The following is a 55,305-nucleotide window of genomic DNA, read 5'->3' on the forward strand; positions in this document are numbered from 1 at the left end:
TGATCACCGACCTCAGCGCCGGCGTCCCCAAGGTGCTCACCGAGCTCACCACCCTGGGCCGGACCCTGAAGAAGCGAGCCGCTGACGTGCTCGCCTACTTCGAACGACCCGGCCACCAGCAACGGGCCGACCGAGGCGCTCAACGGACGGCTCGAACACCTGCGCGGCTCCGCACCCGGGTTCCGCAACCTGACCAACTACATCGCCCGAAGCCTGCTCGAGACCGGCGGCTTCAGACCCCAACTCCTACACCCCCGATTGGGATGAGCCGAATTAACCGGTTCTTCACCGAAACCTTCGAGCCATATTCGCGCCCCGGTTCGCATCGCGTCCCCTCGGCGCAAGACCCGAGTCGGTGTGCCACTCGGCTCCCGGCGCCGCGGGCGCTCTGGAAGAGTGTCCCCATGACCACTCCATCTCCCGAGCGCGAAGTGCTCACCTGGGAGCTCAACGGCATCGCCTGCCGTGAACTCGCCGAGCAGGTGGCCGCCGACGCGTTCGTCCCGGACATCATCCTCGGAATCGCCCGCGGCGGCCTGATCCCGGCCGGCGCCCTCGCCTACGCCTTGGACTGCAAGCTGATGATCTCGTTGAACGTCGAGTTCTACACCGGCGTCGGCGAGACACTGTCCGAACCGGTGATGCTGCCCTCGCTCCTGGAGTCGAGCGGTCTGACCGACCAGCGGGTGCTCGTCGTCGACGACGTGGCCGACACCGGCAAGACCCTCAAACTGGTCAACGATTTCTGCCAGGAGCAGGGACGGGTCGCCGAGGTCCGCAACGCCGTGCTCTACAAGAAGCCGCACACCATCACGATCCCCGACTACAGCTGGCGGACCACCGACAAGTGGATCGACTTCCCCTGGTCCGTGCACGGCCCGATCGTGGCGGTGCAGCGATGACCGCGGACAAGACCGGCGCCGAGACCACGGTCCGCGACAACCCCGCCGCACGCCGCTACGACATCCACGTCGACGCGCCCGGTGGTGACGCACTGGCCGGCTTCGCCGAGTACCGCGACCGGGTCTCCGGGACCGACGACGCTCCGACGACCGAGCGGGTGTTCTTCCACACCGAGGTCGACCCGGCGTTCGGCGGACGCGGTCTCGCGACGATCCTGGTGTGCGAAGCCCTCGAAGACGCCCGCGCACGCAACCTCACGATCGTAGGCGTGTGCCCGCTGGTGGCTTCGTTCCTGAAGAAACACCCGGAATATGCCGACGCGACCGCTCCAGTGACGCCGGCCGTCCTCGAGTGGTTGCGCTCCTGATCCGGACTGGTCTGAATCTCGTCCTCACGTGCCCGAGACGCTCCGCACCACCTCGCCCTCTGCGGTCATCTCGATCCGACGCGTGCCGTCTCGCGACGAGACGACCACGGACGCCGCCACCGGTCGGCCCGGCGGCATGATCCGGGCTGTCACCCGCTCGTTGTCGGCAGCCAACTCATCGAGCAACAGGCGCGCCATCCGATCGCGTGACGAAGCGCGGTCTTCTTCATCGAGCGATTGCAGCGCCCCGTCGTCGAGCAGGATCACCACCGCCCCGCGGGCTCGCGCCGCCCACACCGCATCCCGGATCGCGGGCGTGTCCCAGTCGGGTGCCCGGATGCCGTCGCGGAGCTGGGCCTCGAGCAGATGCATCTCGGCGATCTCCGACGACGAGAACTCGTCGGCCGCGGCGATGCGCTCCAGGACCGGGCGCGCACGCTGCTCGAAGTCCTCGAAATTGCGCCGGCGCTCGTCGGCGGCCGCCTCCGTCGATGCTGCGTCGAACGCCTCCCGGAGGGACCGGGCCCGCAGTTCGGCATTCTGATCGGCCATCGGCCGGAGGATGAGCAGGAACAGCGCCGACAGGACGAGAACCGGGTATGCCCACACGGTGATCGTCACGCCGGGAACGAAGCCGATGCCCCGGTCGAGACCCCACAGCCCGCACAGCACGCTCATCGCCACTGCGCCGGCCCACGCGATTCCCGGCTGCCCACGCACCGCGACGAGCGTCAGCACCACGATTCCTCCTGCGGTCGCCGGGCCGTTCTGCAGCGTCATGTACTGCTCGGCGGGCAGCGACCACCACGAAATCCCGGTCGCGGCGAGCACCGCGACGGCGGCCGCAACGGCCGACCGTCGATCACATCGGCCGTCCGGGAGTCGCACCACCCGTCGTGCCGTGACCACCAGCAGCCCGAATGCCACGATCAAGCCTGCCCATCGACGGGGTGAGGTGATGTGCAGGCCGGTTCCGACGGTCACTGTCACGTACGCGACCGCGAATCCGACGAGCGCGACAAGCACTGCGCGGGATCGAAACCCGAAGAGGTCGTCGTCCTGACCGCCGGTCCCGGCGGCCGCGCAAGCAGTTGCGGCGGACGCCTGGATGCCTGCGCCGCTCATCTCGGCGACCATGAGAGCCTCACCACCGTCCCGCGGCCGGGAGCGCTGCGCACCTCCGCGTCGCCGCCGATCGCGCGCATTCGACCGATGAGTCCGGCGTCGATGCCGAAGCGCGACGAGTCGAGATGTCCGGGGTCGAACCCCACTCCGTCGTCGGCGACGCCCACCCAGAGCGCGTCGGCCGCGAGTTCACCCCCGACGACCCGCTCCGCGTGGTCCCCGGCATGGCGCACGCTGTTGCGCATCGCCTCCGACAGAGCGGCGAGCACGGCCTCGACGACCTCCGCTGGATAGGTCTGGCCGTTGTCGACGACGTGGACGGTGAATTCCACGTCGTCGTCGATCTGTGCGGTCGTCAGCCGGACTTTCCGGAGCAACTCTGTCGGGACGACGTCACCGCCCACATCGCGGTCGCCGCGACGCCAGGCGTCGATCTCGCCGAGAGCCTGTCGGGCCTGCTCGGCCACCCGCTGGTCCTGGGTCGACGGCCGCAGCGCGAGGAGGCAGGCGATCACATGATCGTGTATCAACGCGTCATAGCGGGAGCGTTCGGCTTCCCGTGCGACCGCCGACGCGGTCACCTCCGCCGCCCGCACCGCGGTGGAGCGCGTCTCCCCCAGCTTCTGAGCGGTTCGCATCGTCACAATCCCCACCGCCATGAACACCCCCGTCAGCCCGATGGTCAGAGCGGTACTCGTGTACATCGTCGCCCGGACACCACCGAACACGGCCAGCTGATTGGCGGTGTGCACCATCGCCGTCGCCACCACGAGATAGCCGATCGCCGAGCCGAACCGGAGCGCGATCACCAACGCGAGCCCGGGGACGCCGGGAAACTGCACCAGCCACACCGGCCACCGTCCGTACCCGCCCGCGGTGTCGGGGTTCCATGCGACGAACCACAATGCCGTCGCCAGGAGGTAACCGGCGGCGCTGCAGATGCCCGCCGACAGTATCCATCCCGTCGTCGGACGGAAACTACCGACGAGCAGTGCGATCGCGGGTCCGACGATGAGTGCTGCGCTGAGCGGCGGCCACCACGAAGCCGTCAGCGAGGCCGAACCGATCAGAACCGGCAGCATCGCCGCGGAGTAGGCGATCACGCCCGCTCCGACGAAGCGAGCCGCATACTGTTGTGCGCGTACCAGATCGGCGTTGGTCTCGATGGGTTCCGCGTCGGTGGCAGCGCCGTCGTCGACCGTCCGAGCGCTAGACGTTCTCAGCACGTGCCTCGCGCCCGATTTCGGTGTGGACCAGCACACGGGGGTGGAACTCGACCCGGTGAGAGACGTGGCTCGCGTCCACTCCGACCGACGCGAGCGCGTCGCGACCCGGTGGTTGGATGCGTACCGTCACGCGGCCGTCCTCGACCTCGTCCAGCAGCTCGGCGACCGCGTTCGCCAGCCGTTCGCGCGCCACGGCCGCGTGCGCGTCGTCGAGCGCGGCCAGCCCGCCGTCGTCGAGCAGAACGACGCGCACACCCCGCTGACGCGCCCGCCACGCCGCGTCCCGGACCATCGGGAGGTCGAGCCCGGAGGCACGGATGCCGTCGCGTAATTGCGCCTCGAGCAGCCGGGCCGTGGCCACCTCGTCGGCGGTGAAGGTCTCGCGGCGCGCCATGCGTGTGAGGACGGGGCGTGCGCGTTCGTCGAGAGCGGCGAGACGTCGGTCCCGCACCTCGGTGGCCGCAGCGGCGGCGGCGTCGAGCGCCGCCTGGCGTTCGTTGGCCTCGCGTAGTTCGTAGATGTTGCGGGCCATCGGGCGCAGCATGACGGAGAACAGCGACCCCATGATCATGATCGCGTATCCCGGCAGGGTGATCGACAGTCCCCAGACCGCTCCGGCGGTCGAGACGGCGCCCCACACGACCGCGATGACGCTGATGCAACCGCTCGCCAGCCACGCCGCCAGGGGACGACCGCGCACCGCGACGAAGGCCAGGATGATCACCGAGGCCCCCATCGGCGGCCCGGTCTGCATCACGTGCGACGGCGGCGACGGCAACGAGAACAGCGTCACGGCCACGGCCGAGACGGTCATCGCGGCGATGACGGAGGTCGTCGATCCGGGCAGCGGATCACCGGGCGAATCGAGGATCGTCATCCCGGCCACGACGAACAACACGAAACCGGCGAACACCCCGGTCCACTGCCACCACCCGGTGATGGACGAGTCGGCATAGAGCGTCACGGCGAAGTAGCCGCATGCGAACGCGCCCATCATCAGCCACAGGGGCCGCGACCCGATGCCGAACGCATTGACGACCTCGCCGCGTTCGGCGTCGTCGACGCCGCGAGAACACTCTCGTCTCACGGCCGCTCCCATCGGATCTGAACCGTGGTCCCCCGCCCGGCGCGACTGTGCACCCGCGCGTGGCCACCGGGCAGCCTCGCGAGACGACCGCGGATGCTCACCGCGATTCCCAGCCGGCCGACCGCCACCGACTCCGGATCGAACCCGACGCCGTCGTCGACGACCGCCATGCTCAGGGCGTCGGATGCCAACTGCACGATGACGGCGCATTCGGCATCGTCCCCGGCGTGGCGCAGCACGTTCCGCAACGACTCCGACATCGCCTCGACGACCGCATCGAGGACCTCGACGGGATACGAGGCCGGCTCAGCACGCCGAACCTCCACGCCGTCCTGGTCACCGGGGTCCTGGTCATCGGCGTTCTGGCCACCCACGACCTCCACGTCGAATCGTTCGGAGATGTCGGCGGCGGCCAGCCTGATGCGCCGGACCACCTCGACATCCGTCACGGTGTCCGCATCCCCGGGTCCCGGCACCCGGGCGAGTTCGTCGAGGGCCGACGCGGCCTGGGCGGCGAGCCGCTCGTCGGGACGCCCCGGCCGGACGGCCAGGAGTGAGGCGATGACCCGGTCGTGCACGATGGCGTCGAACCGCTCCTTCTCCACCTCGCGGGCCGACGCCGCGGCCACGTTGGCCGCGGTGCGGTAGGTCTCCTCACGCGTCTCGTCGAGCTCACGGCCGGTGCGGGTCGCGACCAGCACGACCGCGAGGAAGACACCGGTGAACACCAGCGACCACAGGATCTCCACGGGCGCATCGGAAGTCACCTCACCGAACCGGCCGAGCTGCTGGGAGATGTGCGCGAGGGTCGACGACACGAGCAGACCCGCCACCGCGAGACGCGGCCGCACGAGCATCAGCACCATGCTCGGCATACCGCAGAAGGCGACCATCCACTGCGCCGAGTCGTCGGGATTCGTCAGGGTCGTCCCGTTCCAGGCCACGAACCACAGACCCAGGCCGAGGATGTACCCGGCCCAGGTCGTCAGGGCGAGCGGGGTGAGCCACGCCGTACCCGGTCGAAAGGTCGCCGCGATCAACAGGATTCCTGGTCCGACCGACAGCAGGATGCTCAGCGGTGGCCACCAGGCGTCGGTCAGCGGCGCCGAGGCGAGGATCGATGCCGCGGAGACCACGGGGTAACCGATGAAACCCAGGCCCAGGAAGCGGGCGCCCACCCGGCGGACGCGGTCCAGATCCGGCTCCGCCGAATCCGATTCGAATGCGCGCCGCACCCACGCGGGTCGTGCGGGGGTGTCGCCGCTCGCGAGATCGGTGGTGGGCATCGCGTCTCAGCCTCACACCGTCCGACTCGACCGGTCAATCCCCTGTTGAGACCAAATACGACGAAACCGGCCCGCCCCCTGTGGGGAACGGGCCGGTGACGGTAGAACTCGTTGGGAGAGGGCCTACTTGGCCTTCTCCAGCACCTCGACGAGACGCCAGTGCTTGGTCGCCGACAGCGGGCGGGTCTCCATGATCCGCACGCGGTCACCGACGCCGGCATCGCCGTTCTCGTCGTGGGCCTTGACCTTGCTCGTGGTCCGGATGATCTTGCCGTAGAGCGGGTGGCTCTTACGATCTTCCAGCTCGACCACGATGGTCTTCTGCATCTTGTCGCTGACCACGTAGCCGATGCGCTCCTTGCGGCGTGCGCGCACCTCGGTCTGGGTTTCGGTCACCTTCTGGTCCTCACTCATGCGTCATCACCATCCGGTCCGGACGCCAGGCCCAGCTCCCGTTCGCGCATCACGGTGTAGATACGCGCGATCTCGCGACGCACGGTCCGCAGGCGACGGTTGTTGTCGAGCTGGCCGGTGGCCATCTGGAACCGAAGGTTGAACAGTTCTTCCTTCGACTCTTTCAGGCGATCGACCAGATCAGCGTCGTTGAGCTCACGAAGCTCGTTCGCAGCAACTCCGAGTGCCATCAGAACTGCTCCTCTCTGGTCACGATCCTGGTCTTGATGGGGAGCTTGTGCTGCGCGCGACGCAGGGCCTCGCGAGCGATCTCCTCATTCGGGTAGGTCATCTCGAACAGCACGCGACCCGGCTTGACCGGGGCGACCCACCACTCGGGCGAACCCTTACCCGAACCCATGCGGGTCTCGGCCGGCTTCTTGGTCAGCGGGCGGTCCGGGAAGATGTTGATCCAGACCTTGCCGCCACGCTTGATGTGCCGGTTGATCGCGATACGAGCGGACTCGATCTGACGGTTGGTGATGTACGCGCCTTCCAGAGCCTGGATGCCGTAATCGCCGAACGTCACCTTGGTGCCGCCCTTGGCCTGCCCCTTGAGGCTGGGGTGGTGCTGCTTGCGGTGCTTGACCCGACGTGGGATCAACATGGCCTAGCCCTCCTGCTTCTCAGCCGCACCAGCGGTGGCCTCGGCGGGAGCGGCCTCGGCCGCGCGAGCGGCGTCGGTGCTCGTCGCAGTGGTGCCCGAGGCACCGCTACGCCGGGGCCGGCTGGGCCGGCGCGGACGGCGATCCTCGGCTGCCGGAGCGGCCGCGGCCAGCTCACGACGTCCACCGACGATGTCGCCCTTGTAGATCCACACCTTCACGCCGATCCGGCCGAAGGTGGTCTTGGCTTCGTAGAGTCCGTAGTCGATGTCGGCGCGCAGCGTGTGCAGCGGCACGCGACCCTCGCGGTAGAACTCACTGCGGCTCATCTCAGCGCCGCCCAGACGACCCGAGCACTGGACCCGGATGCCCTTCACGTTCGGCTGACGCATCGCCGACTGGATCGCCTTGCGCATCGCGCGGCGGAACGCCACACGGTTGCTCAGCTGCTCGGCGACGCCCTGGGCCACCAGCTGGGCCTCTGACTCGGCGTTCTTGACCTCGAGGATGTTCAGCTGGACCTGCTTACCGGTCAGCTTCTCCAGGTCGCCGCGGATGCGATCGGCCTCGGCGCCGCGGCGACCGATGACGATGCCCGGACGCGCGGTGTGGATGTCGACGCGAACCCGGTCACGGGTGCGCTCGATCTCCACCTTGGCGATGCCGGCCCGCTCGAGCCCCGTGGAGAGGAGCTTGCGGATGGCGACATCCTCTTTGACGTAGTCCGCGTACTGCTTGTCGGCGTACCACCGCGACTTCCAGTCGGTGGTGATGCCCAGACGGAAGCCGTGCGGGTTGATTTTCTGGCCCACTACTAGGCTCCCTTCTTCTTCGGCTGACGCGAACGGCCACGGCCGCCGGCTGCCTTCTCCGGCAGGCTCTCCACGACCACGGTGATGTGGCTGGTGCGCTTGCGGATACGGAACGCACGACCCTGCGCGCGCGGCTGGAAGCGCTTGAGGGTCGGGCCCTCGTCGGCGAACGCGGTGGCGACGACCAGGGTCCGGCGATCCAGATCCAGGTTGTTCTCCGCGTTGGCGACGGCACTTGCCAGGACCTTGTACACGGGCTCGGACGCCGACTGCGGTGCGAACCGCAGGATGTCGAGAGCCTCGTCCACGTTCTTGCCGCGGACCAGGTCCAGGACACGACGAGCCTTCATCGGCGTGACGCGCACGAACTTGGCGGTCGCTTTTGCTGTCGGATTATCGGTCTGCGTAGTCATTACCGGCGCTTCGCTTTCCGGTCATCCTTGATGTGACCCTTGAAGGTACGGGTGGGGGCGAACTCGCCCAGCTTGTGCCCGACCATCGAATCCGAGATGAACACCGGCACGTGCTTGCGGCCATCGTGGACGGCAAAGGTGTGACCGATGAAGTCGGGAATGATGGTCGAACGACGGGACCAGGTCTTGATGACCTGCTTGGTGCCCTTCTCGTTCTGGACATCCACCTTCTTCAGGAGGTGGTCGTCGACGAACGGGCCCTTCTTGAGGCTGCGTGGCATTCTCTTACCTCCTCCTGTTATCGCTTGTTCTTGCCGGTACGACGGCGGCGGACGATCAGCTTGTCGCTGGCCTTGTTCTTGCGGGTACGGCCCTCGGGCTTGCCCCACGGGCTGACCGGGTGGCGACCACCGGAGGTCTTGCCCTCACCACCACCGTGCGGGTGGTCGACCGGGTTCATGACCACACCGCGGACGGTCGGGCGCTTGCCCTTCCACCGCATACGGCCGGCCTTGCCCCAGTTGATGTTGCTCTGCTCGGCGTTGCCCACCTCGCCGACGGTGGCGCGGCAGCGCACGTCGACGCGACGGATCTCGCCGGAGGGCATACGCAGGGTGGCGTAGGTGCCTTCCTTGCCCAGCAGCTGGATCGACGATCCCGCGCTGCGGGCCATCTTCGCGCCGCCGCCCGGACGCAGCTCCACGGCGTGGACCTGGGTACCGGTCGGGATGTTGCGCAACGGCAGGTTGTTGCCGGGCTTGATGTCGGCGGTCGAGCCGCTCTCGACGACGTCACCCTGCTTCAGGCCCTTGGGCGCGATGATGTAGCGCTTCTCGCCGTCGACGTAGTGCAGCAACGCGATCCGCGCGGTGCGGTTCGGGTCGTACTCGATGTGAGCGACCTTGGCGTTGATGCCGTCCTTGTCGTTGCGACGGAAGTCGATCAGACGGTAGGCGCGCTTGTGGCCGCCACCCTTGTGACGAGTGGTGATGCGCCCGTGAGCGTTTCGGCCACCACGCCCGTGCAGCGGACGCACCAGCGACTTCTCCGGGTGGTCACGGGTGACCTCGGCGAAGTCGGAGCCGCTGGCCCCACGACGACCCGGGGTCGTCGGCTTGTACTTACGAATAGCCATGAGTCTCTAGTCCTTCTCTGGGCGCCCCGGTCAGCTGACCGAGCCCCCGAAGATCTCGATGGGCTTGCTGTCTGCGGTCAGCGACACGATGGCGCGCTTGGTGGACTTGCGCTGGCCGTAGCCGGAGCGGGTCCGCTTGCGCTTGCCCTGTCGGTTCGCGGTGTTGACGCTGGCAACGCTGACACCGAAGATCTTCTCGATCGCGATCTTGATCTCGGTCTTGTTGGACTCCGGGTGCACCAGGAAGGTGTACACGTTGTCCTCCATGAGCCCGTAGGACTTCTCCGAGATCACGGGCGCCAGGATGATGTCGCGCGGGTCGGCAACGGTCGCCATGTCAGGCCTCCTCTGCTGTCTTCTCGACGGCAGCCTTGGCATCCGCCGTGTTCTGCTCGATGAAGGCATTGAGCGTCTCGACGCTGAACACCACCTCGTCCGAATCCAGGACGTCGTAGGTGTTGAGCTGATCCGGCGCGATCGGCAGCACGTTCTGCAGGTTCGCGACACTCAGCCACGCCGTCAGGTCCTCGCGGCCGAGGACGACCAGGAACTTGCGGCGATCGGAGAGGCTCTCCAGGAACTGACGCGCCGACTTGGTCGAGGGCTTCTGCCCGGAGACCAGTTCGGTGATCACGTGGATGCGCTCGTTACGAGCGCGATCGCTCAGCGCACCGCGCAGTGCGGCCGCCTTCATCTTCTTGGGGGTGCGCTGGCTGTAGTCGCGCGGCTGCGGGCCGTGGACGGTGCCACCGCCGGCGAACTGCGGGGCGCGGGTCGAACCCTGACGCGCACGGCCGGTGCCCTTCTGGCGGTACGGCTTGGCGCCACCGCCGCGGACCTCGCCGCGGGTCTTGGTGGAATGCGTGCCCTGGCGTGCCGCGGCCTGCTGGGCCACGACGACCTGATGCATCAGCGCGATGTTGGCCGGGGCGTCGAAGAGCGCGGCGGGCAGGTCAACGGTTCCGTTGGTCTTGCCGTCGGCGGTCTTGACGTCCAGCGTCAGCTTGGTAGCCGTCTCGGTGCTCATTTGGCACCACCCTTCACTGCGTCGCGAACCATCACGATGCCGCCCTTGCGACCCGGGATCGCTCCCTTGATCAGCAGGAGACCGGCCTCGGCGTCCACCTTGTGGACGGTGAGGTTCTGCGTGGTCACCTTGTCGTTACCCATGCGGCCTGCCATGCGCATGCCCTTGAACACGCGACCCGGCGTGGCGCAGCCACCGATCGAACCCGGAGCGCGGTGTACGCGGTGGGCACCGTGGCTGGCGCCCAGACCGGCGAAGCCGTGACGCTTCATGACGCCGGCGAAGCCCTTGCCCTTGGAGGTGCCGGTGACGTCGACCAGCGCGCCGTCGGCGAAGATCTCGGCGGTCAGTTCCTGACCGACCTCGAACTCGGCGACGTCGTTGACGCGGATCTCGGCCAGGTGGCGGCGCGGGGTGACCCCGGCCTTGCCAAACTGACCGGCGACCGGCTTGGTCACCTTGCGGGGATCGACGGCGCCGTAGGCGAGCTGGACGGCCGTGTAGCCGTCACGGTCCGCGGTGCGGAGCTGGGTGACCACGTTCGGGCCGGCCTGGATGACAGTCACCGGGACGACGCGGTTGTTCTCGTCGAAGACCTGGGTCATGCCGAGCTTGGTGCCCAGGATGCCCTTGGTCGAACTCTGATTGCTCATGTGTTATCTCGCCCCCGTCCTACTGGATGTTGACGTCGACGCTGGCCGGCAGGTCGATGCGCATGAGCGCGTCGACCGTCTTCGGTGTCGGGTCGAGGATGTCGATGAGTCGCTTGTGGGTACGCATCTCGAAGTGTTCGCGGCTGTCCTTGTACTTGTGCGGCGAACGGATGACGCAGTACACGTTCTTCTCGGTGGGCAATGGCACCGGGCCGACGACGCGTGCCCCGGTACGGGTCACGGTCTCCACGATCTTGCGCGCCGAAGCGTCGATCGCCTCGTGGTCGTAGGCCTTGAGCCTGATGCGGATCTTTTGTCCCGCCACGCTGTGTCCTCTTCCGTCAGTTGTTCTCGACAGACAAACACCGCGTGATCTGGACCGACCTCTCGCCGGCTGAGCACATGACCACCGTGTGAGATACGGCAATCGACGCTGTTCATCTGTCGTTGTACGTTGGCTCGCACCTGGTACGAGCCGGTTTGCTCCGGCACCCGCGGTCGGGCGTGTCGGGACCGTGAACCGAAATCGGGGCACGCGTTACACGCCCAGTCCCCGTAGACCGGGCCTGGGAGTCATTCACCTGATCGCGACCGCGGGTCTGGCACATGGCACAACCTGCGTCCGCCGGTCAAGGCAACCCGAACAGTATGCATCAGGTCGGGAGCACGATCAAATCAGTGCCGGCGACCGTCGGCCGAACCTTACCTGACCGATGAGTAAGATACCGCCATGAGTTCCACGAACCCCACCTTCGCCCTGCGCAAGAAGCTGCCCGCCAATCCGCTGGGCAACGTCCTCTTCTCCCTCGGCATGGTCGCGAAGGTCCCGTACTTCGGCACCGTCCTGCCTCTCGTGCAGGAGATGGAGCCCGGCTACTGCAAGGTCACCGCGCCCAACTGGTTCGGCGTCCACAACCACATCGGCACCTTCCACGCGATCGCGGCGTGCAACCTCGCCGAGGCCGCGATGGGGATGCTGATGGAGGCCACCACGCCCACCACCCACCGTTGGATTCCCAAGGCGATGCAGTCCAGCTATCTGACGAAGGCCACAACGCGCCTGACCGCCGAGGCGCGACTGGCCGACCCCGTCGACTTCGACGCGATCACCACCGGCACCGACGTCACCGTGTCGGTGAGCATCGCCGACACCGAGGGCGTCGAGGTCGTGCACTGCGACATCACCACCTGGTTGACGCCGAAGTAGTCGCCCGCCCGGGGTGCCGTCCCGACCGGCTGCTCCTAGGGTGGGAGGATGCCTCCGCCCGGGGCACCAGGGCACCAGCGGCACCGGAGTACGACAGCTAACGAGGAGGACCACCGACCCATGTGCGGAATCTGCGGCGAGATCCGGTTCGACGGGACGGCTCCGGATGTCTCGGCGGTCGACGCCATGACCTGCGAGATGACGCGTCGCGGCCCTGACGGCTCGGGCGTCTTCTCGAAAGGCGCTGTGGCGCTCGGTCATCGGCGCCTGAAGATCATCGACCTGACCGAAAAGGGCAGTCAGCCGATGATCGACCCGGCACTCGGCCTGGCGTTGGTCTTCAACGGCTGCATCTACAACCACCACGAACTGCGCGCCGAACTCGAGGGCAAGGGCTACACGTTCTTCTCCCACGCCGACAGCGAGGTCATCCTCAAGGCGTTCCATGCCTGGGGCCCCGACTGCGTCGACCATTTCATGGGCATGTTCGCGTTCGCCGTCGTCGACACCGACACCGGCGTGGTCACCCTCGGACGGGACCGGCTCGGCATCAAACCGCTCTACCTCGCCGACACCCCCGGTCGACTCCGGTTCGCCTCGTCGGTGCAGGCGCTCCTGCGCGCCGGCGACGTCGACACCTCGATCGACCGGGTGGCGTTGCACCACTACTTCAGCTTCCATGCCGTCGTCCCGGCACCCCACACCATCTACAACGGCATCCGGAAGCTGCCGCCGGCCACCGTCATGACGATCCAGCCCGACGGACGCCGCACCGAACGCCGTTACTGGGAACCGGCTTTCGAACCGCATCCCGACCGCCGGGACTGGGACGAGAAGCGATGGCAGCACGAACTGCTCGACTCGCTGCGAACGTCCGTGCGCCGGCGCATGGTCGCCGACGTCCCGGTCGGCGTGCTGCTGTCCGGGGGCGTCGACTCCTCCCTGGTCGTCGCGCTGCTCGCCGAGCAGGGTCAGACCGACCTCGCGACCTTCAGCATCGGATTCGATTCCGCGGCCGGGGAATCGGGGGACGAGTACGCCTACTCCGACCTCATCGCCGACACCTTCGGCACCGACCATCACAAGATCCACATCGGGACCGACCGGTTGCTGCCCGCGATCCCGGATACGGTCGCGGCGATGGGCGAACCGATGGTCAGCCACGACTGCGTCGCGTTCTATCTCCTGTCGCAGGAGGTCAGCAAGTCGATCAAGGTGGTCCAGTCCGGTCAGGGCGCCGACGAGATCCTCGGCGGGTACAGCTGGTATCCCCCGCTGCTGGACGTGACCCGGGAGAAGACGACGCGCGCGTACGCCGACGTGTTCTTCGACCGCGACGATGTCGACATCCGCGGCATCCTCGCAGACGACTACCTCACCGAGGCCGGGTACGACCCGAGCTTCGAGTTCGCCTGGGCCCACCAGTCCGCACCGGGCGCGGCCACCGCCGTCGACGCCGCCCTCCGCCTGGACACGACCGTCATGCTCGTCGACGACCCGGTCAAACGCGTCGACACCATGACGATGGCCTGGGGCCTGGAGGCCCGCGTCCCGTTCCTCGACCACGAGTTCGTCGAACTGGCCGCCACGTGTCCCCCCGATCTCAAACTCGCACATGGCGGCAAGGGCGTCCTCAAGGAGGCGAGCCGGGCGTTGCTGCCGTCGGCAGTCATCGATCGCACGAAGGGGTACTTTCCGGTGCCGGGTATCCGCCATCTGACCGGCGGCGTCCTCGATCTCGTGTCGGACACCCTACGGTCGAAGGCGGCCCGAGATCGCGGCCTGTACCGTCCCGAGGCCCTCGACCGACTGTTCGCCGATCCGAACGGGATTCGCACGAGACTCGACGGCAACGAACTGTGGCAGGTCGCCGTGCTGGAGATGTGGTTGCAGACGATGGAAGCGAACGCCCGACGGTGACCGCTCTGCGTTTCGACGACCGCGGCTGGAAGACCTACGGCGCCTCGCTCTCTCCCGACGGGAGCGCCTTCGCCTACATCGTCGACGAGGGCACCGGTTATCCGCGGGCCGCGCAGCGGTCGCTCTCGCGGGACGGCGTCGGCGAGTTGCGCTGGGTGCAGCTACGATCCACCGGGCCCGTCCGAAAGGTGGTGCACTCCACCGACGGTCGCTGGCTGGCGGTCGAGATCGCGCCGAGCGGCGGTGAGCATCACCAGGTGTGGGTCGTCACCACCGATCCCGACGACGACACCGCCCATCGCATCGCCGCGACCCGCCCCGACGGGCGATCGTTCGGCACGGTGGGCCTGGTCGGCTGGGACACCGACTGGGTCCTGATCACCGCCATCGATCAGGACGGCACCTCCCACGCGCTCCGCGTGCATCCGGGGACCGGGACGACACTCACCCTCGATCAGCGCGTCGGCAGCGTGCTGATCGACTCGTGGAAGGGCGCCACCCTCGTCCGAGTGGGCCCGCGGGGCTATCACGACATGCTGCTGTTGCGCCGCCGCCCCGAGTCGGGTGACGACGAGATCACGATGACCCCGCTGCTGCCGCAGGATCCGGGCGCGATCACCGACCAGGGTTATCTCCTCGACCAGGGTTTCGATCACTCATCCCTGGTGTTCGTCCCCGCCCCGAACGAACCGGCCCGCGACCTCGACAGTGTCCAGGCGCTGGTGCGCAGCGATTTCGACGCCAAGTTCCCGCGGCTCCTGGGAGTCGAGGTCAGCAAGTTCGGCGTGCGCTTCCGGGTGATGGCCCAGCGCGTCGACATCGGGCTCGACGAGTTCGCGGTCAGCCACGACCAGTCGACCGTCGCCCTGCTGTGGAATGTTCGGGGCTGCAGCGAGTTGCAGATCCTGACTCTGCCCGATCAGACCCTGCACCCGCCCATCGACCTGCCCGGCGAGGTGGCCTCCGATCTCTCGATCAGTGCCGCCGGGTCGGTGGTGACAGTGACGGTGTCGAGCCCGCAGCACTCCCCCCTCGTCCATCTCGTGGATGTCGCCAACCGGCAGGTGTTCCCGGTCCGCGACGACGTCGTCGCCGGCGAGGGGCCCTCGTGTCTGCTCCGGCCCGAACTGATGGAGTTCTCGGCGCGCGACGGTATGCCGTTGTCCGGCTTCCTGTTCCGCGCCAAGCGGACCGTCGGCACGGCCGCGCCCGGCCCCACCCTGCTCTACTTCCACGGCGGACCCGAGGGGCAGTCGCGCCCGGACTACCAGTTCTTGTTCGGTCCCCTCGTCGACGCCGGGATCACGGTCTTCGCCGCGAACGTCCGCGGGTCGTCGGGATACGGCCGGTTGTTCGCGCACGCCGACGACCGTTACGGACGGTATGCCGGGATCGACGACGCCGCGGACTGTGCCGAGTTCCTGTGTCGACAGGGCATCGCCGACCCCGACGCGGTCTACTGCTCCGGCCGTTCGTACGGCGGTTATCTGACCCTGGCATGCCTGACCTTCCATCCCGACCTGTTCGCCGCCGGGATCGCCATCTGCGGCATGAGCGACCTGGAGTCGTTCTTCCGCAACACCGAACCGTGGATCGCGGTGGCGGCCTACACCAAGTACGGACATCCGGAGTTCGACCGTGAACTCCTCGCCGACCTGTCGCCGATCCACCGGATCGACGCGGTGCGCGCGCCGCTGCTCGTCGTCCACGGAGCGCACGACACCAACGTGCCGGTGAGCGAGTCGCAACAGATCGTCGCCGAACTCCAGGCACGCGGCGCCGTGGCCGAGATGCTGATGTTCGACGACGAGGGTCACGAGATCGTCAAGCGGCACAATCAACATCGGCTCACCGAGGCGGTCGCCGACTGGATCGCGCGTCACCCGTCCCGGAATCGGTCATCTCGATGAACCGGCGGATGACCGACCGCCTGCTCGCCCAGCTCGCCGAGACGCGTTCGCCCAACACACGTGCGAATGTGCTCGAGGAACTACGTCGACTGATCCTGTCCGGTGGCGCGCCCCCGGGGACCCAACTCCCGCCGGGCGAGATCGCCGACGCCTTCGACGTGAGTCCGATCCCGGTCCGCGAAGCCCTGAAGACACTGGTCGGCGAAGGCCTGGTGGTGCACCGCCCCGGAGCGGGGTACCGGGTGAGTCAGCTGTCCACCGAGGAGCTACGCGAGATCTACTTCGTCCGAGGCACTCTCGAACAAGCAGCACTCGCCCCGTCGGTCGGCCTGATCGACGAGTCCTCCCTGGAGACCGCACGCGCACACCACATCGAGCTGCTCGCGGCGGTGAAGTACAACGACGGCAAGGCTTTTCACGACATCTCCCGCGAGTTCCATCGCGCTCTCACCGAGGCGTGCGCGATGCCGCGGCTGCTCAACATGTTCGAGGCGACCTGGAATCTCACCGAACCGTTCCAGGTGATGAGATCGGTGACCGCCGAGACCCAGCAGGCACTCAACACCGACCACGCCGACCTGCTCGCGGCCTTCGGCGACCGAGACACCGCATCGGTCCTCGACGTCGCACACCGTCACCACCAGCGCCTCGAGAGCGCCGTCATCGAGACCGCCGCACTCCTCGACGTCCGCCACGACTGAGCCCCGGCGAAATATATCTGCCCGTTCATCGCGGGGTAACAATCCGTTCTTACATTTCTCCCATCAGCGTGCGCCCCGTACGACTTCCGACCCCGGCCGCTGACCAGGACCAGGAGAACGCCAATGTCCACACCACCCTCCGGGACGCCCGGACCGCAGGTACCTGCGGCCACGTCCCACACCGGCGCCGCCGGTGAGAGCGTCATCAAGTCCACCTACGACGATCGGCTCACCAACACCGATCTCGCGCCACTGAAGGAACAGAAGTGGACGTGGTACAACATCTTCGCCTTCTGGATGTCCGACGTGCACAGCGTCGGCGGCTACGTGTTCGCGGGAAGCCTTTTCGCGCTGGGCATCGCGGCCTGGCAGGTGCTGGTGGCGCTCGTGGTGGGCATCGTGGCCGTCAACATCCTGTGCAATCTGGTCGCGAAGCCCTCCCAGATGGCGGGCGTCCCCTACCCGGTGACGACCCGGGTCTCCTTCGGCGTCAAGGGAGCCAACATCCCGGCGATCATCCGCGGCGTGATCGCGGTCGTCTGGTACGGCATCCAGACCTATCTCGCCTCAGTCGCTTTCGGGCTCCTGGCGCTGAAGTTCTGGCCCGGACTCGAACCCTGGGGCGATGTCGAACAGCATGGTTTCCTCGGCCTGTCCGCGCTCGGCTGGGCGGGTTTCATCTTGATGTGGATCCTGCAGGCGTTCGTGTTCTGGAACGGCATGGAAACCATCCGGAAGTTCATCGACTTCTGCGGTCCCGCAGTGTATGTCGTCATGATCGCGCTGGCGGCCTACCTGGTCGTCGAGGCCGGTTGGGACAACGTGAGTCTCGACCTGTCGGTCGGCGACGGGCTCTCCGGTTGGTCGTCGTTCACGATGATGATCAGCGCGATCGCACTCGTGATCTCCTATTTCTCCGGTCCGATGCTCAACTTCGGTGACTTCTCGCGGTACGGGCGCACTTTCGGCGAGGTCAAGAAGGGCAACTTCTGGGGCCTGCCGGTCAACTTCCTCTTCTTCTCACTCCTCGTGGTGTGCACGGTCTCCGCGGCGGTCACGGTCATCGGCACCGACGAGGACGGCAACATCATCACCGATCCGGTGCACATCGTCGATCGCATCGACAACACGACCGCCGCGGTGCTGGGCGTGCTCACCTTCGCCATCGCCACGATCGGGATCAACATCGTCGCGAACTTCGTCTCGCCGGCGTTCGACTTCTCGAATGTCGCGCCCACCAAGATCAGCTGGCGAACCGGTGGCATGATCGCGGCGGTCGGCTCGGTGCTCATCACGCCGTGGAACCTCTTCAACAATCCGACCGCGATCCACTACACAATGGACACCCTCGGCGCGGTCATCGGTCCGCTGTTCGGCATCCTCATCGCCGATTTCTACCTCGTCAAGAAGCAGAAGATCGAGGTGGACGAGCTCTTCACCATGAGGCCCGAGGGCGCCTACTGGTACCGCAACGGCTGGAACCCGGTTGCCGTCGGCGCCACCGCCATCGCGTCGATCCTCCCGATCGGTGTCGTCATCTTCGGCACCGTGTATCAGGCCAGCTTCACATGGTTCATCGGCGCGGGCATGGGCATGCTCCTCTACTGGCTCGGGATGAAGTTCGTGCCGACCCGCCTGATCTACGGACCCGCGGCGCTCGCACGGATGACCGATGACATCGAAGTGATGTCGGCGGAGCCCGAGACCGCGGGAACGCCGACCACAGAAGCCGCATCCACCGTGCCCGGGGGCAGCACCCGGAACTGACGGGCGGTGAACCACCGGGCCGCGCGAGCATCTCGCGCGGCCCGGTCTGCTGTGTGTGTGCGGCTTCCAAACCCACCGCCCACCCCTGACGCATCCATTGTGCCATTGACAAATGGCACGGTTGCTGATGGTGTGAGTTGATGCACACCAGGACGACTCCGACCCCGCTGCCGACCCGCGCGTCGGCACGGGCCACCGCGACCGCCCATGCGACGAGGTGGGGGCTCGGCACGTTCACCGGCGCGATTCCACTGAATCCGCTGGGCATCCGACTCTCGCGCGGTCTCATCGCCGCGATCATGCGCACGCTCGGACGTACGCCATCCGGAACAACCGTGTATCCGGTCCGCGAGAACGGCATTCGCGGCGAGTGGGTTCTCGGACCGGATGTCCGACGGGGGCGCCGCGCGATCTACTACGTCCACGGCAGCGCGTACAGCATCTGCTCGGCTCGCACACATCGGTCGCTGGCCGCGCGGCTCTCTTTCGCGACCGGGATACCGGTGTTCGTCGTCGACTACCGTCTGGCTCCCGAGCACCGATTCCCCACCGCCGCCGAGGACGTCGCCGACGGCTTCGACTGGCTGCTCCGCCAGGGCTTCCTCCCTGCCGACATCGTGGTCGCCGGCGACTCCGCCGGCGGTCATCTGGCCTGCGATCTGACCCTCCGACGCGCGGACGGCGGCGCTGCCCAACCCGCCGCGGTCGTCCTGTTCTCCCCGCTCATCGACCTCACCTTCAAGCTGGCGCGCACCCAGGAACGCATCCGGCGCGACCCGGCGATCACGGCTGCGGCTGCCGCCCGCCTGGTGGCGCTCTACACCCGCGACGTTGCCGCCGACGACCCGCGTCTCGCGCTGGATTTCGCGGCGGCACGGGATCTTCCACCGTTCCTCATCCAGGCGGGCGGCGCCGAGATGCTCAGCGCCGACGCCCGCCACCTGCACGAGCAACTCAGCGCGCACGGCGGTGACAGCCGGCTGGAGATCTGGCCGGGCCTGATGCACGTCTTCCAGGCCCTCCCCCGGCTCGGCCCAGAAGCCGACGCCGCACTGCGCCGGGTGGCCGAGTTCCTGGGCGACCGGGCGGCGGACCGGCCGTCTCCGGCGACGGCCCCGGCCTCACTCACCGAGGCGGACGCGTCATGATCACCGCGGTCGACGGAATACGGCGCCGGTTCCTCCGGAATCCGGTGTCGCAGAACGCTCGCGCGCTCGTCACCGGTGCCGGGAGCGGGATCGGCCATGCGTTCGCGCTCGAACTCGGCCGGCGCGGCGGCGAGGTGATCTGCGCCGACATCGACGAGACACGCGCCGACGAGACCGCGTCGCTGGTCACCTCCCGGACCGGGCGGGTGGCCCATGCGTTCACCTGCGATGTCGCCGACCGGGCCGCGATGGCCTCGCTCGCGGCGTTCACCCGCGACACCTTCGACGGTCCACCGACCCTCGTCGTCAACAACGCCGGAGTCGGCATCGGGGGCCGCCCGGTCGGCGACATCGGGTTCGACGACTGGGACTGGACGCTCGGGATCAACCTCTGGGGTGTGGTGCACGGGTGCGAACTCTTCGCACCGATGCTGCGCGAAGCGGGCCGCGGCGGGATCATCAACGTCGCGTCGGCCGCGGGTTTCGCCGCGGCGCCGGTGATGGCGCCCTACAACGTGTCGAAGGCCGGCGTGGTCTCGCTGAGCGAGACACTCGCCGCCGAGCTGGCCTCCGCCGGCGTCGGTGTCACGGTTCTGTGCCCCACGTTCGTCAAGACCAACGTGGCCCGCGACGGTCGGATCACCTCGGACGCACAGGATCTCGCCGGGACGCTGATGCGCTGGACCGGGGTGTCCCCGGCCGGCGTGGCCGCATCGACACTCGACGCCCACGATCTGGGACGTCTCTACGTCCTGCCGCAACTGGACGCCCGCGTGATCTGGCATCTCAAACGACACTTCCCGGCGTCCTACGTCCGCGGACTCGGACTCCTCAACCGCCTCCTGCCGTCGTCCTGACCCGGCGACCTCAGCGCACCGACCACACGAAAGGACCACTCTCATGGCCATCGACCTCGACAACATGCTGCAGAAGATCAAGGACCGTCAATGGGCCCTGATCGACATCGATTGGGACGCACCGGGCGCCGAGCTCATCGACCCCGACCTCCACGCCAAGCTCAAACCCTTCATGAGTGACCTGATGTGGATCGAGAACGTCGGCGCACGGGGCTTCGCGGCCATGGCCAAGAAGGCGCCGACCCCGACGCTGAAGAGCATCTACGAACACTTCCACGCCGAGGAACAGAAGCATGCCAATGCCGAACTGGCACTGATGCGCAGGTGGGGCATGCTCGGCGGCGCCGGGAGCGGAGCGAGCGGGCCGAACGCAACAGACGACGAGATCCCGTCACCGAATGTCAACGTGCAGCTGGTGATCAACTGGCTCGACCGACACTCCGACGACATGTCCCTGTCCTTTCTGGGAACTGTGATCCCGATGCTCGAGGTCGCGCTCGACGGCGCGCTGATCAAGTTCATCACCGACGAGGTCAAGGACCCGGTGGCCCAGGAGGTGTTCAGACGGATCAACTCCGATGAATCGCGGCACCTCGCAGTCGACTTCGAGGTGATGGAGATCCTCGGACACGCGGGGTTGCGCAAACGGACGATCGATTTCGTCGGCGGGTGGGTCAAGCCGACCTTCCTGATCGGGGCTCTCAGTTATGTTCCGCTCCTGAACAAGATGCGCGACAACATCGTCGCTATGGGGGTCGACGAGGAACGGTTGTACAGCGCGATGAAGCGCTACCGGGCGGTGGGAGATCGAAGTGAGTACGTGCGGCGCCTGCCCATGTTCCAGGTGGTCGCGTACCACGGTGCGGCGGTGATCAATCGAGGCAACGTGCCCTACCACCTGTTCGCCGACTCGATGGTGAAGCTCACCGATCGCATCCCGTTCGGCCTCATTCACCGAACACCCACGTGGTCGCAGGAACTCACCTACGAGCCGACGGCCTGAGGGGGTGGTGATGCACACCTCGGTGGCCATCATCGGCGCCGGATTGGCCGGCATCGGTGCGGCGATCCGTCTCCGGGAGCGCGGAATCGACGACCTCGCGATCTTCGAACGCGACGACCGGGTCGGCGGCACGTGGCGCGACAACACCTATCCGGGTGCCGCGTGCGACATCCCGTCGCGCCTGTACTCCTATAGCTTCGCGCCCAACCCGGACTGGTCGCACACCTACTCGCGCAGTGCCGAGATCCTCGACTACATCCGGTCGATGGTCGACGACTCCGGGATCGGACCGCACATCCGGTTCGGCCACACGGTGTCCGGGATGGAGTACAACGCCGACGACGGTCTGTGGACCATCACGTTCGACGAAGGGCACGAACCGGTACGGGCGCGCGCCGTCGTCCTGGCGTCGGGTCCGCTCGCGAACGTCTCCTTCCCCGACATCCCCGGCATCGAGGACTACGAGGGGCACAAGATCCACAGCGCACGTTGGGATCACGACTACGACTTCACCGGCAAGAAGGTCGCTGTGGTGGGCACCGGGGCGAGCGCGGTCCAGATCGTGCCGGAGCTGGTCGAGACGGCCGCGTCGGTGAAGGTCTTCCAGCGCACGCCCGGCTGGGTCCTGCCCCGCGCGAACGTGCGGACCCGTGCGACGACCAAGCGGCTCTATCGGGCGGTGCCCGGCACCCAGCGACTGGCGCGTTCACTCTGGTTCTGGGGTCACGAGACAGTGGCGCTGGGCGTCGTCTGGAACACTCCCCTGACCCGCGTCGTCGAGGCGGCCAGCAAAATGCACCTGCGGTCGCAGGTCGACGACCCGTGGCTGCGCCGGCAGCTCACCCCCGACTTCGCCGCGGGATGCAAGCGACTGCTCATGACCAGTGACTACTACCCCGCGCTCCAGCGACCGAACTGCACACTGGTGACCTGGCCGATCGCCCGCATCGCCGAACGTGGCATCCGCACCGTCGAAGGTGTTGAGCACCAGTTCGATTGCATCGTGTTCGCGACCGGGTTCGACGTGTCCAAGACCGGGACGCCGATCCCGATCACCGGCCTCGACGGCCGCGACCTCGCGTCCGAGTGGGGCCGGGGCGCGTTCGCGTACCGCAGCGTCGCCGTGTCCGGCTATCCCAATCTGTTCTTCACGTTCGGACCCAACTCCGGTCCGGGCCACAGCTCCGCTCTGGTCTACATGGAGGCCCAGATCGACTACATCACCGAAGCGGTCACCCAGCTGCTCGAGAACGGGTGGAAGGCTCTCGACGTGCGCGCCGAGGCGCAGGAGCGATACAACCGGGACATCCAGCGTTGCCTGACCTCGACCACCTGGAACTCCGGATGCCAGAGCTGGTACCTGACCGACGACGGGTTCAACGCGACGATGTACCCCGGCTTCGCGATCCAGTACGTCAATCAGCTGCGCCGCGTCGAACTGCGCGACTACCGGATCCTCGTTCACCAGGACGCTCGGACTCCGGCCACCGCAGCGTTACAGTGAGGGGATGACCGAGTACCGGATCGACGACCTGGCGCGCGTGTCCGGAACCACGACCCGGAACATCCGCGGCTATCAGGAACGCGGGCTGCTCCCCCAGCCGCTGCGGCGCGGACGCGTCGCGATCTACACCGAGAAGCACCTGCGTAACCTCCGGGCCATCAACAAACTGCTCGGGAGCGGGTTCACCCTCAAGCACATCGCCACCTTCATGACGAACCCCGGCGCCCGCATCGGGGATGCGTTGGAGCTCAACGAGATCCTCGACGAGCACTGGTCGAGCACGTCGCGCCCGGAGATCACCCGCGGCGAGCTCGACGAGAGATTCGGTCCGCTGGACGATGCCCAGGTCGCGGCTCTCGTGCGAGCCGGTGTGATCTCCGAGACCCCGCGCGATGGGGTGTACGAGGCCATCGACGGGCGCATCATCGGGAACCTGGCGAAGCTCGTGCGACGGGGCGTGCAGATCTCCGCGCTGGCAGATGTCCACGAACGGTTCACCGCAAAGATCAACGAGGCCGCCGAGATCCTGCTCGCCGCCGCGCACGACGAAGTGGACCGACGCAAGGGCCCCGGTTGGCTGCCGGAGAACGACGACGACGTCGCCTGGGCGGTGAACCTACTGGGGATGATGCGCCGCGTCGGAACCGAGAACGCCCACGCCGCACTCGACCGAGCCCTCGACACGGCGCTGGACCGGGAACTCTCGGCCCACCAGAGCGCCATCGACGAGCGCGCCGACGCCGACGCACCGCAGCCCGACCGGGAATCCGTCGAACCCTCAGCCGGACCCGTTGTGCCGCTTCGGCAGAACGACCAATGAGGCGAGGAAGAAGCAGATCGCTCCCACGAACGTACCGACCGTCGCGGCCACCGCGTCGGCGGTGACGCCACCCTTGGTCACGAATGCTCCGACGGCCGACACCCCGAATGCGACACACCCGATCCAATTGATCAGCACCGACCACCAGTCGCGATCGCGGACATCCCACCGGCGTCCGGTGGCGCGGGTGTAGCCGGCGAAGGCGACCGCGCCACTGATGAGGAAGGCGATGGACCCGCCCGCGTCCGGGGTCCAGACCAGGTGCCGGTCGCCCCAGATCGTATGCGCGACCAGAGCTCCCGTGGTCGACACGTTGAACAGGATCGTACCCACCAATTGCGTGGCTGCTGTGAGCCATTCGGCACGGATGACCGAACCGGGCGCCGACGACCGCAGTTCGGCCACGGTACCGCTGCGGATCAGCTGGATGAATCCGGCTGCGGTGAAGAACCAGGCGCCGACGAAGTAGCAGCTGTTGGCGAACCCGGCGCCCATCAAGTGGGCCAGCCCGGGGGCCGACCCCAGCGCGAACAGCGCCGACCCGATCATGAACCCCCAGCACTGCTTGGGCAGCGTCGGCGTCAGGAACGCATGTGTGCGGTCATGCAGTGACATCAAGGCTCGCGATGACCTTGCTCGGCTCGATCCAGATCCCCAGCTCGCCGGGGACCCCGTTGCGGGCTCCGAACTCCTCGGCCCGCTCGGCACCCATGTATCGCGCCCCGCACATCGTCGCGATGCGACGCACCTCGTCGAGGTCGTCGGTGACCCGCGCGATGCCTTGCACCTGCACGAAACCGAACGGCGGTTCGGGCAGGTCGACTGCCATCACGACACGTGGATCACGCATCAGCGCACGGCCTTTGGCAGTCCTGGCCCCGGTGTTGAACGCGATCCGGTCACCGTCGAGGACGAACCACACCGGGACGACGAGCGGCCGACCGTCGGCGGCGGTGTATCCGAGGTGTCCGGTCTTCGTGCCGCTGGTGAGGAAGTCGCGGATGGCCGGATCGGACAGCGTGGGCGCAGACATGCCTTTACCCTAGAGAGACCCGGCCACAACCGCGAGGTGTCGGACTCGACCGCCTCACCGTTGCGCGAGTACATCACCGATCCGGCACGCCATCATCATGATCGTCGCGTGCGGGCCACTGCGCCCGCTGGTGGGCAGAATGGACCCGTCGACGATCCGGAGTCCGCGAACCCCGTACACCCCGCCGAGCCAATCGGTCCGGACACCCATCGGCATCGTCCCCCACGCGTGCTGGGAGAACCCCGCCTGGCCGGCGATCCGCACGCTCCCCGGGACGACGACGTCGGCGAACTCGGGCGCCCGCAGCATCTCCACGACCTCCGCGGCCGCCGCCCGCAGCGCGACGGCGGTGGCCGGGTCGGGTTCGTCGAACGCCAGCCGTACAGCGGCGCCGTCGGCGACGATCCGTACCGGCGAATGCCTCATCGCGGTCACCTCGACAATCGGACCCCACGCGCGCAGGCCGCGAATGTACGAGGCGAAATCATCTCGATAACAGCGAATCTCGATGCCGTCGTCGGTGTGCACCACCGTCGGCAACACCATGCCCGGCCCCGCCGGTGTCCGCCTGGCGTACGACACCGCCAGGCCTCGATGCTCCCCGGCACCCAGCGAACGGGCACCTGCGCGACCCTCGATGGCAAGTGCGGGCAACTCCGAACGCAACAGGATCCCCGCGGTGCCGAGGGTGCCCGCGGCGAGGATCACCTCGCCCGCGCCGACCGTGAGCGAGCCCGCGTGCACGCCCGTCACCGTCGTACCCCCGGCCGACGCCACACGGTCCACCGTGCAACCGGTCACGACCCGGAGGTTGGGTCGCGACAGCGCCGGGACGAGGTACGCGTCGGCCGCCGAGCGGCGCGCGAGCCCGCTCCGATTGATCGGCACCCGGTTGAGCCCGACCACCGGCCACCGCTGCGCGAGCGGACGGACCGGTGCCCGCGCCGTCCAGTAGCGCTCGAAAGCGGTTCCGGCGTCTCCGAGTTCGTCGTCGGCGACGGGTTCGACACCCATGGTGCCGCCGAGCGCGTCCAGTTCGTCGTACGCATCGGCGATGGCGTCAAGCCCCCACCCGGCCGGCCACGTTCCGAAGTCGTCGCGATGCCACCTGAGGAAGTACCCGCCGTTCACCGCCGACGAACCGCCGAGAGCCGACCCGCGGGCAGCCGACACCCCGAGGTTCGTGTCGTGGCGGACCGCGTGCGGGGCGGCGTCGTCGATCGGTAGCCGAGACAGCTCGAGGTCCGCGGGGGTCGGCAGGCCTCCCGGACCGCGTTCCAGCAGCACGACCGTACGGTCGGGGTTCCGCGAGAGCCGCTCGGCGAGCACGCATCCGGCGCTGCCGGCGCCGACGATGACGACGTCAGCGGTGAGCGACCGGTCGGTCGTCGTCATCGAGAGATGACCGGGCGCAACGCTTCCGGGTCTCGGTGGGTGATGACGCCTTGCCACAGGCCCGCACCGTAGGCCAGGTCGTCGAGCCGGTGCATGAGGATGTAGCGCAGCGGACCGAGCGTGGGCGGACTGGTCGGATCGGCGAGCAGATCCCGGACCCAGGACACCACCCCCTCGACGATCGCCACCTGCACGGCGAGGGTGCGGAAACGCTTCGACACGAGGGCGAGCAACACCGCCACCGGCCAATAGTGACGGCAGATGGCGTCCGCGGCCTGTAACAGTCCGAACCCGGCCGCTCGTCCGGTCATCTGCGCCGACACCAGCGGGGCCGACGGCAGATCGCCCAGCCGGCGCCGCATCCGAACCGCCAGATGGGTGAGGATGATCATCGCCAGGGCGGCACCGAACCGCGTCCGCGACAGCAACGCGACCACCGCGGCGGCCATCGGAACCGACATCTTCATCGGCGCCGCCCTGTCACCGTGCCGGGAGGCCAGGTGCGCGGCGCCGGTGCCGTAGAAACAGCGACGCGAGAGCACCGAGCGCAGGTCGGCGCGGTGCTCATGGGCCACACGAGCCACCGGGTCGTAACGGATCCGCCACCCCTCCGCGTGCATCCGCCAGCACGCGTCGACATCCTCGGCCACCCGTAACGACTCGTCGAAACCGCAGAAAGCGCTGCGCCGCACCACCATCGCGGCGCTGGGCACATACGGGGTCCGGGTCGAGGGCGCCACCGCGGACTCCTCGGGTCCCATGTCCAGGGAGGACCACCCGTTCTCGTACCGCTCGGCCAGCGATGACGCCACCGCCGCGTCGGACTGCAATCCGACGATGCGCGGTGCGACGAGCCCGACCGTGGGGTCGGAGAAGTGCGTCAGCAGGATGGTGAGCCAATCCGGGTCGGGCACGACGTCGGAGTCGAGGAATGCGACGAAGTCGGTCGTCGCGGCCTCCGCACCCGCGTTGCGCGCCGCGGACGGACCACGGTTGTCGTCGAAGCGCAGGACCCGCGCCGTGGGCCGGTCCACCACGATCGGGGTGGCGGAGCCGTCGTCCACGACGATGACCGTCAGCCCGTCGAGGGCGTCGAGCAGGCGATCGATGCCAACCTGGTTGTCCCGGACCGGGACGACCACGGTCACGTCCTGCGGCTGCGGTCCGAACATGGGCCGGGGATTGGCGATCCCCGCGTCCAGCAGTGCGCGCGCCAATCGTCGGGTCACGTTGTCGCACACCTCGATCCGACCGTCCTCGGAGGTCATCCCGAGTGCGGTGTCGGACATGCGCAGCAGCCGCGTCGGCGAACCGCCGACCAGATACCGGAAGTCGCCAGCCTTGGCACAGCGCAGGTCGATCTGCACCTGGAAGCCGTCGGGCAGATCGGTGCGCGGCCCCGGAGGCGCGTCGGCGTCCGAGTGCGCTCCTGGTTCGACGGACTCCGAGTCGTCCCGGGCGGAGGCGTCGTCCGCGTCCTGGTTCCCGGCCCAGCGTCGTGGGGCCGAGTCGTCGAGGGCCGTCATCCCAGGCGCCCCAGATCGTCGATCTGCCACGACTCCAGGGCGGCCCACAGGCGGTCGGTCACCCCGTCGACCAGACCCGCCCCCGTCTCGGCGCTTGCGCCCTCCGGGTCGCCGAGGACACCGTTGGGACTCACGGCGGCGACACCGCCCGACCGCATCGCCCCCATCAGCGCCCCCACCGGCTCCCGGTTGCCCGCCACGGCACGGTCGGGATCCACGACGGACGGCGAAACATGCAGCAGCACAGATGTTTCGGTGAATCCCGCGTGGGCGTCGGCGCCTTCGAAAGCGCACGGGAACCAGGCGACGTCCCGGCCCTCGTAGCGGAGTCGGGTCACCGCCTCGATCAGCGTCCTGGTGTTCCCGCCATGTCCGTTGACGAACACCACGCGCGCCGCCCATCGGCACGCACTGCGGCCGTACTCGACGAGGAGGCCGCGCAACGCCTCGTGTCCGATCGAGATGGTCCCGGCGAAGCCTTCGTGTTCACCGCTGGCGCCGTAGTTCAGGTCCGGTGCGCACAGGAGTCCAGAGGCCTCCGATCGCCCGCAGACGCGCTCGGCGATCGCCGCCGCGATACGCGTGTCGGTGTCGAGCGGGAGGTGGGGCCCGTGCTGCTCGACCGAACCGAGGGGCACCAGCAGGGTGATCACCTGCCCATCGAGGTCTGGCCAGTTGCACTGCCCCAACGCCGATGGCACCGTCATTCGACCAATGCTAGCGATGGTGCCTGCGAGTGTGTCGGTCTCGCCCGAAAAACGGAGCGAAAAACGCGTCCAGATGTCGCGAACCACCACTCTGACGAGCGTTCGATCGGTTGTGGAATGCTGAGAGCATCCAGTGACACCTGACACAGTGCGCGAACAACGATCGGGAGGACGACACCCATGAGCAGTGCCACACCACACGACAGCGGCAAGCCCGGCCCACTGAGTTCGATCCGGGTCATCGAGTTCGCCGGTATCGGCCCCGGTCCGCATGCCGCCATGCTGCTGGCCGATCTCGGCGCCGACGTCGTGCGCGTTCAGCGCCCGGGGTCGCTGCCCAAGCCCGGCCGCAACGCCGATGCTCTGCTCCGCGGCCGACGCGTCGTCGAGGCCAACCTCAAGGACGACAACGACCGGGAGACCATTCTCGGCCTCGTCGCCAAGGCCGATGTGATCCTCGAGGGTTTCCGTCCCGGCGTGATGGAACGGCTCGGACTCGGACCCGACGACCTCGAGAAGGTCAATCCCGGCCTCGTCTACGGGCGCATGACCGGCTGGGGACAGGACGGACCCCGTGCCAACCTCGCCGGCCACGACATCAACTACATCTCGCTCACGGGCATGCTGCACGCCATCGGACGCAAGGACGATCGTCCCGTGCCCCCGCTCAACCTGGCCGGTGACTTCGGCGGCGGTTCGATGTTCCTCGTCGTGGGTGTGCTCGCGGCACTGCTCGAGCGCGGGGCCTCCGGCCGGGGACAGGTCGTCGACGCGGCCATGGTCGACGGCGCTTCCGTTCTGGGACAGATGATGTGGGCGTTCCGCGGCACCGGACTGTGGAGCGACACCCGGGGTGTGAACATGCTCGACACCGGCGCTCCGTACTACGAGGTCTACGAGACCTCGGACGGCAAGTACATGGCGGTCGGCGCGATCGAGCCGCAGTTCTACGCCGAGCTGCTCAAGGGCCTCGAACTCACCGACGCCGACCTGCCGGACCAGAACGACATCGCCCAGTGGGGCAAGCTGAAGGAGATCTTCACCGAGACCTTCAAGTCGCGTACCCGCGACGAATGGGCCGCGGTCTTCGAGGGCACCGACGCCTGCACCTCGCCGGTCCTCACTTTCGCCGAGGCACCCGCCGACGCCCACATGGCCGCCCGCGCCAACCTCGTCGACATCGACGGCGTGACCCAGGCCCAGGTGGCACCGCGCTTCTCGCGCACCAAGCCGGAGACCCCCACGGGCCCGACCACCGAGGCGACCGATCCGTCGACGCTCTGGGCCGACTGAGGATCCCGCCGCTCATTGCTCCCTGAGGTGCGAGGAGCGAAGGCGACGAGCCACGAAGGGCGACAACTCACGTCGCCCTTCGTGGCTCGCTTCGCTCGCACCACAGGGAGCAGATGAATCGGCCACTCGCCCTCGAACGCAGGGGTTCTTCCGCGGCCGCGCGGCGTCAGACCTTCGAATGCCCCATGTCGATCTGGAACTCGGCCGCGGTGATCCCCTTGGCGCTGTCGGACGCGAGGTAGAGGACGGCGTCGGAGATCTCGTCGAGCGCGGCGACCGGATGGTAGTCGAGGATCGACGTGAAATGCGGGTTGACCCAAGGGATTCCGAAGATCCGGTGGGCCTCGGTGTCAGCCACACCCATCGGGGTGTCGACCGCGTACGGGTGCACGCTGTTCACCCGGATGCGGTGATGCCCGAGCTCTTTGGCGGTCGTCTGCGTCAGTCCGACGAGGCCGTACTTCGACGCCGAGTACGACGCCTGCATCGGCATCGCCTTCAGGCCCGCAACCGAACTGATCACGGTGATCGAGCCGCCGTTGGCCGCCTCGAGCATTGCCGGGATGGTGGCCTTCAGCGTCTTCCACGCACCGACGAGATTGATGTCGACGACGTCGGTGAACTGTTCTTCACTGAGCTCCCAGACCTTGCCCCAGGTCAGCACGCCGGCGTTGGCGACCACGTGGTCGAGCCGGCCGAACTGCTCGACGGCGTCGGCCACGAGCTGCTGCTGGAAGGCAAGGTCCCGCGTGTCACCCTGTCGCGCAAGGATCTTCCCACCGACGCCCTCGACGAGACGGATCGTCTCGGCGAGGTCGTCGGCGGTGGCCGCGGGGTAGGTCGCATGGTCGATGATCGGACCCGCGATGTCCAGGCCGACGATCGCGGCCCCCTCGCGAGCGAACCGGATCGCGTGGTTGCGACCTTGACCCCGGGCGATGCCGGTGATGTAGACGACCTTGCCGTCGAACTGTCCCATGGCAGAACTGTAACACGTTCTAGTTCTGCTTCCCCAGGGTTCGCGGGCACATCCCCAGCGTCATCTGAGGACGGGTCAGATGCTCCCGAACGAGCGGGTGAAACCGTCGGGAACGACGAGGTCGGCGGCCGACAGCTCGTGCACGCTCTTGTGCCCGAGACCCATCAGCACACCGTCGAGCCCCATGCGCAGGAGATCCAGAACGTTCTCCACGCCGGCCTGGCCGTTGGCCGCGAGCCCCCAGAGGTAGGCACGGCCGATCATGACCGCGCGGGCCCCGAGCGCCAGCGCTTTGGCCACATCGCTGCCGCGACGGATCCCGCCGTCGAGCAGGACCTCGATGTCGTTGCCCACCGCGGCCGCGATGTCGGGAAGGAGGCGGATCGTCGCCGGCGTGCCGTCGAGATTGTTACCGCCGTGATTGGAGACCGAGAGCGCCGACGCACCGATGTCGACGGCTCGCTTGGCATCGTCGAGACGGGTGATGCCCTTGACCATGAACGGCCCATCCCACTGCTCGCGCAACCACTTCAGGTCCTCCCAGGTGGGCGGCGGGGTGCTCATCCAGGACCCGTAGGCGCCGAAGAAGGTGGGCCCGGGCACACCCTGCGGTGTGAGGTTGGGTGCGGTCAGGTCGGGAATGTTGATCTTGCCGCCCTTGACCCAGTCGAGCGCGTAACGCGGCTTGACCGCGATCTCGGGTCCCAGCCGCAGCAGCGCCTTGAGGTCGACCTTCTCCGGGATCTCCGGGCTACCCCAATCGCGACCGACGTTGAAGACCCAATCTGTCGTGACTATCAGGCCTTTCGCGCCTGCCGCTTTCGCGCGCTCGGCGCGGGCCAAGATCTCCTCGCGGCTGCCCAGCCAGTAGATCTGGAAGTGCACCTTGCCGTTGACGGCGGTTACCTCTTCGACCGCGTGCGAGGCGAAACTCGACAGTCCCATCGCCGTGCCCCGTGCCGCGGCGGCGCGGGCCACCGCGACCTCACCGTCCGGGTCGACGGCCTGCACGCCGGTCGGCGAGATCATGACCGGGAACGAGATCTCCTGACCCATCACCGTTGTCGTCATCTCGCGGTCGGCCTGCGCACCGACGACATGCGGTGCCCAGCCCAGTTCGGAGAACGCGCGGACGTTGTCGTCGACGGTGACACCCGCCTGCGTGCCGGCGACGAGCGACGAGTACACCGATTTGGGCAGACGCTTCTTGGCCCGTCGCTGTGCTTCGGTGACGGTCTCGAACCAGGGATTTCGGGCCCAGGGGTTGGCAGACATGTGCTTCCTACTCATTCATCCATCCGTGAGCACCGGCCGGCACTCAGGGAGACGGGGCGCCGATTCTGACGACGGCGCGCCCCGTGGTGTACCGCGGGCGATCTACCGCGCGGCGGGGGTGAACCCGGCGAGCGGGTTCTCATCACAGGACTTCGTGGGGCGCGACGCGACCGGCGTCAAGTCGCCGTCGGGGCGCCGGGTCATCAACGTCAACGGTGTACCGCGCGAATGATCCTTGTTCGCAGTCGGTTTCGTGCGATCACCGGCAAGGAGCTCCTCACCGTAGCCCTGCACACACTCCGGGTCGGGGCCGGCCAACGGCAGACCGGTGAAGAACTTCGCCGCCATACACCCGCCGCGGCAGGCGTCGAAATGCGCGCACTTGGTGCACGCGCCGGCGTTCTGCGGTTCGCGCAATTCGGTGAACAGGTCCGACCGCTGCCAGATCTCCTGGAAACCGCCGTCGGACAGGATGTTCCCGGCGAGGAAGTTCTCGTGGATCGCGAACGGGCACGCGTACACGTCGCCGACCGGGTCGATGAGGCAGACCACGCGTCCCGCACCACACAGATTGAGGCCGGGGAGGCCGCCGCCGGAATCGGAACCGAACGCCGACAGATGGAAGAACGAGTCACCCGTCAGCACTCGATCACCGTGTGCGACAAGCCAGTCGTAGAGTTCGCGCTGCTGGTGCGGCAACGGATGCAGGTCATCCCACACGTCGGCGCCCCGGCCGGAGGGACGCAACCGGGTGATGCGCAGCGTGGCGTTGTAGCGGTCGGCGAGCGCCTTGAACTCGTCGAGTTGCGCGACGTTCTGTCGTGTCATGACGACGCTGATCTTGGCGTCGGCGAAACCCGCCTCTGCCAGGTTCTCCAGCGCACGGACGGCCATGTCGAACGAACCCGGACCGCGGACCGCGTCGTTGACCTCCGCGGTCGCCCCGTCCAGCGAGATCTGGACGTCGACATAATCCGACGCCGCGAGTCTCGCGGCCACCTTCTTGTCGATGCGCAGGCCGTTGGTGGAGAACTTCACCCCCACCTGATGGCTGGTGGCGTAGTCGACGAGCTCCCAGAAGTCCGGGCGAACGGTCGGTTCGCCGCCGCCGATGTTGACGTAGAAGACCTGCATCCGCTGCAGCTCGTCGATGATCGCCTTGCACTGTTCGGTGGACAGCTCGCGGGGATCGCGTTTGCCCGACGACGACAGACAGTGCACGCACGCGAGGTTGCACGCATAGGTCAGTTCCCAGGTGAGGCAGATGGGCGCGTCGAGACCCTTCTCGAACTGGTCGACGAGCCGGCCGACCTTCGGCACCTCGCCTGCGGTGGGCGCGGGCGCCCGGAGTGCACTCGCGAATTCGGTTGCTGTGGGCGGCATCTCGATGGTCGTCATCGTTGAGGTCCTTGCATTCGGGGCTGGCGGTTCGGGACTGGGACGTCCGGGCCGGGACGTCGGGCCTGATCGCTCAGGAGCGGGGCACGATCATGCCGCTGTCGGCGAGCGCGGTGAGCGCCTGCAGGTACAGGGGACGTTGGGCGGGCGAGATCCCGGCGGCGAAGAGGGCGGCCTCCGCCGAGTCGTGGTCGGCGAGCGATTGCACGATGCCGACGACGGTGAGGTTCTTGAGGAACGACAGCTTGCGCGTACCGAAGTGGTACAGCAGCGCGCCGAACGGTTCCGGCCGCAGAGCGACCTTCGGATTGAGCCGCCACGGCTCGAGCGTGTCGAAACCGGGCGCCTCGGCTGGGGTGTCGAACCGGACCCCGGCGACCGCGGAACGGTCGCCGGAGATCGGATTCGATGTCGGGGCTGACATCAGTAGACCCCGCACATCCCGTCGATCGAGACCTCTTCGACGAGTGACTCGGCGAGGAGTTCGGTGTCGTTCGAGCTGTGACTGGTCGCAGCGGACTGATCTGCCATGATCCATACCTCCTGGTTGGTGGGTTAGTGATGTGGATCACGACACACTATAGTGGCACTCGGTGCAGAAATCCAGCGTTCGCGAGCGAACTGCCCGAATGGCCAGGTGGACGGTTCTGTCGATCCGGACGACACCGGTCCCATAGGCTGAGGTCCCGATGACCACGAAGATGCGCGGTGACGAGCCCGCACGTACCCCGCCGGGCCGGCGCCCCATCACGTCGCGTGCGCAGATCAGCGCACTCGCGATCCGCCTCTTCACCACCCAGGGCTTCGAGGACACCAGCGTCGACGACATCGCCGAGGCGGCCGGGATAGCCCGGCGCACACTGTTCCGGTATTACTCGTCGAAGAACGAGATCCCCTGGGGCGAGTTCGACGACCATCTCCTCGAACTACGCACCCTCCTCGCCGGTATCCCGCCCGAGACGCCGATGGCGCAGGCCCTCGTCGACGCCCTCGTCTCGTTCAACCGGGTGCCCGCCGAGGAACTCGACAACCATCGCCGACGTATGTCCCTCCTCCTCGGGGTGCCTGCGCTGCAGGCACATTCGATGATCGTCTATGCCGACTGGCGTCAGGTCATCGCCGAGTTCTGCGCGACCCGGCTGGGCGTCGATGTCCGCGATCACCTGCCGCAGACCATCGGCTGGCTGTGTCTCGGTGCCGCCCTCGCCGCGTACGAGAAATGGCTCGACGACCCCGATGCCGACCTGGAGACGCTCATCGAGTCCGGCGCGCGCACCGTGGCCGACGGCGTGGCGGCCCTGGCGTGACTACGCTGGCAACGGCCGCACGGGATCGACCGCTAGCCCCTCGTGGGAACACCGGTCGTTGCGCTAGGCTGAAGTAGAACGTGTTCTAATTTGGGCCGGGGTGCCGGTCCTCGACGGCGGAGACTGCGCACATGTCTGACCTGACCCCTCACGGTTCACGCAGCGTGATCCTCACGGTGTCCGAGGTGATCGACGAGACGGCCGAGGCCAAGTCCATCGCCTTCGAGGTACCCGAGGCCTCGCCGAAGCCGTTCACCGATTACAAACCGGGGCAGTTCCTCACGCTACGGATTCCGAGCGAGCAGACCGGCTCGGTCGCGCGCTGCTACTCCCTCGCGTCGTCGCCGTTCACCGACCCGCGGCCCAAGGTGACCGTGAAGCGCACCGCCGACGGCTACGGATCCAACTGGGTGTGCGACAACCTCTCCCCCGGCACCCAGGTCGAGGTGCTGCCGCCGTCGGGCGTGTTCACCCCGAAGTCCTATGACACCCCATTGCTGCTCATCGCGGCGGGCAGCGGTGTCACGCCGGTGATGTCGATCCTCAAGGCGGCCCTCGAGAAGGGCGACGCACCGATCGTCTTCTTCTATGCCAACCGGGACGTCGCCGACGTGATCTTCGCCACCGAACTCCGAGAACTCCTGGCCGCCCACCCAAATCGGCTCACCCTCGTCCACTGGCTCGAATCACTCCAGGGTCTGCCGAGTGCGGCCGCTCTGGCAACGGCTTTCGCGCCCTACGCGACGTCGCACGTCGCCTACATGTGCGGACCGGGCCCGTTCATGGATGCCGTCCACAAGGGTCTGTCGGACGCGAACTTCCCGCACCACAACGTCCACACCGAGGTCTACAACTCGCTGTCCGGCGACCCGTTCGCCGACGTCGAACTCGGCGAGGTGAGTGAGGAGGAGCAGGCGGGTGCCGCCACCGTCGAGGTCGAGCTCGACGGTGAGACCCACACCCTGACCTGGCCTCGCTCACGAACTCTCGTCGACATCATGCTCGCCGCCGGACTCGATGCGCCGTATTCCTGCCAGGAGGGTGAGTGCGGTTCGTGCGCCTGCACTCTCACCGAGGGCAGCGTCGACATGGACAACGCCGGCGCGCTCGACCCCGAGGACATCGAGGACGGATACATCCTCGGCTGTCAGGCGCATCCGACATCGGACACGCTGAAGGTCGAATTCTGACAGAGTGGTTCGAGTTCGTGCAGTCACCGGTCCATCGAAGGAGAACGACGACGTGAGCACCATCCGCGGTTCCCGGCTCGACCCCGTCCAGCTCGCCCGTGGCCTCGCCGCGATGCTCATCAGCATCGGAGTGCTCCACTTCGTGGCACCCAAACCGTTCGACGAGATCATCCCGGAGGAGATCCCCGGCGACCCGCGCACGCTGACCTATGCTTCCGGTGTTGCCGAGATCGGTTTGGGCGCTGCACTTCTCGCTCCGAAGACCCGACGCGCCGCCGGCGCGGCGTCCGTGCTGCTGTTCCTCGCCGTCTACCCCGCCAACATCAACATGGTCCGGCTGTGGTGGGACCGGCCGCTGCCCTACAAGATCGTCGCCCTGGCCCGGTTGCCGTTCCAGTTCCCGATGATCTGGGCCGCCGCGAAGGTCGCACGCGAGGGCTGACCCTGTCGTCACAGATTCCGGAGGGCGCGGTAGTGGGCACGCTCCTCCGGGGTCCGGTGCTCGAGCGCGTATGACAGTGCGGTGCGGCCCATCCGGGCAGCGTTGTCGTCCAGGTAGCCGAGCAGGACGGTCTCGTCGACTCGTTTGCCGACCTCCCGCAGCATCCAGCCGAATGCCTTCTGGATGAGATCCCGTCGGTCGTCGCGGACGAGCGGCGCCACCGCGAGCAGTGCCGCCGAGTCGCCGTGCTTGATGAAGGCGAAGGTCGCGATCACCCCCACCCGGCGCCGCCACAGATCATCGTCCCGTGCGTGTTGCAGGACGAGATCGAGTTCGCCGCTGCGCCGGCAGTATTCGCCGAGGACGGGATCGGCGGACGAGTCGACGAGATCCCAGTTGTTCACCCGGCCGCGGCGCACCGCGTCGAGGTAGAGGTCGACCCAGCCCTTGCCGTCGCCGCCGCGGCGTAGCTCGCGTTCGAACTCCTCACGCAGGAGGAACAATGCGATCAGGCGATGCTCGTGGATCGGTGAGTCGAGCAACTCGACGACCTGATCCGGCGCGATGCCGCGGAACCCTTTCGCGAGCTTCCGTTGTACGGGTACCCGGATTCCGAGGAATTCGTCGCCCTCCCCGTATCCCCCCGGTCGGGCCTGGAAGAACGCGGCCTGGCCGATTGCGAGTTCCGGGTCGGCCACCTCGGCTGCCGCATCACGCACCTGCGCGGCGGTGGGCGCGTCCGACATGCGTCGTCACAGCAGATCTGCGACGGGCGTGGGGGTCTGCAGCTTCGGCCGGGTCTTCATCACGGCACCCACCTTGCCGGCGCCCACCACCCCGGTGAGCACGCCGTCCCGGCTGTAGTAGGCAACGAACTTCTTCCCGTCGTCGTCGACGACGTGGACCTCGTCATCGGCGCGCGGGGAGCCGAGTACCTGGATCTTGACGTCGAACTGGTCGCTCCAGAAATACGCGACCGACGCGGTGACCGCGTCGCCACCGGTGATCTGGTGCGCGACGACCGAGGCCTGCTCGACCGTGTGGTTCCAGTGCTCGACGCGTTTCGGCCGCCCGTCCTCGTCGAGCCAGTTCGCCACGTCACCGAGGGCGTAGACGTTCGCGGCGCTGGTGTGTCCGGTTGCATCACAGGCGATTCCGCCCCCGACCTCGCGGGCGGCGAGCTCGATACCCGACCCGTCCAGGTACCCGGTCACCGGGGTCGAACCGATACCGACGACGACGATGTCGGCGGGCAGGGTGGTGCCGTCGGTGAGTTCGACCGCGCTGACCCGCCCGTCGGACACGTCGATCTTCGCGACCCCGACCCCGGTCCGCAGATCGATGCCGTTGGCCACGTGCAACCGCGACACCAGGGCGCCGATCCGCTCCCCCAGCGCCACGGCGAGCGGCGTCGGAGCCGGTTCGACGAGGCTGACCGCCAGTCCGCGGGCCGAGAGGCCGGCCGCCACCTCGCATCCGATGAAGCCGGCGCCGATGACGACTGCGGTGCTCGCGGAATCGATCTCGCCACGCAGCGCCACCGCGTCGTCGTAGGTGCGGAGCACGTGCGCGCCTCGGACGTTCTCCGTGAGGCCGGGAAACGGCCGTGGATCGAGCCCGGTCGCCAGTACGAGGGTGTCGTAGGCGACGGTGGCGCCGGAGGCCAGCGTGATCGTCCGGTCCGTCGGTGCCACCGCGGTCACCGCTTCACCGAGTCGCAGCGTGATGTCGGAGTCCTCGTAGAACTCTGCGGGTTTGAGATCGACCCGGTCGTCCTTGCCCAGCAGCACCGACTTCGACAGCGGCGGACGGTCGTACGGTGGATGCGCTTCGGCTCCGACGAGGGTGATCGGATCGGTGAAGCCGTTGTTCCGCAGGTTCTCCGCGACCCGGATCCCGCCGAGTCCGGCCCCGATGATCACCACACCCGCGCTCGATGCACTCATCTCTCGTCCCCTTTTCGTCATCCCACCCGCGAGCACCCGTCTGCGCCGGCGGTCGCGCGGACCGCCCGGGGCCGGGCATCTCGTGTCTCAACGGGTCACGTCGCCGACCGGTTGCAGGTCGGACAGCAGCCAATTCCCGTCGACCTTACGCATAAGTGCCCACCGGGCGATAGAGGTCGTCTCGGCCGGTGGACGGCTCGCGGCACCCGGTGCCGGTGAACCGGACCCGGCTGTCACCCGCTGGTCGGCGAAGACGAGCACCCGGGCGCGTTCCGAGTCGCCCTCCTGCAGTCCGGCACCGACGACCTCGCCGGTCACCGACAACGCTGATGCACGGACGCCGGGAACCACGACGTCGGTACCGCGGTTCCGGTACTCCAGGCGTAGCGGGTCGGTCAGCAACGCGTCGGTCGCCTGCCGCCGGTCGGCGGGGTCGTCGGGCGAATAGGTCAGAAGCGCACTCACGGCAGCCGCAGCCGCGCTGAGGATCTCGCTGCGTTGCGCCTCGGTCGGGTCGGGATCGGGGCGCAGGGTCGCGGCGCCCGCGATCGCCGCGACCACCAGGGATACCGCCGATGCGGCGATGAGAAGCCGCATGCGGATGCGTTGGGTTCGACTCGGCTGTGCCGGTAGCAGGACCCGGTCGTCGGCGGCGCTCATGGACGCCTCGCCTCGGCGATCTTCCAGCCGCCGTCGGTGCGCGTCATGGTGATCAGCGCCGTGATCCGCTCTCCGGTGGTGTCGATCTCCGAACCGTCCCCCGACCCGCCCAGGAGCGCCGGGCTCGTCGCGTCGGCGACGACGAGCACGTCCACGCTGCCACCGATGTCGTCGGACGACGGATCGGTGACGAGCCCGGCCGAGATCACTTGCCCGACACTCGAACCCCGTTGCCCGCCCACCTCTGTCACCAGTGCCTCCCGGGCGGCGTCGATCCGTTGCAGCTGCGGTCCGGTGCTCACCTCCGCCACGCGTGCCACGTAGCCTTCGGGGTCGGCCGGGTCGGCGGTCAGCATGACGGTGACGGCGCCGCGGGCGGATGCGAGCACGTCGTCCTGCAACTCGGTCGCCGCCTGCTGGCCGCGGATCTGCCACGCAAGAAAGCCGGCGACGCCAACGAGGACGACCACCGCGATCGCTGCTCCGACGAGAGTCCGGCGCACCGTCTGTGTCCGGCGTGCCGCACGCGCCCGGAGCGCCGGCGCGGCGACGATCCGGGCGGTGCGCGCCCGTCGGGTCGCCGCGTCGACCCGGGCGCGGGCGAGTTCGATTCGCGTGGTGATGGTCTCGGTCATCGCCGCACCCGCAGATTCCGGTGGACGATCATCCGATCACATCCGCCGCCGCGAGGAGCCATGTGTCGTCCGACCGCGCGTAGCGGGCCAGGACCGTGCGTTGGACGGTCGTCGCGGGCCCGGTGGCCGGACGTATTGTCACCGCGACGCGCAGCAGCGCCTCCCCCTCCGCGGCGTCGACCGCGACGATGCTGACGACCTCGGGGCGCCAGGTCACCGACGACGTCCCCTCGGGCGGGGGCCGATCGAGCTGGGCCCCGTAGCTGTCGGTGAACTCGTCGGCGACCCGCTCCCGCGCCCGCGTCCGGTCCTGCTGCCAGCGGTCCGCATCGACCGAGAAGACGTCCGCGACGATCGTTCCCGCCTGTGCTCGCAACTGGTCTCGGCTCTCCGTGACGTCGGAGCCCGTGCGGTGCGAATTCCACAGGGTGAGCACCACGACGAGCGTCGCGACCAGGACAACCGCCGCGATCGCGAGGCGGATGGTGGCACCTCGCACCCCGATGGGCCGGGTAGTTCCGCGTCCCGGGACCGGCTCGACGCCCGGGGTGTGAGTCGGTGGCGTCATGGAAGGTACTGCACCGCACTCAGTTTCAGCGTGTCGTCGGCCGGTGTGATGAGCACCCGCAACCGGAATCTGCGCGCCTGGTCGCCGGTCTCGGCCGGCGCCGCCCCACCGGTGAAGACGACGGTGGCCGCGACGAGGACCGTGGCGGTGTCGCCGGTCCGGACGGAGATCCCCGTGCCGTCGACGGAGGACTGCGCGACGGTGCCGTTGGCCCGGATGAATTCGGTGTAACTGTCGGCGGATTGGGCGAACTCGTCGTAGAAGGTGCCGGTGGCGCCGGCCAGGATGCGCTGGGCGCGCCGATCGTCTCGGCTGTTCGGGGCGATGAGCACCGCAACCCGGTCGGCCGCCGCCGACTGGAGTTCGGCGTCGGAGTACCGCTCACGGTCTCGCTGCCACGCGGTCACCACCACCCCCGCGAGCACGAGCGCGACGACGAGGACCACGACCGCGACGACCCACCGGAGCCGCGACAGGCGCCGACGGAGTCCGGCCTCGACCTCAAGGGTGTGCAGATCGTCCAGTGCCTCGCACAGCTCGCGCCTCGCGGCCCGGTCGGCGGACACCTCCCGCACCCCCGATCGAGCACCCATGCCGTCCCTCTTCACGACGACAGGGGCGTGCTCTCCTGGGGCTGCGTCAGACTGTCGCCCGGCGCCCGGGTGTCGACCTTCTCACCGCGGATCCGGCTCGAATAGGCCGCGCGCGCCTGCTGGTCGGGGCTCAGGAAGATCGAGTCCAGCTTGGTCAACCGGCGCGACCACCGCTTCATCGCCTGCGGGAACAACGCGCCCGACTCCGCCCACCGCATCGACCGGGGCGCGTAGACGCGGACCACCGGCCGCGCGATCGTCTGCACGACGATCGACGCCACCTCGCCGGGCTCGACGGTCTGGATGAACTTGTTGGTCTGCAGGCCGGAGATCAGGGCGGTTCGCGTGAACGTGGGGAGTACCGCGCTGACGGCGACGCCCTGCGGTTCCAGCTCGGCGCCCAGCGCCTCGGAGAACTCGATGACGGCTGCCTTGGCGCCGTTGTAGATGGTGAGGCCGGGGGTGGGTATGCGCCCGGCCGTCGATGCGATGTTCACGATGTGGCCGGTCCGGCGGGGCGCCATCCGGCGGGCCGCCTCCTGGCATCCGATGATCACGCCCAGGACGTCGATCTCGTAGGTCCGGCGGATGATCGTGTCGTCGTAGGAGAGGAACGGTCCGACCGGCATGATCCCGGCGTTGTTCACGAGCACGTCGATCGGTCCGAGCCGGTTTTCGACCTCGGTCAGGAACGCATCGAAGGACTCGCGTTTGGTCACGTCCACCTCGATGCCCTCGCAACCGAGGTCGGCGGCGGCCTTGCCCACCGCCTCGGAATCCACATCACCGATCGCGACCCTGGCCCCCGCCTCGGACAGCTGGGTCGCGGTCTCGAATCCGATGCCACGCGCGCCGCCGGTGATGACCACGACCTTGTCCCGTAGCGCGGCGCGGATCGCGTCGTGGTCGGGTGTGCTGGACAGCTTGTCACGCAGACTCATTGGATCTCCTTCGGTAAATGCGAACTTCAGACGAGAGGAACCGGGCCGGCGTGGCCCGTCATCTCCGGTGGGGTTTCACCAGATCATCGGTGCGAGGAACTTGGCGGCGAAATCCCGAACGCGCTGGGGTTCGTTGCGAGCGGGGTCCGACGGCGGCGTCTCCAGCAGTGAGATCACCAGTCGCACATGGATCTCGACGGCTTCCAGCAGATCCTCGACGGGCATCTGCGCACCCTCGTCGCGGAGTGTGGCCGCGACCCGGTCGGTGACCATGTCGATGAACAACGATGTCATCGTCGCCGTGACGCTCTTGATCTCGGAGTCGGTGAGGACGATCCGGCTCAGCAGCGGGTCGGAGTTGACCCACTCGGCGCCGACAGCGAACGCCTCCACCAGTGCGGCCTTGGGTCCGAGCCCCTTCACCGAGGCCTCGAGTTTCTGCATGCCCGCCTCGTAGGCGTCGTTGGCCACCGCGTAGAGCAGCGCATCCTTGTTCGGGAAGCGCCGGTACAAGGTGCTGCGGCTCACTCCAGCCCGCGCGGCGACCTCGTCGATGTTCGCGCGGCGGACACCGACCTCGGCGAACTCCGCCCCGGCGGCCGCGAGGATCGCGGCTTCCTGGTCGGCCGGGCTGGCGGTGTTGCGGACCTTACGCGTCGAGGTCCGATTCCTGCTGTCGGCCTTGGTTCCGGTGCCTGCCACGGTCATCGCCGCCGACGGGTGGCGGGCAGCGAGTCCTCGGGTGCCGACCAGTGGTTTTCGTGCAGCCGGCGATGTCTGATCTCCGTGATCTCCATCTGGTCAAAATACAGCCCGGCGGTCCGGTGTCCGCGGACACCGCGACCCCGGCCGACGTGCAACGGGGTTCCGTCGCGGTCGGGAGACGGGACGCCGACCGAATCGACTGCTGCCGGCACTGTCGCCAGAACCGAGGCCATGATCGTCTCCCTCCCGCAACGGCCGCCCCGGGTACGGACGGTCGGCATGTGACCCACATCGCATGATAGACCACGTTGAGACAGATCGGAAAATGCGTTCCTATCCTCGCCCGCGACCCGTGGGCGACCCGTCCATCGTCAGCAGGCGGTGACACCGCCGCAGACGCTCGCGCCACCAGTGCTGACGCTCTTCTTCGACCGCGAGTCCGCGCACGTCGACCGAGGCGTCGGTGCCGAACCATCGCGTTCCCACCGAGCCGTCGACCATCTGGAAGGACGCGGCGACATCCGCGGCGAGCAACGACCCGGTGCCCAGCCCGCACGCAAGCTCCAGGCGCGGTAGCGCGGCCGCGGCAGCCACGCCGGCGGCCATCCCGATCGCGCTGTCGAGGGCACTCGAGACCACGATGTCGAGTCCCAGGTTCTCGGCGAGCTGGAGGGTTGCGCGCATGCCGCCGAGCGGCGCGACCTTGACCACCGCCACGTCAGCAGCGTCGGCCGCGACGACACGGTACGGGTCCTCGGCCTTCCTGATGGATTCGTCGGCCGCGATCGGCACCTCGACCGCCCGACGCACGGCCGCCAGTTCTTCGACTGTGCGACAGGGCTGTTCGGCATACTCGACCTCACCGATGGCGCGCAGGGCGGCGATGGCCTCGTCTACGGTCCAGCCGCCGTTCGCATCGATGCGCACCCTGCCGATGAGCTCCCGCGTCGCCGCGACCCGGGCGACGTCGTCGTCGAGGGTCTGCCCCGGTTCGGCGACCTTGACCTTCGCGGTTCCCGCGCCGGGGTATCGCTGCAGCAATGCGTCGACCTCGTCGGCGGGGATGGCGGGCACGGTCGCGTTGACCGGGACGGCGTCGCGGACCGCGGCGGGAGGGCCGACCCAGGCGGCCTCGACGCCGGCCCGCAGCCACGAGGCCGCCTCCGGGTCGTCGTACTCGACGAACGGACCGAACTCCCCCCAACCCGCCGGCCCCGCGAAGACCATCGTCTCGCGCGTGGTCAGGCCGCGGAATCTCGTACGCATCGGCAGGCGCACCGCGACAGCGGAAGCGAGGACGTCCTCGACGTCGGGAAGCGCCCAGTCCGGTTGCCTGCCCCGCATCATCCGTCCTCCCTCTCCGCATACAGATCACCCCGCGTCGTTGGAACAACCTTCCAAGTTTGTTCCAAGTGCGATATTCTCGCCGCCATGTCAGTCAACCAGGGATTCGACGCCGGTATCCGCGAGGCAGAGCCGATGATCGTCGACGACACTCCGGACACCGCGGGCGAGATCGCCTCGCCACGTCTGGGCGCCGACTCGCTCGTGTGGAAGTTCTACGGCGACAACCGCGGACTGCTGGGCTTCCAGCGTCTGGCCGGCACCGAGAACTGCATCGAACAACTCGGCCAGGCCGTGCTCGATCACTCCATCATCTTCAGCGACTTCCTCGGCCGGGCCAAGCGGACCGGCCCCCCGGTCATGCGGACCGTGTACAGCACCGAGCCGGAGAAGTGGGGGCGCACGGTGCGCGACTTCCACCGCGACATCAAGGGCACCATCAGCGACGGATCGCGGTACCACGCACTCAATCCGGAGTTGTTCTACTGGGCGCACGCGACGTTCGTCGACCAGGTCCTCTACATCACCGACACCTTCATCCGACGCCTGAGTTACGCCGAGAAGGTCCAGATCTTCGAGGAGAGCAAGGTCTGGTATCGGCTCTACGGGGTGAGCGATCGCGGGCAGCCGCAGACCTACGAGGAGTTCGTCCAGTATTGGGAAGACATGCTCGACCGGTTCGTGCCGCACAAGACGATCGTCTACGCCACCGGTTACATCCGGCAGGGACTCCCCTGCCCCAAGAAGATCCCCGCGCCCGTGTGGAAGATCCTGTCGCTTCCGTTGAACGCCTTCATCCGCACCGTTGTCGTCGGAACGCTGCCCCAGCAGATGCGTGACGTGTGCGACCTCGAGTGGAACGACAGGCGCGAGAAGAACTTCCAACGGTTCGCCGCCCTCATGCGGGCCGCCAACCCGCTGATCAACCGGCTGCCGCTCAAGTATCTCTACGTTCCGTGGGCCTACGAAGCGTGGCAGAAGGTCGGCATCGACCCCCGGCCGTTGCACAACAAGCCCGCCTGACCCGCTCCGCTCCCTGCCCCTGAGGAGGCCCGGAGCCTGCAGAGGGCCGTCACGAAGGCTCAGTGCCCCAGAAACCCGTCGACCTGGTTGACGAACTCCGCCGCCCGGTCCCGGTGGACACTGTGCCCCGCCTCGATGGTGACGAACCGTGAGTCGGGCAGGGTGTCACTGAGGGTCCGCAGGTGGTGCGGGGGCAAGAAGCTCTTCTCGCCACCGGAGATGACCAGGGTCGAAGCCCGCACATCCGGGAGTTCCGACCACCAGTGCGGCGCACAGACATCGAACTCGGCGACGATCTGGTCACCCATCCGGCCGTCGTAGCGGATGACCGGAAAGGGGTTGCGCGCGAGCGCGATCAGCCCACGAATCTGCTCGCCCAGGGTGGCGCGCATGGCGATGCCCTCGGACAGATCGGCCTCGTCGCGGGGCATCGGCGGCACCTCTTCGAGCACCAGGCGTCGGATCCTCGTGGGCTCACGCATGGCCAGTCGCAGCGCGGTGTGGGCACCGAGCGAATGGCCGACCACGTCGGCGACCGCGATCCCGAGGGTGTCGAGGACATAGGCCAGGTCGTCGCGGAAGTCGTCGAGCCGGTAGACCTCACGGGCCCGGCCGCTGCGCCCGTGTCCACGGAGGTCCACGCTGATCACCGCACGCCCGCGGGCGCGGAGTGCCGTCGCGAGCCGGCGCCAGGTCGAATGGTCCGATGCCATCCCGTGCACGAGGACGACCGGTACGCCCCGGTCGGCCTCCCCCGCGATCCGGACCGCGAGGTCGGGGTCGCCGCTTCGACGCAGAACACGCATGACCGTCAGCTTACGAACGTCGGCCGTGCGGGAGCCGTCACACTCCACCCAGCCGTCCGCGGAGACCGCACCTCACCGGTCGTCGTCACCGGTCGCGGAACCAGCCGCTGTTCTTGGCGCGCCACACCATGTCCTCCCAGTACCCCCAAGCGTGTGTCCCGACGGACGGGAAGTCCGTCGTGACCGGGATGCCCTGCAACGCGGCCGCGACTTCGAACGACCGGGTCTGCGCGAGCGACACCACCTCCAGCGGTGTGCCCTTGACCGAGGCCACGGCGTCGGCGTTGTGCGGACCCCATGTCGCCGAACCGGACCCGATGCGGATCTTCATCCCGCGCATCCGCGGCAGCTGGACGAGTGCGTCGTTGCGCGTCCACCGGTCACTCCAGGGCGGTCCCCACATGGCGTCCGCGCTGAACGGACCGACCCCCGCCCCGACCCCGGCGTCGATCAACGCGAGCCGAACAGCCTCTCGCATCGTGGGCGCGGACAGGTTCAGGTAGCCGGACATCGAGAAGACGTGCGAGATGCGCTTGCGGTGGTACGCCCCGTAGACCATCGCCGCGTTACCGCCCATGGAGATGCCCATGATCGCGTATTTGCCCAGCGGGCCGACGGCGAGTCCGCGCGCGTCGAGTTCGCGCACGATGGTGTCGAGTCGGCACGTCCACCGATAGCGGTATCCGACCTTGTTGGCCGGGCTCGCCGCTTCCCAATCGGTGTAGAAGCTCGCGAGACCTCCGACCGGCTGGATCACGTTGACGCCGGAGTCGGCGAGGCGGTGAACACGCGTGTCGCGACGCCAGCCACTGATGTCACCGGTCGCGCGAAGACCGTCGAGAGCGATGACGGTCTTGTTGTTGCCCCATCGGGTCCAGGTGTCGACCGGGGTGCTCGGCATGCCGCAGCCGGACACGTGGAATCTGCCGAACGCCGCCGACGCCGACGCGTTACCCGACCCGATGGTGACCACGCCCACCATTGCGAGAAGCGCGAGGGCGAACGCGAGGGCTCGACGTCGGCGGGCAAGCCGACGCGGCCGTAGTGAAAGCTGCACCGACGAACTGTAATTCGACGACGATCAGCAATGCCACGGCTGTGACCCTAGGGCATCGACATCGATATCGAGTGGTGACCAGAGTGACTACAGTGAATCAAGTGGTGCATGCGGCAGCGATTCGCCTTGTTACAGACGATCCACGCATCGTCAGAGATCGTCGACGATGCGCTGACGCGCCCGTGCGTACTCCTCCTCGGTGACCGCGCCGGTTCGGCGCAGTTCGTCCAGCGACGCGAGCCGTTCGGCCGGCGAACGGCCCGGGTCAGCACCCCGGCCCGACCCGCCACCGGCCTTGGTGAACGACGGGGGGGTCCATTCGAGACGAGCTCGCCGAATCCGCCCGGACTCCCGCCCAGCCGCGCACGACCTCCATGACCTCCGCTCGGGCCGCGGGATTGGACCGCAGATCGATCACGCCACTGCCCGCCACCCCGTGACGCCCCAGGATCTGCAGGATCTCCCCCAACGGTTCCGCCTGACCGGTGAGATCGTAGGTCCGGCCGTCCTCTTCGGAGGTGAACCTGGCCGGCACCGAACCGGCGAGCAAAGCGGTTGCCTGCCAGTCGATCTCGAAGTCCTGGGACTCGGGATCGACCATCACGGCCAACCGACGGGCGTGCAGCAGCGGCTGCTGGTAATGCGGCACGACCTTCCTCGTCGACACCTCGAACGGAGCGAGTCCCTCGGCGTGGATCCGGAGCCCGAGCTTCATCAGCGGCTGGTCGTTGATCTCGACATTCGTCTGACCGATCGAGGTGATCTCGGCGATGCCGAACACCCCGGCGGCCCGGAGGTGTTCCAGCTTGGCGCCACCCCGATAGTTGAACCACGCGATGGCAACGCCGAGAACGACATCGAGCACGGTGATGCCGATCCCGGTCCACAGCATCCACTCCGTGTCGGGTGCATCGATCACGAAGTAGGCGACGAGGAAGATCGGACCGACGATCCCGCACAGCATGACAAACGCGAAAGTGCCCACGGCACTCCACACATGGGCAGGAACACGTGGCCCGGTCCCCGACTCTCCGAACATGGTCATGCGCGAACTCTAGGCGCGGACCTGCGGCGACGGAAGCCCTTATGACACAGCGTCCGGCCATGGAACGACAGGCGGGTCGTGAGTGAATGTGTCACGAGAACCAGGGAGCGCGCGCGCCTCGCTCACTGGCCGTACCACGCGAGACGCTCGGTCACACATGTGACCGAGCGCCTGACGTGACCGCGCCTGGTGCGCGCTACTTGAGCCAGAGCTTTTCGAACTGGTCCTGATAGTCGGCCACGCCGACGTAGAACCCCGTCTTCGGATCGAGAACCGCAGTCCCGATGTTGTCGCTGTTGAGCAACTGGGTCGGCAAGAACGCATCATCGGCTGGTTTCAGATCGTCGCCGTTGAACTGCCTGGCAAGCATGTCGATCACACGCCAGCCGAGGATCTGCACCGGAAAGCCGACCCACACACTGTCGTCTCCGTCTTTCAGTGATACGAGGTTGGCCGGCGTCGGCGTCTGACCGGCGAATCGCACCTGATCCTGGAGCCCCGCGGCCCGAAGCGCCGCGTCCACGCCCAGCACCAGGTCCCCGAACGAGAAGAGCGCATAGTTGATCTCGGGATCACGTTGCAGCGTGCTGACCACACTCTGCGGCGTCTTGGTACCCAGGTCGGTCACCTGTTGATTGATCATCTCGACACGACAGCCGGGGCAGAGTGTCTTCATCTGTGCGGTGAAGGCATCGGTGAAGACATTGAGGATCGGGTAGTCGGTGATGGTGAAGACCGCGATGTTGGCCTCACCATCGCTGTCGGCGACGACCTGGCTCGCGACCATCTTGCCCCATTCCTGGACCTGCTTGGTGCCGTCGAGCGAGGTCGAGATCACCCCGGGCACCGGATCGTCGCCCACACTGTCGGCGATGACCGGGATCCCGGCGTCCGAGGCGCGTTCGATCTGCGTAGACAACATCGACAGCGGCGTGCCCGAGATGTGGATCGCGTCCGGCCCGAGAGCGATCGCCTGGTCCATCGCCTTCGGACCGGCATCGGCGTCAGTACCCTGCAGGATTCGCTGGTAGCGCCACCCCAGGAGATCCGCGGCCTGTTGGATCGCGTCGTCCTTTGCACTCGAGATCGGTTGTGGCGTCTCGATGCTGATCACGTACTTACCCGCTTGCGGAGCGCGACTCAGCGGAGTTGTGAGCACCAATCCATCAAGGGGACTTTCGTATTGATCCGCGACGCTACGCGCCGCCGAGACATCTGCGGGCTCACCCGAACCCCCACCGTCGGCACTCGAGCAGGCGGTGGCGACGGCACCGACGGCGGCCACCGCGATCATCGTCTGCACCCAGGACTTGGTTCTCACTCGGTTTCCTTTCACGATGGCCTCTCGGCCGATGGGGATCCGCCGCAGCGGCAGAAGGAGGCAGCGAGCGTTCGTCACGAACGTCGTGCCGTACGGGCGGCCAGCGCGACCGCGATGATGAGGGCGAGGCCGTTGAAGAGGTCATTGACGAAGCTCGGCGCGCCCGCGAGCTGGAGTCCCTTGACCCCGGTGGCCAGCAGGTAGATGGCGACGAGGGTGCCCAGCACGTTGACTCGTCCCGCCCGTATCTGTGTCGAGCCCAGGAAGACCGCCGAGAACGCCGGCAACAAGTACGACGGCCCGATATCGGGCGCAGCCGTGCCGAGCTTGGCGGCCAGCACGACGCCGGCCAGCGCCGCCACGGTCGCGGACGTGACCAGGGAGCCGAACATGATCCGCTCGACGCGCAGACCCGCGAGCCGGGCTGCCTGCCGATTTCCGCCGGTGGCGTACAGGTACCGCCCCAGCGGGGTCTTCTCGAGAAGGACATACATGACCGCCGCCACCACCACCATGTAGTAGAAGGGCAACGGAAGACCCAGGAACATACCGCTTCCGAGCCCGAGGAAACCGTCGGTGAACCCCTCGGTGATCTGTTTGCCGTCGGTGACCCAGTACGTCCCCGCCAGCATGATGCTCGACATTCCCAGCGTCGCGATGAAGGAGTCCACCTTCAGCCGGACGACCACGAAGCCGTTGACGGCACCGATGAGGGCTCCGCACAGCAGCGTGGTGAGTATCGCGACCGTCGCGCTGATCCCCAGGGACAGTTGATACGAGACCATGGCGACCGAGAAGCCCATCACGCCTGCGATGGAGAGGTCGAAGACCCCGGCCGCCAGCGGCACGATCAGACCGATCGCCAGGATCGCGGTGATGGCCTGATCGCCGGCGATGATCCTGAGGTTGCCCTCGGTGAGGAAAGTGTCCGGGATCCACAGCGCAAACAACACGATGATGGCCACCCACACGTAGATGCCGCTGAACCGATCAAGGCCCAGGGACACCACGCGCCGACGTCGGGCCGATTCGGGGCCGAGCCCGGGCGGGCCCGCGGGCGTACCGCCGTCGGCACCACCGCCACGGGACGCGGTCGGCACTTCTTCGGATGACTGTGTGGTCATCGCGGGTCCTTTCGGTTCTGAGGTCTTACGCATGTACGTGAGCGGAGGTCTTGAGCGTCGAGGCGGTCAGCTCGTCGGGATCGATGTTCGGCCGCCGGAGTTCATCGACGATCCGTCCCGCCGCGAGGACGACGACCCGGTCGCACAGACGAGTCAGCTCGGCGTGGTCGGTGGAGACGACGAGCACCGCAGCTCCGGCCGATGCGGCGTCATCGATGAGCGCATGGATGTCGGCTTGCGCGCCGACATCGACACCCTGTGTCGGTTCGTCGAGCAGGAGAACCCGGGGATGGCGGCGAAGCCAACGCGCGAGCATCACCTTCTGCTGGTTGCCACCGCTGAGGGTGCCGAGCTGACGTTCGGTGTCGCCGGCCGGGCGTACCCCGAGCCGGTCGAGCCACGTTGCCACATCGGACTTTTCGCGCTTCAGGCGAAGAAATCCCGCCGTGGCGTGGGCCCAGGGGTCAGCCACGGAAACGTTCTCCCGGAGCGACGCCGTCGCGAACGCGGCGTTCGCCAACCGTTCCGCCGGCACACATCCCATCCCGGCCGCCATCGAGACGTCCGGCCGGTCGGCGCGCACGATCACACCGTCGACTGTCACGGTGCCGACCCGGCCGATCCCGCCGAACAGTGCCGGAACGACCGATTCGCGTCCGGAACCGGTGATTCCGGCGATCCCGACGACCTCACCCGCCCCGACAGAGAGATCGAACCCGGTGAGATTCCCGCACGACATCTGCGTCACATCGAGCATTGCCGACCGCTCGACACCGCCGGCAGGCGGCGCGGTCGGCGGTCTGACCGGCGCCGCGGATGGGGTTGCGGGCGTTCGGCTCCCGATCATGAGCGCAACCAGCGCGTCCTCGTCGAGGCCCGTCAGCGGACGCGTGGTCACCACGTTGCCGTCCCGAAGGACGGTGACCGTGTCACAGAGGTCGAAGACCTCCGGCAAGTGATGGGAGACGAACAGCACCGCCACGCCGGAGTCGCGGATTCTGCGCACCAGGTCGAACAGCCGAATGGCCTCTGCTGCCGGGAGATTGGCGGTGGGCTCGTCGAGCACCAGCACCTTGGCCGAACCGCTGCCGCCCTGGACCGCGCGCGCCATCGCGAGCATCGTCCGCTCACTCATACTCAGGTCGGACGCGCGCTTCCTGAGGTCGAGGTCGATGCCCAGCTCGTCCAACGCTGATCGTGCGTGCCGACGCTCAGCGCGAAAATCGATGGTGCCCACACGCGTTCGCCGGTAGCCGTGACCGAGGGCCATGTTGTCGACCACGTCCAGGGAGCCGACGAGACCCAGTTCCTGATGGACGAACCGAAGGCCGGCGGTCTCACCGCTGCCGGGCACACCGAGGTGCAGCTCATTCCCGCCGACGAGGATCGTTGCACCCGGATCCGGCTCGTGGTAACCCGCGAGAACCTTGATCAGAGTCGACTTGCCACACCCGTTCTGACCGACCAGCGCGCGTATCTCGCCGGGCCGAGGGAGAGCGAGACGTCGGCCAGCGCCCGCTGGCCACCGAAAGATTTGGAGAGGTTCGCAACCTCAAGCGCCTCGACCATCAGCACCTCACGTGATCATAGTTACTTTATCCCGACCGGTGTTATCTGGATCATAGTGAACTATGTACATAGATCTGTCCAGCAGTCTGCGAAACTTTAAAAAGCTGGGGCGCAGCGGCCCTCGAGACGCTAGAGTCCAGCGGGGTCGTCAGACCCTTCGCTGAGGCGTGAATCTTAGTGATCGGCGCGTCAAGAAACGCGGGGAGGCCGTGCGCGGTGGTGTCGACGCACGAAAAGTGCCCGGCCACATGGTGACCGGGCATGACAAAGGCGCCCGGCCACTTTCGTGACCGGGCGCCTTCGACTCAGAGAGTCAGTGAGTCAGAACGAGATCACTTGGTGATCTTGGTGACTCGACCCGCACCGACGGTGCGGCCACCCTCGCGGATGGCGAAACGCAGGCCCTCGTCCATGGCGACCGGCTGGATGAGCTTGACGCTCATCTCGGTGTTGTCGCCCGGCATGACCATCTCGGTGCCCTCGGGGAGGGTCACGACGCCGGTCACGTCCGTGGTACGGAAGTAGAACTGCGGACGGTAGTTGTTGAAGAACGGGGTGTGACGGCCGCCCTCGTCCTTGGACAGGATGTACGCCTGGCCCTCGAACTCGGTGTGCGGGGTCGTGGTGCCCGGCTTCACGATGACCTGACCGCGCTCGACGTCCTCACGCTTGAGGCCGCGGAGCAGCAGACCGGCGTTGTCGCCTGCCTGTGCCGAATCGAGGAGCTTGTGGAACATCTCGATACCGGTGACGGTGGTCTTGGTGCTCTTCTCGCGGATGCCGACGATCTCGACTTCCTCGTTCACGTTGACCTCGCCGCGCTCCACACGACCGGTGACCACGGTGCCGCGGCCGGTGATGGTGAAGACGTCCTCGACGGGCATGAGGAACGGCTTCTCGGTCTCGCGGACCGGGTCCGGGATCGACTCGTCGACGGCAGCCATGAGCTCTTCGACCGACTTGGTCCACTCAGGGTCACCCTCGAGGGCCTTGAGAGCCGAGACCTTGACGACCGGGGCTTCCTCGTCGAACTCCTGGGCGGCCAGCAGTTCGCGGACCTCCATCTCGACGAGCTCGATGATCTCGTCGTCGTCGACCATGTCGGCCTTGTTCAGGGCGACCAGGATGTAGGGCACACCGACCTGGCGGGCCAGCAGCACGTGCTCGCGGGTCTGCGGCATCGGGCCGTCGGTGGCGGCGACCACGAGGATCGCGCCGTCCATCTGGGCAGCGCCGGTGATCATGTTCTTGATGTAGTCGGCGTGACCGGGGGCGTCGACGTGGGCGTAGTGACGCTTATCGGTCTCGTACTCGACGTGCGAGATGTTGATCGTGATACCGCGAGCTTTTTCCTCGGGAGCCTTGTCGATCTGATCGAACGCGAAGCTCTTGTTGAGTTCCGGGTACTTGTCGTGCAGCACCTTGGTGATGGCCGCGGTCAGCGTGGTCTTGCCGTGGTCGACGTGACCGATGGTGCCGATGTTCACGTGCGGCTTGGTCCGCTCGAACTTCGCCTTCGCCACTTGATTGTCCTCCTGGACTTGTTGCTCTACTGGGCGGATCCCAGCAGGGGTTTTCTTCTTACGTTGGTGCGCAGAACTGGTCGGCGCATGTCGCTAGGACCGGGTTTACTCGCCGGTGGCCTTCGCGATGATTTCCTTCGACACGTTCGCGGGAACCTCCGCGTACGAATCGAACACCATGGAGTAGTTCGCCCGGCCCTGGGTCTTCGACCGGAGGTCTCCGATGTAGCCGAACATCTCCGACAGCGGCACCTGTGCCTTCACGACACGCGCACCACTGCGCTCCTCCATGGCCTGGATCTGGCCACGGCGGGAGTTCAGGTCGCCGATCACGTCACCCATGTAGTCCTCGGGAGTCGTGACCTCGACGGCCATCAGGGGCTCGAGGATGACCGGACCGGCCATCCGCGCAGCTTCCTTCAGGGCCTGCGAGCCGGCGATCTTGAACGCCATCTCCGAGGAGTCGACGTCGTGGTACTGACCGTCGAGCAGGGTGACCTTCAGGTTCACCAGCGGGTATCCGGCGAGGACACCGTACTGCATGGCGTCCTGGGCACCGGCGTCCACCGACGGGATGTACTCGCGCGGGACGCGTCCACCGGTGACCGCATTGGCGAACTCGTAGGTCGCACCGTCCTCGGCGTCCACCAGGGGCTCGAGCTTGATGATGACCTTCGCGAACTGGCCCGATCCACCGGTCTGCTTCTTGTGGGTGAACTCGTGCTTCTCGACCGTCTTGCGGATGGTCTCGCGGTAGGCCACCTGCGGCTTGCCGACGTTGGCCTCGACCTTGAACTCGCGCTTCATCCGGTCGACGAGGATGTCGAGGTGGAGCTCGCCCATACCGCCGATGACGGTCTGGCCGGTCTCCTCGTCGAGCTGGACCGAGAAGGTCGGGTCCTCTTCGGCGAGCTTCTGGATCGCGGTGCCCAGCTTCTCCTGGTCGGACTTGGTCTTCGGCTCGATCGAGACGTTGATGACCGGGTCCGGGAAGCTCATGGACTCGAGCACGATCGGCGACGCCGAATCGCACAGGGTGTCACCGGTGGTGGTGTCCTTGAGACCGATCATCGCGTAGATGTGGCCCGCGGTGGCGTCCTCGACCGGGTTCTCCTTGTTGGCATGCATCTGGAAGAGCTTGCCGACGCGCTCCTTCTTGCCCTTGGTGGCGTTGAGCACCTGGGTGCCGGCGTTGATCTTGCCGGAGTACACGCGCACGAAGGTGAGCTTGCCGAAGAACGGGTGAGCCGCGATCTTGAACGCGAGAGCCGAGAACGGCTCGTCCGCGGACGGCTTGCGCGAGAGGATCTCCTCCTCGTCGCCCACGGCGTGACCCTCGACCGACGGCACGTCCAGCGGGGACGGCAGGTAGTCGATGATCGCGTCGAGCATGGGCTGCACGCCCTTGTTCTTGAACGCCGAGCCACAGATCACCGGGTAGAACTCACGGGCGATCGTGAGCTTGCGGATCGCGCCCTTGATCTCCTCGGTGGTCAGCTCTTCGCCGCCGAAGTACTTCTCGAGCAGGGCCTCGTCGGTCTCGGCGACCGTCTCGAGGAGCTTCTCGCGGTACTCCGCAGCCTGATCGACCAGGTCGGCGGGGATCTCCTCGAAGGTCGGCGCAGCGCCGATCTCGACGGTTCCGCGCCAGGTGATCGCCTTCTGCTCGATGAGGTCGACGACGCCGTCGAAGTTGTCCTCGGCGCCGATCGGCAGCTGCAGGACCAGCGGCTTGGCGCCGAGGCGCTCCTCGATGGTGCGCACGGTGTAGAAGAAGTCCGCACCGAGCTTGTCCATCTTGTTGACGAAGCAGATACGCGGGACGTCGTACTTCTCCGCCTGACGCCAGACCTGCTCGGACTGCGGCTCGACGCCTTCCTTGCCGTCGAACACGGCGACCGCGCCGTCGAGCACGCGGAGGCTGCGCTCCACCTCGACGGTGAAGTCGACGTGGCCGGGGGTGTCGATGAT

General features: G+C 67.5%; 60 protein-coding genes and 1 pseudogene (1 of these 61 only partly in view). 18 read left to right on the forward strand and 43 right to left on the reverse strand.

Annotation, left to right across the window (positions count from 1 at the left end; translation table 11 throughout):
- The 3 genes and pseudogenes from FFS52_RS16585 to FFS52_RS16595 form a co-directional block, all read left to right on the forward strand.
- A pseudogene (locus FFS52_RS16585) lies at positions 1–267 on the forward strand (transposase); the annotation flags it as partial.
- A 137-nt stretch (positions 268–404) separates the two neighbouring features.
- A complete protein-coding gene (locus tag FFS52_RS16590) occupies positions 405–902 on the forward strand; it encodes a phosphoribosyltransferase (RefSeq protein ID WP_065631405.1) in 498 nt (165 codons plus the stop codon).
- Positions 899–1,270, forward strand: coding sequence for a GNAT family N-acetyltransferase (locus FFS52_RS16595; RefSeq protein ID WP_006360243.1), 372 nt, complete (start codon positions 899–901; stop codon positions 1,268–1,270). The genes FFS52_RS16590 and FFS52_RS16595 overlap by 4 nt, the downstream gene beginning before the upstream one ends.
- A 24-nt stretch (positions 1,271–1,294) precedes the next feature.
- Here the strand turns inward: FFS52_RS16595 and FFS52_RS16600 are convergent, their stop codons facing one another.
- The 15 genes from FFS52_RS16600 to rpsJ form a co-directional block, all read right to left on the reverse strand.
- Positions 1,295–2,395, reverse strand: coding sequence for a hypothetical protein (locus FFS52_RS16600; RefSeq protein ID WP_137810322.1), 1,101 nt, complete (start codon positions 2,393–2,395; stop codon positions 1,295–1,297).
- Positions 2,392–3,621, reverse strand: a complete 1,230-nt coding sequence (locus FFS52_RS16605) for an ATP-binding protein (RefSeq protein WP_137810323.1) — start codon at positions 3,619–3,621, stop codon at positions 2,392–2,394. Before FFS52_RS16605 ends, FFS52_RS16600 begins: the two co-directional genes overlap by 4 nt.
- Positions 3,605–4,708: a hypothetical protein gene (locus tag FFS52_RS16610; RefSeq protein ID WP_249356331.1), complete on the reverse strand. Its 1,104-nt coding sequence runs from the start codon at positions 4,706–4,708 to the stop codon at positions 3,605–3,607. The genes FFS52_RS16605 and FFS52_RS16610 overlap by 17 nt, the downstream gene beginning before the upstream one ends.
- Positions 4,705–5,994, reverse strand: coding sequence for an ATP-binding protein (locus FFS52_RS16615; RefSeq protein WP_137810325.1), 1,290 nt, complete (start codon positions 5,992–5,994; stop codon positions 4,705–4,707). The genes FFS52_RS16610 and FFS52_RS16615 overlap by 4 nt, the downstream gene beginning before the upstream one ends.
- A gap of 123 nt (positions 5,995–6,117) precedes the next feature.
- Positions 6,118–6,408, reverse strand: coding sequence for a 30S ribosomal protein S17 (rpsQ, locus tag FFS52_RS16620; protein ID WP_058252339.1), 291 nt, complete (start codon positions 6,406–6,408; stop codon positions 6,118–6,120).
- Complete coding sequence (gene rpmC / locus FFS52_RS16625; RefSeq protein ID WP_004020547.1) at positions 6,405–6,638, reverse strand: 50S ribosomal protein L29; 234 nt, start codon at positions 6,636–6,638, stop codon at positions 6,405–6,407. Before rpmC ends, rpsQ begins: the two co-directional genes overlap by 4 nt.
- Positions 6,638–7,054, reverse strand: a complete 417-nt coding sequence (gene rplP / locus FFS52_RS16630; RefSeq protein WP_004020548.1) for a 50S ribosomal protein L16 — start codon at positions 7,052–7,054, stop codon at positions 6,638–6,640. The genes rpmC and rplP overlap by 1 nt, the downstream gene beginning before the upstream one ends.
- A gap of 3 nt (positions 7,055–7,057) precedes the next feature.
- Positions 7,058–7,864, reverse strand: coding sequence for a 30S ribosomal protein S3 (rpsC, locus tag FFS52_RS16635; protein WP_004020549.1), 807 nt, complete (start codon positions 7,862–7,864; stop codon positions 7,058–7,060).
- Positions 7,865–7,866: 2 nt separating this feature from the next.
- Complete coding sequence (gene rplV, locus FFS52_RS16640) at positions 7,867–8,277, reverse strand: 50S ribosomal protein L22 (RefSeq protein WP_004020550.1); 411 nt, start codon at positions 8,275–8,277, stop codon at positions 7,867–7,869.
- Positions 8,277–8,558, reverse strand: a complete 282-nt coding sequence (gene rpsS, locus FFS52_RS16645) for a 30S ribosomal protein S19 (RefSeq protein ID WP_004020551.1) — start codon at positions 8,556–8,558, stop codon at positions 8,277–8,279. The genes rplV and rpsS overlap by 1 nt, the downstream gene beginning before the upstream one ends.
- 17 nt (positions 8,559–8,575) lie before the next feature.
- Positions 8,576–9,412 (reverse strand): 50S ribosomal protein L2, encoded by an 837-nt coding sequence (gene rplB, locus FFS52_RS16650; protein ID WP_004020552.1) that lies wholly within the window; start codon positions 9,410–9,412, stop codon positions 8,576–8,578.
- 30 nt (positions 9,413–9,442) lie between these two features.
- Positions 9,443–9,748 (reverse strand): 50S ribosomal protein L23, encoded by a 306-nt coding sequence (gene rplW, locus FFS52_RS16655; RefSeq protein WP_086534383.1) that lies wholly within the window; start codon positions 9,746–9,748, stop codon positions 9,443–9,445.
- A 1-nt stretch (position 9,749) separates the two neighbouring features.
- On the reverse strand, positions 9,750–10,439 hold the full coding sequence (gene rplD, locus FFS52_RS16660) for a 50S ribosomal protein L4 (protein ID WP_058252342.1): 690 nt from the start codon (positions 10,437–10,439) through the stop codon (positions 9,750–9,752).
- Complete coding sequence (gene rplC, locus FFS52_RS16665) at positions 10,436–11,092, reverse strand: 50S ribosomal protein L3 (protein ID WP_137810326.1); 657 nt, start codon at positions 11,090–11,092, stop codon at positions 10,436–10,438. The genes rplD and rplC overlap by 4 nt, the downstream gene beginning before the upstream one ends.
- A 19-nt stretch (positions 11,093–11,111) precedes the next feature.
- A complete protein-coding gene (gene rpsJ / locus FFS52_RS16670) occupies positions 11,112–11,417 on the reverse strand; it encodes a 30S ribosomal protein S10 (protein ID WP_003938093.1) in 306 nt (101 codons plus the stop codon).
- A 405-nt stretch (positions 11,418–11,822) separates the two neighbouring features.
- On the opposite strand from rpsJ, the gene FFS52_RS16675 reads away from it, so the two are divergent.
- The 10 genes from FFS52_RS16675 to FFS52_RS16720 all read left to right on the forward strand — a co-directional run bounded on the left by FFS52_RS16675 (position 11,823) and on the right by FFS52_RS16720 (position 23,929).
- Positions 11,823–12,299 carry a hotdog fold domain-containing protein gene (locus tag FFS52_RS16675; protein WP_137810327.1) on the forward strand — a complete coding sequence of 159 codons (477 nt, stop codon included), beginning with the start codon at positions 11,823–11,825 and terminating at the stop codon, positions 12,297–12,299.
- 120 nt (positions 12,300–12,419) lie between these two features.
- Entirely contained in the window at positions 12,420–14,219 is a 1,800-nt protein-coding gene (locus FFS52_RS16680) for an N-acetylglutaminylglutamine amidotransferase (RefSeq protein ID WP_137810328.1), read from the forward strand.
- Positions 14,216–16,129, forward strand: a complete 1,914-nt coding sequence (locus tag FFS52_RS16685) for a prolyl oligopeptidase family serine peptidase (RefSeq protein WP_137810329.1) — start codon at positions 14,216–14,218, stop codon at positions 16,127–16,129. Before FFS52_RS16680 ends, FFS52_RS16685 begins: the two co-directional genes overlap by 4 nt.
- A gap of 8 nt (positions 16,130–16,137) precedes the next feature.
- Positions 16,138–16,830, forward strand: a complete 693-nt coding sequence (locus tag FFS52_RS16690) for a GntR family transcriptional regulator (RefSeq protein ID WP_137810330.1) — start codon at positions 16,138–16,140, stop codon at positions 16,828–16,830.
- Between the two features lie 123 nt (positions 16,831–16,953).
- On the forward strand, positions 16,954–18,597 hold the full coding sequence (locus FFS52_RS16695; RefSeq protein ID WP_249356334.1) for an NCS1 family nucleobase:cation symporter-1: 1,644 nt from the start codon (positions 16,954–16,956) through the stop codon (positions 18,595–18,597).
- A gap of 140 nt (positions 18,598–18,737) precedes the next feature.
- Positions 18,738–19,745 carry an alpha/beta hydrolase gene (locus tag FFS52_RS16700; protein ID WP_137810331.1) on the forward strand — a complete coding sequence of 336 codons (1,008 nt, stop codon included), beginning with the start codon at positions 18,738–18,740 and terminating at the stop codon, positions 19,743–19,745.
- Positions 19,742–20,602 (forward strand): SDR family NAD(P)-dependent oxidoreductase, encoded by an 861-nt coding sequence (locus FFS52_RS16705; RefSeq protein WP_137810332.1) that lies wholly within the window; start codon positions 19,742–19,744, stop codon positions 20,600–20,602. Before FFS52_RS16700 ends, FFS52_RS16705 begins: the two co-directional genes overlap by 4 nt.
- Before the next feature lie 43 nt (positions 20,603–20,645).
- Positions 20,646–21,605, forward strand: a complete 960-nt coding sequence (locus FFS52_RS16710) for a ferritin-like domain-containing protein (RefSeq protein WP_137810333.1) — start codon at positions 20,646–20,648, stop codon at positions 21,603–21,605.
- 10 nt (positions 21,606–21,615) lie between these two features.
- Entirely contained in the window at positions 21,616–23,109 is a 1,494-nt protein-coding gene (locus FFS52_RS16715; protein WP_137810334.1) for an NAD(P)/FAD-dependent oxidoreductase, read from the forward strand.
- Between the two features lie 4 nt (positions 23,110–23,113).
- Complete coding sequence (locus tag FFS52_RS16720) at positions 23,114–23,929, forward strand: MerR family transcriptional regulator (protein ID WP_137810335.1); 816 nt, start codon at positions 23,114–23,116, stop codon at positions 23,927–23,929.
- On the opposite strand, the gene FFS52_RS16725 is transcribed toward FFS52_RS16720, so the two are convergent.
- From FFS52_RS16725 to mftE, 5 genes are read right to left on the reverse strand one after another with little or no spacing between them, the layout of a single operon-like run.
- Complete coding sequence (locus FFS52_RS16725) at positions 23,888–24,544, reverse strand: hypothetical protein (RefSeq protein ID WP_171011661.1); 657 nt, start codon at positions 24,542–24,544, stop codon at positions 23,888–23,890. The genes FFS52_RS16720 and FFS52_RS16725 overlap by 42 nt on opposite strands.
- Entirely contained in the window at positions 24,531–24,962 is a 432-nt protein-coding gene (locus FFS52_RS16730; RefSeq protein ID WP_137810336.1) for a PPOX class F420-dependent oxidoreductase, read from the reverse strand. The genes FFS52_RS16725 and FFS52_RS16730 overlap by 14 nt, the downstream gene beginning before the upstream one ends.
- A gap of 54 nt (positions 24,963–25,016) precedes the next feature.
- A complete protein-coding gene (gene mftG, locus FFS52_RS16735) occupies positions 25,017–26,357 on the reverse strand; it encodes a mycofactocin system GMC family oxidoreductase MftG (protein WP_137810337.1) in 1,341 nt (446 codons plus the stop codon).
- Positions 26,354–27,883, reverse strand: a complete 1,530-nt coding sequence (gene mftF / locus FFS52_RS16740; protein WP_137810338.1) for a mycofactocin biosynthesis glycosyltransferase MftF — start codon at positions 27,881–27,883, stop codon at positions 26,354–26,356. Before mftF ends, mftG begins: the two co-directional genes overlap by 4 nt.
- Complete coding sequence (mftE, locus tag FFS52_RS16745; protein WP_137810339.1) at positions 27,880–28,590, reverse strand: mycofactocin biosynthesis peptidyl-dipeptidase MftE; 711 nt, start codon at positions 28,588–28,590, stop codon at positions 27,880–27,882. Before mftE ends, mftF begins: the two co-directional genes overlap by 4 nt.
- Positions 28,591–28,770: 180 nt before the next feature.
- On the opposite strand from mftE, the gene FFS52_RS16750 reads away from it, so the two are divergent.
- Entirely contained in the window at positions 28,771–29,883 is a 1,113-nt protein-coding gene (locus tag FFS52_RS16750) for a CaiB/BaiF CoA-transferase family protein (RefSeq protein WP_137810340.1), read from the forward strand.
- A 166-nt stretch (positions 29,884–30,049) separates the two neighbouring features.
- Here the strand turns inward: FFS52_RS16750 and FFS52_RS16755 are convergent, their stop codons facing one another.
- The 5 genes from FFS52_RS16755 to mftA all read right to left on the reverse strand — a co-directional run bounded on the left by FFS52_RS16755 (position 30,050) and on the right by mftA (position 34,066).
- On the reverse strand, positions 30,050–30,862 hold the full coding sequence (locus FFS52_RS16755; protein ID WP_068970109.1) for a mycofactocin-coupled SDR family oxidoreductase: 813 nt from the start codon (positions 30,860–30,862) through the stop codon (positions 30,050–30,052).
- 75 nt (positions 30,863–30,937) lie between these two features.
- The gene (gene mftD, locus FFS52_RS16760; RefSeq protein WP_137810341.1) at positions 30,938–32,137 is read right to left on the reverse strand and encodes a pre-mycofactocin synthase MftD; all 1,200 of its coding nucleotides are present in this window, start codon (positions 32,135–32,137) and stop codon (positions 30,938–30,940) included.
- 102 nt (positions 32,138–32,239) lie between these two features.
- On the reverse strand, positions 32,240–33,535 hold the full coding sequence (gene mftC, locus FFS52_RS16765; protein WP_058252360.1) for a mycofactocin radical SAM maturase: 1,296 nt from the start codon (positions 33,533–33,535) through the stop codon (positions 32,240–32,242).
- 73 nt (positions 33,536–33,608) lie between these two features.
- Complete coding sequence (gene mftB / locus FFS52_RS16770; protein WP_137810342.1) at positions 33,609–33,959, reverse strand: mycofactocin biosynthesis chaperone MftB; 351 nt, start codon at positions 33,957–33,959, stop codon at positions 33,609–33,611.
- Positions 33,959–34,066: a mycofactocin precursor MftA gene (gene mftA / locus FFS52_RS16775; protein WP_058252362.1), complete on the reverse strand. Its 108-nt coding sequence runs from the start codon at positions 34,064–34,066 to the stop codon at positions 33,959–33,961. The genes mftB and mftA overlap by 1 nt, the downstream gene beginning before the upstream one ends.
- 158 nt (positions 34,067–34,224) lie before the next feature.
- Between mftA and mftR the strand changes: the two genes are divergently transcribed.
- The 3 genes from mftR to FFS52_RS16790 all read left to right on the forward strand — a co-directional run bounded on the left by mftR (position 34,225) and on the right by FFS52_RS16790 (position 36,474).
- The gene (gene mftR, locus FFS52_RS16780; protein ID WP_058252363.1) at positions 34,225–34,842 is read left to right on the forward strand and encodes a mycofactocin system transcriptional regulator; all 618 of its coding nucleotides are present in this window, start codon (positions 34,225–34,227) and stop codon (positions 34,840–34,842) included.
- 131 nt (positions 34,843–34,973) lie between these two features.
- Positions 34,974–36,032, forward strand: coding sequence for a ferredoxin--NADP reductase (locus tag FFS52_RS16785; protein ID WP_137810343.1), 1,059 nt, complete (start codon positions 34,974–34,976; stop codon positions 36,030–36,032).
- 52 nt (positions 36,033–36,084) lie between these two features.
- The gene (locus tag FFS52_RS16790) at positions 36,085–36,474 is read left to right on the forward strand and encodes a hypothetical protein (protein ID WP_058252436.1); all 390 of its coding nucleotides are present in this window, start codon (positions 36,085–36,087) and stop codon (positions 36,472–36,474) included.
- 8 nt (positions 36,475–36,482) lie between these two features.
- Here the strand turns inward: FFS52_RS16790 and FFS52_RS16795 are convergent, their stop codons facing one another.
- The 10 genes from FFS52_RS16795 to FFS52_RS16840 all read right to left on the reverse strand — a co-directional run bounded on the left by FFS52_RS16795 (position 36,483) and on the right by FFS52_RS16840 (position 43,869).
- Positions 36,483–37,220, reverse strand: a complete 738-nt coding sequence (locus tag FFS52_RS16795) for a DNA alkylation repair protein (protein ID WP_137810344.1) — start codon at positions 37,218–37,220, stop codon at positions 36,483–36,485.
- A 6-nt stretch (positions 37,221–37,226) separates the two neighbouring features.
- Positions 37,227–38,420, reverse strand: a complete 1,194-nt coding sequence (locus FFS52_RS16800; protein ID WP_137810345.1) for an FAD-dependent oxidoreductase — start codon at positions 38,418–38,420, stop codon at positions 37,227–37,229.
- An 87-nt stretch (positions 38,421–38,507) separates the two neighbouring features.
- Positions 38,508–39,080 (reverse strand): hypothetical protein, encoded by a 573-nt coding sequence (locus tag FFS52_RS16805; protein WP_137810346.1) that lies wholly within the window; start codon positions 39,078–39,080, stop codon positions 38,508–38,510.
- Entirely contained in the window at positions 39,077–39,715 is a 639-nt protein-coding gene (locus FFS52_RS16810; protein ID WP_137810347.1) for a hypothetical protein, read from the reverse strand. The genes FFS52_RS16805 and FFS52_RS16810 overlap by 4 nt, the downstream gene beginning before the upstream one ends.
- A gap of 28 nt (positions 39,716–39,743) precedes the next feature.
- The gene (locus FFS52_RS16815; protein ID WP_171011662.1) at positions 39,744–40,283 is read right to left on the reverse strand and encodes a hypothetical protein; all 540 of its coding nucleotides are present in this window, start codon (positions 40,281–40,283) and stop codon (positions 39,744–39,746) included.
- Entirely contained in the window at positions 40,280–40,876 is a 597-nt protein-coding gene (locus tag FFS52_RS16820; RefSeq protein ID WP_137810348.1) for a hypothetical protein, read from the reverse strand. The genes FFS52_RS16815 and FFS52_RS16820 overlap by 4 nt, the downstream gene beginning before the upstream one ends.
- An 11-nt stretch (positions 40,877–40,887) precedes the next feature.
- Entirely contained in the window at positions 40,888–41,817 is a 930-nt protein-coding gene (locus FFS52_RS16825) for an SDR family oxidoreductase (RefSeq protein ID WP_137810349.1), read from the reverse strand.
- A gap of 75 nt (positions 41,818–41,892) precedes the next feature.
- Positions 41,893–42,525 (reverse strand): TetR/AcrR family transcriptional regulator, encoded by a 633-nt coding sequence (locus tag FFS52_RS16830; protein WP_137810350.1) that lies wholly within the window; start codon positions 42,523–42,525, stop codon positions 41,893–41,895.
- On the reverse strand, positions 42,522–42,755 hold the full coding sequence (locus FFS52_RS16835) for a hypothetical protein (protein WP_137810351.1): 234 nt from the start codon (positions 42,753–42,755) through the stop codon (positions 42,522–42,524). The genes FFS52_RS16830 and FFS52_RS16835 overlap by 4 nt, the downstream gene beginning before the upstream one ends.
- 100 nt (positions 42,756–42,855) lie before the next feature.
- On the reverse strand, positions 42,856–43,869 hold the full coding sequence (locus tag FFS52_RS16840) for an o-succinylbenzoate synthase (RefSeq protein WP_137810352.1): 1,014 nt from the start codon (positions 43,867–43,869) through the stop codon (positions 42,856–42,858).
- Between the two features lie 84 nt (positions 43,870–43,953).
- Here FFS52_RS16840 and FFS52_RS16845 point away from each other — a divergent pair, with 84 nt between their 5' ends.
- Positions 43,954–44,889: an oxygenase MpaB family protein gene (locus tag FFS52_RS16845; RefSeq protein ID WP_137810353.1), complete on the forward strand. Its 936-nt coding sequence runs from the start codon at positions 43,954–43,956 to the stop codon at positions 44,887–44,889.
- 59 nt (positions 44,890–44,948) lie between these two features.
- Here FFS52_RS16845 and FFS52_RS16850 read toward each other — a convergent pair whose 3' ends face one another.
- From FFS52_RS16850 to fusA, 8 genes are all read right to left on the reverse strand, one after another.
- Positions 44,949–45,695, reverse strand: coding sequence for an alpha/beta hydrolase (locus FFS52_RS16850; protein WP_137810354.1), 747 nt, complete (start codon positions 45,693–45,695; stop codon positions 44,949–44,951).
- Between the two features lie 85 nt (positions 45,696–45,780).
- Positions 45,781–46,677 (reverse strand): alpha/beta hydrolase family protein, encoded by an 897-nt coding sequence (locus FFS52_RS16855; RefSeq protein ID WP_137810367.1) that lies wholly within the window; start codon positions 46,675–46,677, stop codon positions 45,781–45,783.
- 340 nt (positions 46,678–47,017) lie between these two features.
- Positions 47,018–47,797, reverse strand: coding sequence for an SHOCT domain-containing protein (locus FFS52_RS16860; RefSeq protein ID WP_249356337.1), 780 nt, complete (start codon positions 47,795–47,797; stop codon positions 47,018–47,020).
- A gap of 196 nt (positions 47,798–47,993) precedes the next feature.
- Entirely contained in the window at positions 47,994–49,091 is a 1,098-nt protein-coding gene (locus tag FFS52_RS16865) for a substrate-binding domain-containing protein (RefSeq protein WP_249356343.1), read from the reverse strand.
- A 101-nt stretch (positions 49,092–49,192) separates the two neighbouring features.
- On the reverse strand, positions 49,193–50,242 hold the full coding sequence (locus FFS52_RS16870) for an ABC transporter permease (RefSeq protein WP_137810356.1): 1,050 nt from the start codon (positions 50,240–50,242) through the stop codon (positions 49,193–49,195).
- 25 nt (positions 50,243–50,267) lie between these two features.
- On the reverse strand, positions 50,268–51,776 hold the full coding sequence (locus FFS52_RS16875; protein WP_349291567.1) for a sugar ABC transporter ATP-binding protein: 1,509 nt from the start codon (positions 51,774–51,776) through the stop codon (positions 50,268–50,270).
- Positions 51,777–52,143: 367 nt separating this feature from the next.
- On the reverse strand, positions 52,144–53,334 hold the full coding sequence (gene tuf / locus FFS52_RS16880) for an elongation factor Tu (protein WP_058252377.1): 1,191 nt from the start codon (positions 53,332–53,334) through the stop codon (positions 52,144–52,146).
- 105 nt (positions 53,335–53,439) lie between these two features.
- Positions 53,440–55,305, reverse strand: partial view of an elongation factor G gene (gene fusA / locus FFS52_RS16885; protein ID WP_137810358.1) — the 3' portion only. 240 nt of this gene lie beyond the right edge of the window; the window shows 1,866 of its 2,106 coding nt (coding positions 241–2,106); its start codon lies off the right edge, out of view; its stop codon occupies positions 53,440–53,442.

Origin of the sequence: Gordonia sp. ALPHA1B1, from assembly GCF_005502615.1 — a bacterium.
Classification (GTDB): Bacteria; Actinomycetota; Actinomycetes; order Mycobacteriales; family Mycobacteriaceae; genus Gordonia; species Gordonia hongkongensis.

Excerpts from the sequence above, each read along its gene's own strand:
- FFS52_RS16590 (WP_065631405.1), top strand. The coding sequence starts at position 405 with ATGACCACTCCATCTCCCGAGCGCGAAGTGCTCACCTGGGAGCTCAAC.
- FFS52_RS16595 (WP_006360243.1), top strand. The coding sequence starts at position 899 with ATGACCGCGGACAAGACCGGCGCCGAGACCACGGTCCGCGACAACCCC.
- FFS52_RS16600 (WP_137810322.1), bottom strand. The coding sequence starts at position 2,395 with ATGAGCGGCGCAGGCATCCAGGCGTCCGCCGCAACTGCTTGCGCGGCC.
- FFS52_RS16615 (WP_137810325.1), bottom strand. The coding sequence starts at position 5,994 with ATGCCCACCACCGATCTCGCGAGCGGCGACACCCCCGCACGACCCGCG.
- rpsQ (WP_058252339.1), bottom strand. The coding sequence starts at position 6,408 with ATGAGTGAGGACCAGAAGGTGACCGAAACCCAGACCGAGGTGCGCGCA.
- rpmC (WP_004020547.1), bottom strand. The coding sequence starts at position 6,638 with ATGGCACTCGGAGTTGCTGCGAACGAGCTTCGTGAGCTCAACGACGCT.
- rplP (WP_004020548.1), bottom strand. The coding sequence starts at position 7,054 with ATGTTGATCCCACGTCGGGTCAAGCACCGCAAGCAGCACCACCCCAGC.
- rplV (WP_004020550.1), bottom strand. The coding sequence starts at position 8,277 with ATGACTACGCAGACCGATAATCCGACAGCAAAAGCGACCGCCAAGTTC.
- rpsS (WP_004020551.1), bottom strand. The coding sequence starts at position 8,558 with ATGCCACGCAGCCTCAAGAAGGGCCCGTTCGTCGACGACCACCTCCTG.
- rplB (WP_004020552.1), bottom strand. The coding sequence starts at position 9,412 with ATGGCTATTCGTAAGTACAAGCCGACGACCCCGGGTCGTCGTGGGGCC.
- rplW (WP_086534383.1), bottom strand. The coding sequence starts at position 9,748 with ATGGCGACCGTTGCCGACCCGCGCGACATCATCCTGGCGCCCGTGATC.
- rplD (WP_058252342.1), bottom strand. The coding sequence starts at position 10,439 with ATGAGCACCGAGACGGCTACCAAGCTGACGCTGGACGTCAAGACCGCC.
- rplC (WP_137810326.1), bottom strand. The coding sequence starts at position 11,092 with ATGAGCAATCAGAGTTCGACCAAGGGCATCCTGGGCACCAAGCTCGGC.
- FFS52_RS16675 (WP_137810327.1), top strand. The coding sequence starts at position 11,823 with ATGAGTTCCACGAACCCCACCTTCGCCCTGCGCAAGAAGCTGCCCGCC.
- FFS52_RS16680 (WP_137810328.1), top strand. The coding sequence starts at position 12,420 with ATGTGCGGAATCTGCGGCGAGATCCGGTTCGACGGGACGGCTCCGGAT.
- FFS52_RS16690 (WP_137810330.1), top strand. The coding sequence starts at position 16,138 with ATGACCGACCGCCTGCTCGCCCAGCTCGCCGAGACGCGTTCGCCCAAC.
- FFS52_RS16695 (WP_249356334.1), top strand. The coding sequence starts at position 16,954 with ATGTCCACACCACCCTCCGGGACGCCCGGACCGCAGGTACCTGCGGCC.
- FFS52_RS16700 (WP_137810331.1), top strand. The coding sequence starts at position 18,738 with ATGCACACCAGGACGACTCCGACCCCGCTGCCGACCCGCGCGTCGGCA.
- FFS52_RS16705 (WP_137810332.1), top strand. The coding sequence starts at position 19,742 with ATGATCACCGCGGTCGACGGAATACGGCGCCGGTTCCTCCGGAATCCG.
- FFS52_RS16710 (WP_137810333.1), top strand. The coding sequence starts at position 20,646 with ATGGCCATCGACCTCGACAACATGCTGCAGAAGATCAAGGACCGTCAA.
- FFS52_RS16715 (WP_137810334.1), top strand. The coding sequence starts at position 21,616 with ATGCACACCTCGGTGGCCATCATCGGCGCCGGATTGGCCGGCATCGGT.
- FFS52_RS16720 (WP_137810335.1), top strand. The coding sequence starts at position 23,114 with ATGACCGAGTACCGGATCGACGACCTGGCGCGCGTGTCCGGAACCACG.
- FFS52_RS16725 (WP_171011661.1), bottom strand. The coding sequence starts at position 24,544 with ATGTCACTGCATGACCGCACACATGCGTTCCTGACGCCGACGCTGCCC.
- FFS52_RS16730 (WP_137810336.1), bottom strand. The coding sequence starts at position 24,962 with ATGTCTGCGCCCACGCTGTCCGATCCGGCCATCCGCGACTTCCTCACC.
- mftG (WP_137810337.1), bottom strand. The coding sequence starts at position 26,357 with ATGACGACGACCGACCGGTCGCTCACCGCTGACGTCGTCATCGTCGGC.
- mftF (WP_137810338.1), bottom strand. The coding sequence starts at position 27,883 with ATGACGGCCCTCGACGACTCGGCCCCACGACGCTGGGCCGGGAACCAG.
- mftE (WP_137810339.1), bottom strand. The coding sequence starts at position 28,590 with ATGACGGTGCCATCGGCGTTGGGGCAGTGCAACTGGCCAGACCTCGAT.
- FFS52_RS16750 (WP_137810340.1), top strand. The coding sequence starts at position 28,771 with ATGAGCAGTGCCACACCACACGACAGCGGCAAGCCCGGCCCACTGAGT.
- FFS52_RS16755 (WP_068970109.1), bottom strand. The coding sequence starts at position 30,862 with ATGGGACAGTTCGACGGCAAGGTCGTCTACATCACCGGCATCGCCCGG.
- mftD (WP_137810341.1), bottom strand. The coding sequence starts at position 32,137 with ATGTCTGCCAACCCCTGGGCCCGAAATCCCTGGTTCGAGACCGTCACC.
- mftC (WP_058252360.1), bottom strand. The coding sequence starts at position 33,535 with ATGACGACCATCGAGATGCCGCCCACAGCAACCGAATTCGCGAGTGCA.
- mftB (WP_137810342.1), bottom strand. The coding sequence starts at position 33,959 with ATGTCAGCCCCGACATCGAATCCGATCTCCGGCGACCGTTCCGCGGTC.
- mftA (WP_058252362.1), bottom strand. The coding sequence starts at position 34,066 with ATGGCAGATCAGTCCGCTGCGACCAGTCACAGCTCGAACGACACCGAA.
- mftR (WP_058252363.1), top strand. The coding sequence starts at position 34,225 with ATGACCACGAAGATGCGCGGTGACGAGCCCGCACGTACCCCGCCGGGC.
- FFS52_RS16785 (WP_137810343.1), top strand. The coding sequence starts at position 34,974 with ATGTCTGACCTGACCCCTCACGGTTCACGCAGCGTGATCCTCACGGTG.
- FFS52_RS16795 (WP_137810344.1), bottom strand. The coding sequence starts at position 37,220 with ATGTCGGACGCGCCCACCGCCGCGCAGGTGCGTGATGCGGCAGCCGAG.
- FFS52_RS16800 (WP_137810345.1), bottom strand. The coding sequence starts at position 38,420 with ATGAGTGCATCGAGCGCGGGTGTGGTGATCATCGGGGCCGGACTCGGC.
- FFS52_RS16805 (WP_137810346.1), bottom strand. The coding sequence starts at position 39,080 with ATGAGCGCCGCCGACGACCGGGTCCTGCTACCGGCACAGCCGAGTCGA.
- FFS52_RS16810 (WP_137810347.1), bottom strand. The coding sequence starts at position 39,715 with ATGACCGAGACCATCACCACGCGAATCGAACTCGCCCGCGCCCGGGTC.
- FFS52_RS16815 (WP_171011662.1), bottom strand. The coding sequence starts at position 40,283 with ATGACGCCACCGACTCACACCCCGGGCGTCGAGCCGGTCCCGGGACGC.
- FFS52_RS16820 (WP_137810348.1), bottom strand. The coding sequence starts at position 40,876 with ATGGGTGCTCGATCGGGGGTGCGGGAGGTGTCCGCCGACCGGGCCGCG.
- FFS52_RS16825 (WP_137810349.1), bottom strand. The coding sequence starts at position 41,817 with ATGAGTCTGCGTGACAAGCTGTCCAGCACACCCGACCACGACGCGATC.
- FFS52_RS16830 (WP_137810350.1), bottom strand. The coding sequence starts at position 42,525 with ATGACCGTGGCAGGCACCGGAACCAAGGCCGACAGCAGGAATCGGACC.
- FFS52_RS16835 (WP_137810351.1), bottom strand. The coding sequence starts at position 42,755 with ATGGCCTCGGTTCTGGCGACAGTGCCGGCAGCAGTCGATTCGGTCGGC.
- FFS52_RS16840 (WP_137810352.1), bottom strand. The coding sequence starts at position 43,869 with ATGATGCGGGGCAGGCAACCGGACTGGGCGCTTCCCGACGTCGAGGAC.
- FFS52_RS16845 (WP_137810353.1), top strand. The coding sequence starts at position 43,954 with ATGTCAGTCAACCAGGGATTCGACGCCGGTATCCGCGAGGCAGAGCCG.
- FFS52_RS16850 (WP_137810354.1), bottom strand. The coding sequence starts at position 45,695 with ATGCGTGTTCTGCGTCGAAGCGGCGACCCCGACCTCGCGGTCCGGATC.
- FFS52_RS16855 (WP_137810367.1), bottom strand. The coding sequence starts at position 46,677 with ATGGTGGGCGTGGTCACCATCGGGTCGGGTAACGCGTCGGCGTCGGCG.
- FFS52_RS16860 (WP_249356337.1), bottom strand. The coding sequence starts at position 47,797 with ATGACCATGTTCGGAGAGTCGGGGACCGGGCCACGTGTTCCTGCCCAT.
- FFS52_RS16865 (WP_249356343.1), bottom strand. The coding sequence starts at position 49,091 with ATGATCGCGGTGGCCGCCGTCGGTGCCGTCGCCACCGCCTGCTCGAGT.
- FFS52_RS16870 (WP_137810356.1), bottom strand. The coding sequence starts at position 50,242 with ATGACCACACAGTCATCCGAAGAAGTGCCGACCGCGTCCCGTGGCGGT.